This window comes from Flavobacterium sp. ENC, assembly GCF_020991415.1.
Taxonomy (GTDB): domain Bacteria; phylum Bacteroidota; class Bacteroidia; order Flavobacteriales; family Flavobacteriaceae; genus Flavobacterium.
The window spans coordinates 57672-115342 of the sequence record NZ_JAJMOY010000002.1 but is presented as its reverse complement, the minus strand read 5'-3'; the positions used below and the strand labels follow the sequence as shown (position 1 = coordinate 115342).

The window sequence follows — 57671 nt, the reverse complement described above, 5'->3', positions numbered from 1 at the left end:
CTCTATTCTAATTTAATAATTGTTTGGCATGATTTAATGCAGAATCCGAGATATTGGCACCGGAAAGCATCTGAGCAATTTCTATCACTCTTTCTTCCTGGCCTAATAGTTTCAATTCTGATTGTGTATCGTCATCAACCGTAGATTTAGAGACTTTGAAATGAGAATCCCCTTTTGCTGCAATTTGCGGTAAATGCGTAATAGCAAATATCTGCATTGTGGCACTCATTTCTTTCATAATTTCGCCCATTCTAATGGCTATTTCACCGGAAACCCCAGTGTCAATTTCATCAAAAATCAAAGTAGGCAATTTAGAATATTTTGCTAATATCGCTTTCACAGCCAGCATTATACGGGACATCTCTCCTCCGGAAGCCACTTTCTTCAGCAATCCGAAGTCAGTTCCTTTATTGGCCGAAAATAAAAACTGTAATTCGTCTTTTCCGTTTTGGAAATACGTTTCAGACGGCAGCAGTTCCATATTGAAACGAACATTAGGCATACCTAAAGTTTCCAGAATCGAAACTAACTGATTCGATAAAACCGGAATAGCCTTTTCCCTGTTTTGGTGAATGGTTGCTGAAAAAGCATCCAATTCCTGCGTTTTTTGTTCTATCGACTGCGATAAAACCGTAATTTCTTCTTCTATATTTCCAAGCTCTACAACAGCACTTTCCAAATCTGCCTGAATTTGAAGTAAATCGTCTACAGAGGTTACCTGATGTTTCTTCTGAAGGTTATAAATTAACTGCAACTTCTGGTTGGTCAATTCTAATTTTTCAGGATCGTTTAACAATTTTTCCGAAGCATTTTGCAATTCTTTGGAAACATCATCTACTTCGATAGCTACACTTGTAATTCTTTCGAACAAACTCTGGTATTCCGGTGAAAAAAGGGCGATTTTTTGCAAAGCCGCTTTAATCTCATTTAAATTGTGAAAAATGCCAAATTGTTCTTCATTAGTAATCACGAGAGATTTATCGATTGCTTCTTTTATAATTTCTACATTATTCAGCTTCTCAAAATCAGCTTCCAGTTCTTCCTGCTCGCCGGATTTTAGCTTTGCTACGACCAATTCATTCAGCAAAAAAGTATTGTATTCCTGTTCTTTTCCTGAATCGCTTTGTTTTTTCAGTAAAGCGTTTAGTTTTGATTTATCTGATTTATATTCCTTTAGAAGTTTCTGATAGGAACCAATCACATCTGAATTGTCTGCAATTGCATCAATTATTTTGAACTGAACATTTTCATCAGAAAGTTCCTGAGTCTGTTGCTGTGAATGAATATCAATCAAAAACAAACTCAAATCCTGCAGTTCCTGAAGGTTTACGGGACTATCATTAATAAAAGCACGTGATTTTCCTGATGGTAAAATTTCACGTCTGATGATTGTTTCATCTTCATAATCAAGGTCATTAGCTTCAAAAAAATCTTTCAAATTGTATTTTGAAATTTCAAATTGTGCTTCGATGACACATTTCTCTTCTTTATTTTTCAATGAAGTCAGGTCGGCTCTTTTTCCTAAAACCAAACCTATTGCTCCTAAAATTATAGATTTACCAGCACCTGTTTCACCTGTAATTATAGAAAAACCTTTTGAAAAATCAATAGCAAGCTTTTCAATCAGAGCATAATTTTTAATTGACAGTGAAGTAATCATAAGAAAAGTATATAAATATAAAAGTTAATGAAGGAAGCAAAATTTAAAAACAATTAAAATTTGATTTGCGACCATTTAGTAGAATTCAATGGGGATACTTTATTTAAAACATCTGTTAAATCGGTAACAGGAATACTTGGCCCGCCGGAAAAAACAGAAACAATTTCATCTGATTTGGCATCAAAAAATATCCGCGTTAAAAAGGCGTTTGGCTTAACTGAATTTAGTTTGCCTATAAGTATTACGGAGGATTTTATTTTTTCTTTTGCCGCTTTCAGATCCTGGCTCATATTGTCTAAACCGGAATGGTATAAAAACATGGTTTGTCTTAGATCGCTGTACGTTGGCGAAAGCATATCGTTGATTAAAAAGTAACGGTTCTGAACTCCGTCTGCCTGGCTCCATCCTTTAAAACCTCCCTGTTGCGCCACATTTGAGATATTTTGGGCTGTTTCCAGATAAGAGCTTCCACCTCCCATTTGAAAGGTATCAGCATCTATTCCTAAAATCATGTAGCTGTAAAAGGAAACTACTGATACTAAATTGGATTCAAAAGTAGTCGGATTGAACAATAGCGGTTCGTATTCTGTATATCGGAAACTCAAGTCCTTATCGTTATAATTTAGAATCGGAGAGGAATAGGTCGAATTATAAATAAGTCTCGAAGCCTGAACCTGAATGGTACCTGAAAACTGATCTGAGCTATAAGACGACAAGGTAATATACATTGAACAATTGATGCGTTCGTTTTGCTTTAAGACAGAACCTGTCCAGTCGGTTTTATTTACAAATTCCGACAAGGAAGTCTGAAGCGTCTTAAAAACCTGCTGATTGGGATTGGGAAGTCTGTCCGTATTTATAGTTACCGTACAATTTAGCTGTTGTGCCTGGGTATAGCCAAAAATTAAAAATACTAATAAAGTAACTATTTTATTATTCATACGAAGATACTATTTGCGTTTAGCGAAAGATGATTCCGCTATTGTTTTAATTCAGTGTCTGGCTTGAAATCACTTTTGATTTATAGAAAATGTGAAATCACTTTATTCAAAATATCGGTTGCTACTGATTCTTTTGATTTTAATTCCATTGGTTCGATTTTAAAATCCTTATCAATAAAAGTCACTTTATTGGTTTCTTTTTTAAAACCGGCCCCTTTATCCTGTAAGGAATTTAAAACAATCAAATCTAAGTTTTTTTTCTGAATTTTCAACTTCGCATTCTCAATTTCATTTTCAGTTTCTAATGCAAATCCAATCAGAAATTGATTTTTCTTGCTTTTTCCCAGTGACAATAAAATATCTTTTGTTTTTTCGAGCTCGATCGAAAATTCATCCGGAGCTTTTTTGATTTTCTGTACAGCTACCGTTTTGGGTTTATAATCGGCTACTGCTGCTGCTGCGATGGCAACATCAACATTATGATAATACAAATGACAGGCATCGTACATTTCCTCTGCAGATACTACATTTATAACCTGAATTGCTGTATTTTTTACTTTGTAATGTGTGGGTCCCGAGACCAAAACAACACTTGCTCCTAAATCAGCAGCTGCATTTGCAATATCAAAACCCATTTTTCCGGAGGAATGATTTCCTATAAAACGTACAGGATCTATTGCTTCGTATGTTGGTCCGGCAGTAATTAGTATTTTTTTTCCTTTCAGCGGTAATTTAGCTTCTAAATCAGCTTCCAGAAACGCAATTATATTTTCAGGTTCTGCCATTCTTCCTTCACCAGATAGACCACTTGCCAATTCGCCGCTTTCTGCAGGAATCATAATATTCCCAAATTGTTTTAAGGCAGTAAAACTTGAAATGGTAGAGGGATGTTTGTACATATCCAGATCCATTGCCGGAGCAAAGTAAACAGGACATTTGGCCGATAAATAAGTGGCAATTAAAAGATTATCGCAATTACCGGTTGTCATCTTGGATAACGTATTGGCAGTTGCGGGAGCAATCAGCATTATATCAGCCCAAAGTGCTAATTCAACATGATTGTTCCAAACGGCATCTTCATCATCCTGATTAAAGAAACTGGAATGTACCGGATTTTTTGATAACGTAGATAACGTAAGTGGAGTTACAAAATCCTTAGAAGCAGGTGTCATTATCACCTGGACATGTGCACCTGCTTTTATAAAGAGTCGTACTAATGATGCTGTTTTATACGCTGCAATTCCACCAGAAACTCCCAGTAAAATTTTTTTTCCGTTTAAAACTGACATTATACTATATTATTTGTTTGAACCTCTGTGGTATGTTTTACCGTCTAACCATTCCTGAACAGCTAAAGCGTGTGGTTTTGGTAATTTTTCGTAAAATTTAGAAACTTCGATTTGTTCTTTATTTTCAAAAACTTCTTCAAGACTGTCATTATAAGTAGCAAACTCTTCCAATTTCTCAGTTAATTCTTTTTTGATTTCAGAATTAATCTGATTTGCTCTTTTAGCCATAATGGTAATTGCCTCATACACATTTCCTGTTGGCTCTTCAATAACTGTTTTATTGTAAGTTATTGTATTTACAGGAGCATTCGTCTTTTTTAAATCCATGACTTTATTTTATTTAGTAAATTTTTGTAAATCAGTTTCCACTCTGACATTCATTTCGTCAGCCTGTGCTTTGTATTTGGTGTCGCTTTTAAACTTAATTAAGTTATTGTAAGCTACTTTGGCAACATTCAAACGATCCTGCATTTTGGAAGGAACGCTGTTTATGGCCAGTTTGTATGCAGAATCATATTTATAGAACAATGCATCTTCTTTAAAAGGTGTTCCCGGGAAATCAGCAATAAAATTATCAAAAGCGACTAATGCTGATTTATAATCTGAAATTGTGTTATACCCTTTTGCATTTTCATATGCTTTTTTCTCCAGCTTGCCATTCAGTATTTTTACTGCCTCATTGGCCTGAACAATGTATTCTGAATTTGGATAGTTATCAATAAAAGCCTGTAATTTCTCTAATGCTTTTACCGTATCGGTCTGGTCTAAACTGTAAACAGGAGATAATTTAGAATAACTAAAGGCGCCAAGAAAAGCAGCTTCCTGAACTTTTTCGCTTCGTGGATAACCGGAAACGAAACTTTCAAACTGATAACCTGCCAAATAATATTGTTTTGTTTTATAATAGGACTGAGAAAACATATAAAATAATTTTTCAGCCTGAGGTTTACCTCTATACGTAGGTGCTAATTGCTCAAAAAGACGGATGGCTTTTGAATATTTCCCAGCCTCATACATCTTTGTTGCTATTTCAAATTTTGCCGCAACATCTTCATTTTTCAATGCTTTTTGGTAATCACTACAAGAACAAAAAAGGACAACAACAATTAATAGAGATACTATTTTTTTCATTTTATTACTTTTATTATGATTTCTTAGACAATTGTGCCAAAGCAAAATCACACCGAAGTTCCGGTGGCAAATTTAGTTATTAATTTAGCTACTACAAAATATTTTTTTGGTATAATAAAATACCGTTAATCCTGCTCTACCTTAATGCTTTTTTTAACAAATTCATTCAGTCTTCCGGCCAGTGAATCATCTACTGAAACTAACGGCAAACGTACCGTGTTTTCAGCAACACCAAGGGCTTTGAACACTTGTTTGATTCCGGCAGGATTTCCCTGCTCAAAAATCATATCAATACAATCTGACAGAAAGTATTGTGTTTTAAAAGCTTCATTTACTTTTTTATTCAATCCTAAACGGATCATTTCTGAAAATTCTTTCGGAAAACCTTGTCCAATTACAGAGATTACCCCTGCTCCGCCAGCCAAAACTATGGGTAAGGCAATCATATCATCACCTGAAATTACAAGGAAATCTTTAGGTGCATTTTTAATCAGTTGAAAAGCCTGCACGATATCTCCTGCAGCTTCTTTTATTGCTACCACATTATCAAAATCATTCGCCAGACGAATTACGGTTGCAGGAAGCATATTGCTTGATGTTCGCCCCGGAACATTATATAAAATAACCGGTAGCGGAGAAGCTTCGGCAACCGCCTTAAAATGCTGGTAAATTCCTTCCTGAGTTGGTTTGTTATAATAAGGAGAAACGGAAAGAATAGCGTCAAATGCAGAAAAATCCCTTGTTTTTAATTCCTCAACAACCTGCATGGTATTATTACCGCCTACACCTAGTACCAGTGGCAGTCTTCCTTTATTAACATCAACTACTGCGTTTATAACCAATTCTTTTTCGGCCTGGGTCAAGGTAGCATTTTCTGCTGTTGTACCCATAACCACAAGATATTCAACTCCTCCGTCAATCGAAAAATTAACTATTCGCTGTAATGCTTCAAAATCAATTGAGAAATCTTTTTTAAATGGAGTTACAAGAGCAACGCCAGTACCTATTAATGATTGCATATTCTAATTTATATTTTATTTGATATTTTTTAAATACTTAAACAATTCGAAAACGAAGAGTTTGTAATTCTCCAGAGTGGTTTCGATCATCCATCGGTTTAATTTTTTATCGACGGCTGCAAAACCAACTTTAAACTTCGCTTCTGACTTACTTGTTACCAGCATCAAAATGGCTTTTTCGGTATCATAATAACTAATCAGAAGGTCAAATTCTGTCCCGATAAATTCATTCAGAAAATCTGCCTCAATATTTCCGTTCCAACTGATGTCTTTTTTACCAAAAGTAGGTCGGGAATACGCGGTTTTTTCCTCTAATTTATCCCTGTACACCACAATTTTTATATCGTCCGGCCTGATTCCATTCGATATTAATTCTCTGATTAACTCTTTTGAATGTCGAAATTTGCTTTCATCAACCAGTAAACCAATTGTTTGCACTTTACTTGTAAAGACTTCGTTTTTGACATTATTCAAGTTATTTTTTAATGATTTTTTTACAAAAAATTCCTTTATATAATTTAAAAACATAGTATTTTTACCAGATTACAAAATTAATTATTTAAGTCGCATTTAAGATGGTAAAACTAAAAAAGTATAACGGATTTTTAAAACTTTTTGTTATATTCTTAACACTTTTTTTTATAACTTCTTGCAGTACCAAAAACTACAATTTAACGAAGATAGAAGGCAAACTGCTGCCTGTAACGGAGAAAGCTGCCGAAACCCCGGCAATAGAAAGTTTTATTGCTCCTTATCGCAATCATATTAATAAGGATTTGGACAGCGTTTTGGCTTATTGTCCTGAAACACTTGATAAAAGCAGCGGAAAATGGCAGACGACTATTGGAAATCTGATGGCTGATGTTTGTGTACAAAGAGGAAATCTTGTTTTTAAAGCCCGTGAGAAAAAAAGCATCGACCTTTGTTTATTGAATCATGGTGGTATCAGAGCTATTTTACCTAAAGGAAATGTAACCAGCAGAACAGCATTTGAAATTATGCCTTTTGAAAACAGTATGGTTGTTATGGCTTTAAAAGGGGAGCAAATTTTAGAAATGACTTCCTATATTATTAAAGCACAAAAAGCGCAGCCCTTATCCGGGATGACTTTTACAATTGCCAAAGACAAGACTGCAAAAAACATCCTGATTCAGGGGAAACCTCTTGATCTTGCTGCTGTTTATTATGTAGCCACCAATGATTATTTGGCCAATGGCGGAGACAGTATGTCTTTTTTCGCTAAAAGTGTGCAGAAATATGATCTGAATTATAAACTTCGGGACGTACTGATTGATTATTTTAAAGAAGTTGATACCATTCCGGTACCAAGAGATATCCGAATTACGGAAGAATAGAAAATAAGTAGCCACTAATTTCGCGAATTTTTTAATAGTGAATATTTCAAAAATGAGCAGAAAATAAAAGTTGATAACTGTGCTTGTGAAAAGTTTAGCCACAGCTTTAAAATCAATTTAATCTTTTAATCTGTGGCAAAAAAACGCAATACAGAAGAAAATAAGTTGCCACGAATTTCACTAATTTACACCAATTCAGCTGTTAGTAAAAATACTAATTCGCGGAAATTCGTGAAATTCGTGGCCAAAAAAAATAAAAATAAAAATAGCGTTTCAGCAAAAAATATAAAAAATGAAAAGAAGAGAATTTATCGAGAAAACAGCTGCCAGTACTGCCTTATTAAGCTTAGGTTTATCATTGAGCAGTTTTGAAACTACCGATATTAAACACTTAACTATTTTACATACCAACGATGTTCACAGCCATATTGATCCTTTTCCGGCTGATGATCCGCGTAATGCAAATAAAGGTGGTGTATCCCGCAGAGCGGCTCTTATTGAAACGATCCGTAAAGAAAACCCAAATGTTCTTTTATTGGACGCGGGTGATATTTTTCAGGGAACTCCGTACTTTAATTATTATGGTGGTGAGCTTGAATTTAAATTGATGAGCATGATGAAATATGATGCCTCAACAATAGGAAATCATGATTTCGACAATGGTCTTGATGGTTTATACGCCCAGATGCCGCATGCCACTTTTGAATTTATAAATTCGAATTACGACTTTAAAAATACGGTCATGGACGGACTTGTTAAACCATACAAAATCTTTTATAAAAACGGAATAAAAGTAGGTGTTTTTGGTCTTGGAATTGAACTTGCCGGTCTGGTAGACAAACAAATGTACAAAGAAACGGTTTACAATAATCCTGTAGAAATTGCACAGGACATGACACAATTATTGAAAAAAACGGAAAAATGTGACCTCGTTGTCTGTCTTTCGCATTTAGGGTATAACTACAAAGATGACCAGACTAAAATCTGCGATCTGAAATTAGCGGAACTAACGCAGGATATTGATTTGATTATTGGCGGCCATACACATACTTTCTTAGACAAACCAACTATCGTAAAGAACAAAGCAGGGGAAAATGTCCTGGTAAATCAGGTGGGATGCTACGGAATTAACCTGGGCCGTATTGATTTTTATTTTGACAAAGATAAAGCACACACCAATCAGGGAAGATCAATCATAGTATAATATTTTTTTTTCAGCTTTACTTTTTTCAAGAAAATATTCGACCATAAAAAAGTAAGCCAGGATCTGAGTAGTGTCACGAATTAAGACCAGCACAACTGAAAAGGAAAAATATTCACTGAAAATATAAAATATATCCGAAAAGATATAGCTAATGGCCATTAAGGACATTAAAAGTGTAATATAAGTTCCTCTTGTGATGTAACTTACAAAAGAAAAATAGCTTAGAATACTGAGGACAATTCCGTAAAAAGTATAAATAAAATTAAACTTTTTCATACTATCCGATTGCAGGCTTAGTACCGAAATCAATAAATAAACGATAAAAACGACCACTATAAAGACCGGCAGGACATCTTTTCTTCTTAGTTTTATTCTTTCGTGACTGACTATAAAAAAGCGGAGCAGTAAGAGATATACAATCAGGAAACTAACTACTCCGCCGATTTCGGAAACTTCCATTTCCATAAGTTCACATACATGGCCCACGAAGCAGAATAAAAAGATAAAACCTTCTGTTTTTCCAACTTTGTAATTGCTGCTAATTAAAAAATAGAAAAAAATGGCCGGAAGCACAATCGCTTTTGCGTAAACTGCCAAAAAATCCTGTTCTGTACAATCAAAAATGATGGTACAGAATAATGCCAGAAAAAACAGGATTAATGACGGCTTATTCGCTTTCATTTAGTTTTGTTATAAAATCTTCTTCAGACAAGATCGGAATATTTAATTTGTTTGCCTTTTCCAACTTGGCTGGCCCCATGTTATCGCCTGCTACCACAAAATCTGTTTTGGCAGAAATGGAGCTTCCCACTTTACCTCCGTTATCTTCGATGGTTTTCTTTAATTCATCTCTTGAAAACTGAGCAAAGACACCTGAAACCACGAATGTTTTTCCGATGAATTTCTCTGTTGCATCCGGATTTATTTTTTCGACAATTTCAAATTGAACGCCATAATTTTTTAAGCGTTCTATGATTTTTTGATTTTCTTCATTTTCGAAAAATTCAATCACACTTCTGGCAATACGTTCGCCTATTTCATCTACCAGGATCAATTCCATCAGGGAAGCCTGGCTTAGTGCGGTAATATTTTTATAATGTTTGGCTAGTTTTTTGGCGACAGTTTCTCCTACAAAACGAATTCCAAGTGCAAACAAAACACTTTCGAACGGAATTTCTGTTGATTTCTGCACTCCGTTTACCAGGTTTTCGGCAGACTTTTTTGCCATTCTTTCCAGGTGCAAAATGTCCTCTACTTTCAATTCGTATAAATCGGCATAGTTGTGCACTAAATTGTTTTTAAAAAGCAAAGCTACTGTTTCACCGCCAAGACCTTCAATGTCCATTGCTTTTCTGGAAATATAATGCTGGATTCTTCCAATAATCTGTGGAGGACAGCCATAAAAATTAGGGCAGTAATGATTGGCTTCCCCTGCATTTCTCACCAATTCGGTATGACATTCGGGACAATGGGTAATGTAGTGTGTTACTTCTGAATTTTCCGGGCGTTTGTCTAAATCTACGGCAATAATCTTCGGGATAATTTCTCCGCCTTTTTCAACAAAAACAGTATCATGTATTCTGATATCTAATTTCTGTATCTGATCTGCATTGTGCAAAGATGCTCTTTTTACGATCGTTCCTGCCAATTGTACCGGTTTTAAATTGGCTACAGGCGTAATGGCACCTGTACGGCCTACCTGATACGAAATCGATTCTAATTGCGTAGAAACCTGCTCGGATTTGAATTTATAAGCTATTGCCCAGCGCGGCGATTTTGCCGTATAGCCGAGTTCTTCCTGATACTGGATACTATTTACCTTGACCACAACACCATCTGTTTCGTAAGGCAGATTATGTCGATGCACATCCCAGTAATCGATAAAGTCGAAAACTTCCTGTAAATTATTGACCAGTTTCGCTTCGTTTGGGACTTTAAATCCCCAATTTCTGGCAGATTCCAGTCCTTCAAATTGTGATGGAAATGGCAGGTTATTACCGGTTACAAAATACAGTAAACATTCTAAAGGCCGCTTGGCCACCTCTGCACTGTCTTGTAGTTTTAAACTTCCTGAAGCTGTATTTCTTGGGTTGGAATAAGGCGTTTCACCGATTTCGATTAACTCCTGATTCATCTTTTCGAATCCGGCGTAAGGCAGAATAATTTCCCCACGGATATCGAATTTGTCCGGATAATTTCCTTTTAATTTTAAGGGTATGGATTTTATGGTTTTGATGTTATTCGTCACATCATCTCCCTGAAAACCATCACCGCGTGTTAAAGCCTGAACTAACTTTCCGTTTTCGTAGGTGATGCTTATGGAAGCTCCGTCGTATTTTAATTCACAGGTATATTGTAAATCAACATTTCCCAATACTCTCTGAATACGATTTTGCCAATCCTGCAAATCCTCTTTGGAATAAGAATTATCCAGTGAATACATCCGGTATTGATGTGCGACTGTTTTAAAATTCTTGGTAATGGCTCCTCCTACCCGCTGGGTTGGGGAATCTTCATCAAAAAATTCAGGGTTTTTATCTTCTAAATCCTGAAGCTCTTTTAACTTCACATCAAAATCATAATCTGAAATTGTGGCATTATCCAGTACGTAGTAATTGTAATTGTGCTGATTAAGTTCGTTTCGTAAAGCCTGAATTGTTTCTTGAATACTCATAAAATAGTAAAATGATGCGGATTGTAATTTTGAATAACTTTAAATTCAAAATTAGGATTATTTTCGTTGAAAAACATAAAAATACAAAAGTTTTAAAAATCAAAAATCAAGTTGCAAAAAACTGCAACTTGATTTTCTTTTTGTCCATCATTCTTAAAAAGAATTAATCAAAACCAACTTCCAAATGGTTTTTACGTTCTATACTTTTACACTGGCCAAAAGCCAATCCGGACATAAATATAGAGTTACTTTTGAATGATGATGAAATCGGAACGTCTGTTGAGCAAGTGCTCTGCTTCCGTACATTTCACACCATTTTTACATTTATTAATCAATCGGGTTTCGCCATAACCTATAGCACTTTCGATCCTTGAAGTATCAATTCCCTGAGAAATAATATAATCACGGGTTGATTTGGCCCTGTTGTCTGACAACTTCAGGTTATAGGCATCTTTACCTCGAGAATCCGTATGTGATTCTATTTTAATTCTGATGTTAGGAAACTTCTGCATGATAAAAACGACTTTGGTCAGTTCTTCTATTGCCAAAGGGGTAATGTCATACTTATCATAATCAAAATAGATAGGATTCACATCTACTTTTTCGACTCCTTTTTTCTTTACTACTAGGTCATCATAATTACTGAGTTCAAAATTAATGTCTTTAATTTCGCCTTCATTATCATCTCCCGCCTGAACTGTTTTTTCGTCATTACTGTAGTTTTGTTTTGCAGCCAGCAGTTTAACGATTTTTCCACACGGCACTACGATTGCATATTTACCTTCATAATTAGTCTTTGTTTCGTTAAGAACGTCATTATACGAATTGTATGCCATCACGACAACATCAGTAAGCGGCAGTTTGGTTTTCCTGTCCACAGCTATACCCGAAATATTCTGATTACAGACTGGCTTTCCTTTTGTAAAAGAATAAATATCATCATCGCCTTTTCCCTCTGCCCTGTTGGAGGATACATAACCAAAATTGTCGGCTTTGTCAATTACAAAAGAAAAATCGTCTTTATTACTGTTTATTGGTGCTCCGAGATTACGTGGAACAGAGAAAGTTCCGTCTTCGAGAAATTTACTTTCGTAAACATCTAAATCCCCTAATCCGTAATGCCCGTCTGAAGAGAAATAAAGCGTTCCGTTGCTGAAAAAAGGAAAAAGATCATTGCCCAGCGTATTGATTTTTGGTCCAAGGTTTACCGGAGAACTCATCGTGCCGTCATCGGAAATCTTTATATAATACAAATCGGTTTCGCCATATCCCCCAGGCATATCTGATGCAAAGAAAAGCCAGCGTCCGTCAGCACTTAAAGAGGGGTGCCCGCACGAATAGTCATCGCTGTCAAAGAACACTTTCTGAGGATTTTCTAATTTGTTATTTACAATTTCACCCTTAATAATCTGAAAATTATTGGTTTTTGTCTGATCTACAACCAGTTTATTTTTCTTGACGATGTTCGTCGAGTAATAAATGGTTTTTCCCTGAGCATCAAAAGTGGCCGTTGCTTCATGGTATTTTGTCATTACGTTTGGTATAAACAAAACTTCATTGAATAAACTTCCATCTGCCGGATTTCGCTCCGCCACATAAAGATTTAAGAAAGGCTGATTGTTCCAGGTATATAACTTTTCACTAAATTTTGTCGTGTCCCTGGCGGAGGTAAACACGATTTTATCCTGAAAAAAAGTAGCCCCAAAATCAGATTTACTGGTATTGATATCGAGATTTTTTATGTTATAAAGAGATTTCGCTTTTGAGAGACTATCTAACTGTTTCTTTTGGGCGGCATATCTGTTAATTTCGTTCTGATCTCCTTTTTTATCCAGATATTCTTTGATCATTCTGTTGGCTTCGTCATAATCCATGACACCTTTTAGGGACTGAATATAGCGCAGATAGTAAATGTCTGTCAGATTGTTGCCCTGAGCTTCGTATAATTTTTTATACCATTTCAGCGCATTTCTGGCATCGGAAATAAAATAATACGAATCGGCTGCATTCTTTAAGGTCTGTGTGGACGGATTCTTGATGTTTTGCAGAATTTCCTCGTAGGCTTTGGAAGCATCTACATAGGAATAATTTTTAAACAACGCATCGGCCTTTTTTAAATTAGTCTGAGCAGAACCTATAGTAAAACTCAGTATTAAACTTAGGATATATAATTTTTTCATGGACTTTGTTTTTAGAAGAATCGAGGAGATTTGATTTTGCTTTCGCCTTTATTAAACTGATAGCGCAGGATGATTTCATGTGAACCATCATTATACTTATTCAACTGACTTACTGTGTAGTCAAAAGCGTATCCGATATAAAAGCTTTTTGATATTTGAAAACCTGCCAGTATGCTCACAGAATCATCCGTTCTGTAAGCACCGCCGATGACAAATGTTTCGGCAATCATGAAATTCGCTGACACATCAGCAGTAAGCGGAGCTCCGCTTACTGCTTTTACCAAAAATGCCGGTTTGAATTTCAAATTCGGGCTTAAATCAAATACATAACCTCCCATTAAATAATAATGCAAACGATCATAATCTATAGATTCCTGAACATCATCGTAATAGTTACTCTGAATAAAACTAGGAATCGAAACGCCCAAATACCATTTGTCGGTATAGTAATAAATCCCTGCTCCAATGGCTAATTTCATCTGATTGTTAATATTCTGATTCAACAGATTATCGTTATTATCATAATATCTTCCTTTTGACCAGTCGATATTGAGCATTCGCATACCGGCTTTTAATCCAAAAGCTAATCTTTTTTCATATCCAAGAGGTATGGAATAAGCAAAATTCCCGTCAACATACAATTCGTCAGATGGCCCGATTTTGTCATTGACAATACTCAGACCCAATCCGATTTTTTCATTTCGAAGTGGTGCATGAATCGAAAAAGACTGGGTTTCCGGAGCGCCATCAATGCCAACCCATTGGGAACGATATAAAAGTGCCGCTTCCAATGCTCCGGTAGATCCTGCATAAGCAGGATTTACCGACATTGTATTATACATATACTGCGTGTATTCCGGGTCTTGTTGCGCAGAGGCGCAAAACGTGATAAAAGAACATATTAAAATGAAATACGTTTCTAATGATTTTATATATAGTTTCATAACGATACTTATTTAGTTTAATTAATTAGATAAGAGTATTAATGGACTATCTCATTATAGATAACCATCCTTTTTTAACCGTTCCATCTCCGGTGTCTATCACATAAAAATAAGTACCTGTAGGCAACATATCTCCTCTATTTATAACTCCGGATACATTCGCAGTTCCATCCCAGTCGTTTTCATATTTCTTTTTGCTGTATACTAACGCACCGTATCTGTTGAATACTTTTAATTCATTATTCGGGTGTGTTTCGATACAATCAATTCTGAAAAGATCGTTTTGTCCGTCATTATTTGGAGTAAACTCATTGTACACAGTCAGACAAATTGGTTCCACAAAAGCCGTAGCCGAATTATTTGTAGGATCCACATCTAAAGGAGTGGAAATCTCGATTGTTGCTACATTGTTATAGTTACCACTTGGCAATACCAAAAGTTTCACTTCTAAGGTTTCACTTTCTCCGCCGCTTAAAGTTGGAATTGTCCACACCTGAGTAGCAGGATCATAAACTCCGCTGGATGTTGTAAAGGACACCAAACTGTATCCGCTAGGGATTAGTTCACTTACAAGTATATTTTTGATGGTCCCTTCTCCAACATTGTTTACAGTTATTGTAAAGACAACCTCATCTCCAAAGTTTGGAGCCGGATTATTGACTGTATTTGTGATCGTCAGATCTGAACATGTGGCTACTGTAACGTTTAATGATTTCGTTGTAGTTTCGTCACAAGTATTCACATACGTCACGCTCACTGTTCCCGGACCAACATCAGACCACGAAACGGTTACAGAATCATCTGATGTTCCACCTCCGGTAAGAATAGTTCCATTTGAAATCGTCCACACATAATTCGATTTTCCGTTTCCAATAGAATAGGTAACTCCCTGGAATACACATGGTGTATTATCACTAGTTGTAATTTGTACAAGAGCGTCATTGGCAAATTGTACTGTTATTCCCAAACGTGAAGTATTCACACATCCATTGGTTGTATTATTAAGCGGAACGGCGTAATATGTTGTAGCGGTAAGCGGCGTGTTTGCGGCCAGTGGTGTGCCTCCTGTTGCAGAAGAATAGTAAACAACATTTGCTTCATTTACCACGATATCTTCAATTGTTGGAGTATCTGATAAACAAAATGTTTGTGTTGTTCTTGGAGTAGTAACTATTCCCGGTGTATTTACATTAACCGCAACTGTTAATCTTGCCGGATTCTCACAACCTACATTACTTGCAATAGCACCATAATAGGTACCCGTTACCAAAGCAGTTGTTGCCGGAATTGCAGTACCACCTGTTGAAGTACTGTACCAAACTACATTAGGTTCATTTACCTGAATATTAGCAATTGTTGGTGCATTTACCGAACAGAAGTTTTGAGTCGCTGAATTTGTAGTTGGAGTTGCTGTAGTGTTTTCGATTGTAACAGTTACCTGTAATCTTGTCACACTTTCACAACCAGTTGCCGGATTTGATATAGCACCATAATAGATACCATTTGCCAATGGTGTCGTTGAAGCTATTACTGTACCACCTGTAGGAGTGCTGTACCAAACTACATTTGCTTCATTAACCTGGATATTAGCCACTGTTGGTGCCGCTGTTATACAGAAACTTTGTGTATCATCAGTAGTTGTTGGTGTTGCCGGATTAGTTACTGAAATAGTTACCAATAGACGAACTGAGCTTTCACATCCTGTTACGGCATCTAATAAAGCAGCGTAATAAGTACCACTGGTCAAGGCTGTTGTGGCAGGAATTGGTGTTCCCCCATTCGCAGCACTGTACCAAATCACATTAGGCTGATTGGTCTGAATGCTTGCAAATGTTGGTGCATCTACCAAACAGAAGTCTTGCGTCGTATCTGTTGTTGTTGGTGTTGCCGGATCGGTTACGGAAATAGTTACCAATAAGCGAACTGAACTTTCACATCCTGTTACGGCATCTAGTAAAGCAGCATAATAAGTACCGCTGATCAAAGCTGTTGTAGCAGGGATTGGTGTTCCCCCATTCGCAGCACTGTACCAAACCACATTAGGCTGATTGGTCTGAATGCTTGCAAATGTTGGTGCATCTACCAAACAGAAGTCTTGTGTCGTATCTGTTGTTGTTGGCGTTGCCGGATCCGTTACGGAAATCGTAATTGCTAATCGTATTGAACTCTCACATCCTGTGGCAGCATCCAATAAAGCGGCGTAATAAGTACCGCTGGTCAAAGCTGTTGTAGCAGGAATTGGTGTTCCGCCATTTGCAGCACTGTACCAAACCACATTAGGCTGATTGGTCTGAATACTCGCAAATGTTGGTGCATCTATTAAACAGAAATCCTGTGTGGTATCTGTAGTTGTTGGCGTTGCCGGATCCGTTACGGAAATCGTAATGGCCAATCTTATCGAACTCTCACATCCTGTGGCAGCATCCAATAAAGCAGCGTAATAAGTACCGCTCGTTAAAGCTGTTGTGGCAGGAATTGGTGTTCCTCCATTCCCGGCACTGTACCAAACCACATTAGGCTGGTTGGTCTGAATGCTCGCAAATGTTGGTGCATCTATTAAACAGAAATCCTGTGTGGTATCTGTTGTTGTTGGCGTTGCAGGATCGGTTACGGAAATCGTAATGGCCAATCTTATCGAACTCTCACATCCTGTAGCAGCATCTAATAGAGAAGCGTAATAAGTACCACTGGTCAAAGCTGTTGTGGCTGGAATTGGAGTTCCTCCACTAGCTGCACTGTACCAAACCACATTAGGCTGATTGGTCTGAATGCTTGCAAAGGTTGGTGCGTCTACCAAACAGAAGTCTTGTGTGGTATCTGTTGTTGTTGGCGTTGCAGGATCGGTTACGGAAATGGTAACCAATAGGCGAACTGAACTTTCACATCCTGTAGCAGCATCCAATAAAGCAGCGTAATAAGTACCGCTGGTCAAGGCTGTTGTGGCAGGAATTGCTGTTCCTCCATTCGCAGCACTGTACCAAACCACATTAGGCTGATTGATCTGAATGCTCGCAAAAGTAGACGCATCTACCAAACAGAAGTCTTGTGTAGTATCTGTTGTAGTTGGCGTTGCCGGATCCGTTACGGAAATCGTAATTGCTAATCGTATTGAACTTTCACATCCTGTGGCAGCATCCAATAAAGCAGCATAATAAGTACCGCTGGTCAAAGCTGTTGTGGCAGGAATTGGTGTTCCGCCATTCGCAGCACTGTACCAAACCACATTAGGCTGATTGGTCTGAATGTTTGCAAAGGTTGGTGCGTCTATTAAACAGAAGTCTTGTGTAGTATCTGTGGTAGTTGGCGTTGCAGGATCCGTTACGGAAATAGTTACCAATAAACGAACTGAACTTTCACATCCTGTCGTAGCATCTAATAAAGCAGCGTAATAAGTACCGCTGGTCAAAGCTGTTGTGGCAGGAATTGGTGTTCCCCCATTCGCAGCATTGTACCAAACCACATTAGGCTGATTGGTCTGAATACTTGCAAATGTTGGTGCATCTACTAGACAGAAATCCTGAGTGGTATCTGTTGTAGTTGGCGTTGCCGGATCGGTTACGGAAATAGTAACCAATAGGCGAACTGAACTTTCACATCCTGTCGTAGCATCTAATAAAGCAGCGTAATAAGTACCACTGGTCAAAGCTGTTGTTGCAGGAATTGGTGTTCCGCCATTCGCTGCACTGTACCAAACCACATTAGGCTGATTGGTCTGAATACTTGCAAAAGTCGGTGCATCTACCAAACAGAAGTCTTGTGTCGTATCTGTTGTTGTTGGCGTTGCAGGATCCGTTACGGAAATTGTAATTGCTAATCGTATAGAACTCTCACATCCTGTTACCGCATCTAATAAAGCAGCGTAATAAGTACCGCTGGTCAAAGCTGTTGTGGCAGGAATTGGTGTTCCTCCATTCGCAGCACTGTACCAAACCACATTAGGCTGATTGGTCTGAATGCTTGCAAAGGTTGGTGCATCTATTAAACAGAAATCTTGTGTGGTATTTGTTGTTGTTGGCGTTGCCGGATCGGTTACGGAAATAGTAACCAATAGGCGAACTGAACTTTCACATCCTGTAGCAGCATCCAATAAAGCAGCATAATAAGTACCACTGGTTAAAGCTGTAGTAGCTGGGATTGGTGTTCCTCCATTCGCAGCACTGTACCAAACCACATTAGGCTGATTGGTCTGAATACTTGCAAAAGTTGGTGCATCTACTAGACAGAAATCCTGAGTGGTATCTGTTGTAGTTGGCGTTGCAGGATCGGTTACGGAAATCGTAACGGCCAATCTTATCGAACTTTCACATCCTGTTACGGCATCCAATAAAGCAGCATAATAAGTACCACTGGTCAAGGCTGTTGTGGCAGGAATTGGTGTTCCCCCATTCGCAGCACTGTACCAAACCACATTAGGCTGATTGGTCTGAATGCTCGCAAAAGTAGGTGCATCTACCAAACAGAAGTCTTGTGTCGTATCTGTTGTAGTTGGTGTTGCCGGATCCGTTACGGAAATTGTAATTGCTAATCGTATTGAACTTTCACATCCTGTTACTGCATCCAATAAAGCAGCGTAATAAGTACCGCTTGTTAAAGCTGTTGTGGCAGGAATTGGAGCCCCTCCATTTGCAGCACTGTACCAAACCACATTAGACTGATTGGTCTGAATGCTCGCAAAAGTTGGTGCATCTACTAAACAGAAATCCTGTGTGGTATCTGTTGTAGTTGGCGTTACCGGATCGGTTACGGAAATCGTAATGGCTAATCGTATCGAACTTTCACATCCTGTAGCAGCATCTAATAGAGAAGCGTAATAAGTACCACTGGTCAAAGCTGTTGTGGCAGGAATCGGTGTTCCGCCATTCGCAGCACTGTACCAAACCACATTAGGCTGATTGGTCTGAATGCTTGCAAATGTTGGTGCATCTACTAAACAGAAATCTTGTGTGGTATCTGTTGTTGTTGGCGTTGCCGGATCGGTTACGGAAATCGTAATTGCTAATCGTATTGAACTTTCACATCCTGTTACGGCATCCAATAAAGCAGCGTAATAAGTACCACTGGTCAAAGCTGTTGTGGCTGGAATTGGAGTTCCTCCACTAGCTGCACTGTACCAAACCACATTAGGCTGATTGGTCTGAATGCTCGCAAAAGTAGGCGCATCTACCAAACAGAAATCTTGTGTAGTATCTGTTGTTGTTGGTGTCGCAGGATTGGTTACTGAAATTGTAACGGCCAGTCTTACGGAACTCTCACAGCCGGTCGCACCGTCCAATAGAGCAGCATAATAAGTACCGCTGGTCAAAGCTGTTGTGGCAGGAATTGGAGTTCCGCCGTTCGCAGCACTGTACCAAACCACATTGGTCTCATTGGTCTGAATACTTGCAAAAGTCGGTGCATCTATCAGACAGAAGTCTTGTGTAGTATCTGTTGTTGTTGGCGTGGCAGGGTCATTTACAATTATTGTTGCTGATTGAAGTGTTACTGCTATATTCTCGCAAGTAACATCACTTGCCACTGCAACAAAATAAGTAATTGGACTTACTGCACGTGTTAAACCCGTTACTGTTAAAACACCTGTAGCGCTTATCGCATAAGTCAATCCGCCTGCCACAAGTCCATTGGTTATAGGCTGGGTTTTATTGGCATCAAAATACCAGGTAAATACCGGATTGGTCAGCGCAGTTGCTGTTGGTGTTAATACTCCTGGTATGTTGTGGCATACAGCGATATCGTCAACTGAAATATCATTTGCTCCTGAAGGAGGTAAAATGGTCAGCGTAATTTGTTTTCGGTCTGCGGCTGCAGTTTCACAAAATTCAACAGAACTCACTCCAACATAATAGGTGTATGTTCCCGGAACAAGGCCATTTACAATTAACTGAGCAGTCGTTTCTCCCGGAATTAGCTGACTTGTAGTTCCGTCAAAACTATACCAGTAGTATATTGGATTTGTCAGTGCCGGAGTTCCGCTCAGGCTTGTTGCAAGTGTTATAGTACCGGTTGGTGAACAAACTGAAGTAGCTGTTCCTCCATTTAAGGTAATATCGGTTAAAGCATTTACCGGAGCTGAAGCTTTTACTTCTACAGTTACTTCTCCTCTTGCCAATGCTTCACAACCGTAACGTACTGGCTGTACATAATATTTGTAAATTCCTGCTGCCAATGTTGCTGGTACGGTATAAGTAATACCGTTTGCTACAACATTTCCACCAATAGGAGAATCGTACCATCTGTAGGTTGAACAGGCTTCGGCCGGTATCTGAAGTGTGACAGGGCTTCCGGGACAGACTATTACTTTATTATTAAGGTCCCCTCCTGTTACTTTTGTATTGGCTACTCGCTCAACAGTATGAACTCTAAGGAATTCCAATACTCCCGCAACTCCTCCAAAACGGATTCTCACGCGATCGTAAGGCTCTGGCTGAGAAGATACAAGAACCATAGACATGGTATTTCCAGGTAACAATCTTACACTTAATAATGTACTTGTATTCTGAATTGGAGCTCCAACCGCAACATTACCTAAATAACGCTGAATGCTGAATCCTGTTAGCACATTAGCATCCAGAAGAACTCCCGGTTTTGAAACCACTATTCTTAAGGTATCACTTACAATTGATGGAGTCTTAAAGGCTACTGTTAAATCTGCCGCAGCAAGAGCACCTACACCGCTGTACATTGTGGCAAAAGTGGTGATGTCATTATCTGCTACATTCAAAGCATCACTAACCCCTACAGTGGCTGTTAAAGCTCCTATCGGAAGACCCAGATCTGTAGCTCCATAATATACATCTTGTATATCTCCCGGAGTACAGGTGACCGTAGAAACCGGTCTGGTGTAATAAGCGTCAAACACCTTTGTGTTTTGAGCAACACTTAAAAGTGATGCAGACTGGATTCTGATTCCATCATAATCCTGAGGTCCTGAAGTATTGGATGGTACAAAAGTATATTCGAATGAATTATCTCCTGAGATTAAATTCACTAATGATCCTGAAATAGATTGCATCGTTCCGATATCAACCCCGTTTTTAGTTCCAATAATGGACAAATCTTGTCCTACCGCTAAAACACTGGCTTCAGATCCTAATTTTACGGTTACCGGAGTTCCTTTGACAATATTCGCAGGCCATGTCAGATTTTGCCATGTCGCTCCTACACCTAAAAGTCCAACTCCTGTAGTAATCGTAGAAAAAGTTTGAGGATTGCCATCTACTGCTGCGGTAGGATTAGTCACTACTCCTGATATAATGGTGCCCTGACTTTGTCCTGTAGCATACACTCTTTCTGCCAGTAATGGACAGGTACCCGGATCTATAACATTCACCGTAACGGCTCCTGTAACAGAACAATTGGCATTACTCGCCACTACTGTATAGGTATAAACTCCCGGTGTATTCAATATACCCGTTGTAAACGGAGGTCCGGCCAGGGAATTTCCCTGAGGATCAAACCAGGCCAATGTTCCGTCTGATGTGGCAGACAAAGTCACTGCAGAACCTGCATTTACCGAAACTGATGAAGGTACAACCAAACTAGGCAACGGGTTAACAGTAACTGTTACTGGTAGTTTAACAGATGGACATGTAACACCGTTACCCTGAGCTTGAATTGAGTAAACACCACTTACTGTTATATTTCCTGCTGCATTTTCAGTGATGATATTATTAGATGCATCATAAAAAGTATAAATTGTATTTCCCGTTGTGTCATAACCTACGATAGCACTTTTTAAGTTTGCACTTCCGCAGCTTGCCGGTAAAGGTGTAGTTACCGCTAAAGGTGTCACTGTAGGAATGGTAACGGTTACTTGTTTTAAAGTGTTTAAAGTATTCTCACACGTATTTGCATTAGCAACAGAAACATAATAATTATAAGGAGCTCCTAAGGCAGTAAGCCCGGAAACTGTAAGCGCACCAGTTGTCGGATCTTTAACAAAAGTTACGCCTGGCTGGGTTGCTACAACAGATCCTGTTATAATTTCCTGAGTTTTATTCTGATCGGTATAATATCTAAATTGAGCTCCCGCTAAAGCAGAGGTCGGAGCCAATGCAACCGCCCCGGAGCAGGAAGCTTCCAGAGGGCTTGTAATAGTAACATCCGCAGCAGTTGCTAATGGATTTACGGTTATTGTAACAGGCTGACGAACACTGTTTATACAGGCTCCTCGTGCTGCTTCTACATAATAGGTTGTCGTATTATTTAACGGAAGTGTTGGATTTACAGCCACTATATTTCCCGCAGTTGGGGAATCATACCACGTAAACGTTTCTGTTCCTGTTGAAGTAGCGGTTAAAGAAGCTGTACCTCCGGCGCAAATTGTTGTCGCTCCTGTTATTACAGCATTTGGATATCTGTAAGAAGCTCCATAAATATTTACACTGGTTAATAATGTTGCTACGCCGCCTAATCTAACCTCAACTCTGTCAAAAGTCGAAGCGGTAGTAAAACTAGCTTTGAATCGGTTGCCTGATAATAATTGTACATTCAGTAAATTATTATTAAGGGCAACCCTGTCATTATTATAGGTCGCACCGTCATAGGTTGCTAAACTAATATAAGATAAAGCACTTATATCGAGAAGGCCTCCCGGAACTTCTAATTCAACATCTATAATGTCACCCGCCTCACCTGGTGAAGCGAAAGTTAAAGTTTGCTGAATATAGCTTCCAAGTACCCCAACTGGTATGGTAAGGGTAGCTGCAGTGTTAATATTTCCATCAACAGAACCACCCGGATTGGTCGCTCCACAGCCAACACATAATAGTCCCGGATCTAAAGCGGTCACCTGAGCATTCGCCTGAAGACAATTACTAACCGTATTAATTACTACAACATTAATTACTGCTCTGGCACTGCTCACACAACCTGTAGTCAGATCTGTAGCTTCAACATAAAATGTTTTATTTGCCGTTAAAGCCGGAGTTGGTGTATACGTACTGGTATTAGCTGCTAAAGCAATTCCTCCTGTTGGGACATCAAACCAGGCATAAGATAAATTAGCATCAGGATTTGAAATACCTAACATAACATTCTGACCGGACTGAATCACTACATTCGAGGATAAAGGTACCGGTACTGCCGGCAATGGATTTACAATAAGGTTCACCGGAGTACGGGAACTTAAACAACTTCCTATTGAAGCTTCCACATAATAACTAGCATTAGCTATTAAAGCCGGCGTTGTAAATGAAGTTCCTGTAAACACTAAATTCCCTGCTACATTGGCATCATACCAATTGTATACTGTACCCAAAACTGGTGCCTGAACAGTTAAAGTAACCGTCTGTCCGCTGCAAATTGTTGTAGGAACAGCCGTAATAACTGGCGCAACAGGATTTTGTACTGAAACTGTTACAGGATTACGCTCACTGTTTAAACAGCCATTTCTGGTAATGGCCGTATAATAAGTGGTATTGGCATTTAAAGCCGGTGTGGTAAAGGACGCTGTATTTACCAGTGGAAGACCGCCGGTTGCTGCACTGTACCATTCAACTGTTTCTCCCGCACCCAGGGTAGCGGTCAGTGTAGTGGTTTGTCCACTACAAATGGTTGTACTTCCTGTAATCACGGGAGCTTTATATCGGTAAGCCGCCTGATAAATATCCAGACTTGTTATGGCTGAAACCAGACCGCCCAATCGCACTTCAACACGATCAAACGCTGTACCTGCCGTAACACTGGCTCTAAAACGATTTCCTCCCAATAATACAATATCAACTATATTATTAATCGAAACTCTGTCATTATTAAAAGTGGCTCCGTTATAAGTGGCTAAACTAATATAATTTAATACACTTAAATCCAGGACACCCCCCGGAACTTCCAGCTCAACATCAACAATATCCCCTGCTCTGCCGGGATTATTAAACTGAAGTGTTTGCTGTGCATATCCATTAATTAAACCAACCGGAATGGTAAGTCTCGCAGCAGTTGCCGGATTTCCATCCACTGAATTATTAGGATTTGTAGAACCACATAATAAACAAAGACCATTAAAATTAGTTTGCTGGCTATTTGCTTCTAAACAAGTTCCCAAAGGATTATTTACAACTGTTACCGTTACCGGTACTCTCGAAGCACTTACACAACCTCCGGATGCACTTTGGGCTTCCACATAATAGGTTTTGGTAGCCACTAATATAGGCGTCGTAAATGTTGTCGAATTTGTCAGAAGCGCAGTTCCGCCAGTGGCAACGTCATACCAGTTTAGGGTTACACCTGCACCCGTAGCCGCAGCGCTCAATGTGGCATTCTGACCTGATTGAATGGTAACACTCTGTGTCAATACTGTTGGTAATGCTGGTACCGGATTTGAGATTACTGTAACCTGCGTTCTTGCAGGACTTACGCAGGAACCTATTGCGGCTTCTACAAAAAAATTGGTAGTACCAACAGGAACTACTGGAGAATAAGTATCACCGGAGGCTAAAATCGTTCCCCCGTTATTTACGGAATACCAGTTGTAGGTGGTTCCGGGAATAGAATTAATTACTGATAATGTAGTTTGCTGTGTCGCGCCGGTAGAACATATTGCTGTTCCGGCAGTACTGATAGCCGGGGCGACAGGGTTAGAAACATTAACCACAACCGGTAAACGGTCACTACCTTCACAACCGGCAGCTCTGGTTACACCTATATAATAATTGGTAGCTGTCGTTAAAACTGGTGTTTGATAACTATTAGCCGTTATCAAAGGAGTGGTAGAAGTTGGAGAATCGTACCAGGACAGGGAAGTACCTGCTGCCGGAGCAGCAGTTAAAGTAGTGAAACTTCCAGAACAAATTGTCTGACTTAAGCCTCCTGCTATGGTTGGTTTGGCAAAATCCAAACGAACATCGTAAATTCTTAAACTCACCAAAAGGCTTAAAATGCCTCCCACCTGCACCTGTATCTGATTCGTATCACCTGTAACAGTAAATCGTACTGCTGCAATTGTGTTTCCGGATAACAAGTTTAAGTTTAAAAGCGGGCTGTTTAGTGGCACACTTGGACCTACATTGGTTCCGGAAAGTTTAGCCTGAAGTGTTGCATTAGATAATAATCCAACATCAAGCAAACCGTTTCCTGTACCCAGATAAAGTACAATTTGATCTCCGGCTTTTGCCGTCTGATTGAGCGTTAATGTCTCCTGGACAAAACAACCAACTCCAACAGCGTTTGTCAGAGTGGCATAGGTAGTCAGGCCTGCGTCATTGTCGTAGGCACTGGCAGGACTATTTACATCCAATCCTACACATAATAATCCACCCTGGCTATTAGTTTGCGACACAGGCCGGCAAACTGATTGCGAAAATGCATTAGTACATAATAAGAATAAGGATAATAGTCCGAATAATCTCTTCTGAGAAGTGAGATTACAAAAAGTAAAGATTTTTTTCATAATTTGGAAGATTAGAAAATGGACAATAAAATACCTGTTGCGATAAGTACGTATACTTAGGCAATTCAAAAAAAACACTTATAATCAATAGATTAGAATAAAATTTAAAACCCTAATGGTAAGACCTTAAATTAGACTTCTTAAAAAACAATAAAATTTAGTTATACAATGAAAGAACATGAGAGCATCCTTTATTCACGTTTGAATAAAAAACTGACTCAAAAATTTTTAGGAATATTGACCTTAATCAATCTTCCAGACGGAGTGATTTGTTGTAGTGCAAATTTTCATGAAAGAAAATTTTAAGCTAGCTAGAATTGGGGAATTCTATAACTGTACATGGATTCAATAATAACAGAAAGTTGATTAGGCAATCTGTTAATTGTTGATTAGAAATAAATTCTAAAAAATTGAATTCATAATTTAAAATAAAGCATTATCGGATTTCAAATTTAAACATAACAATACGTTTCATTTCCAAAACAACTGACTGGGTTTTGGAAACAAAAGTGAAAACTTAATGTAATTGTAATGTTGAAATTTATAGAACAAATTTGCTTTTAACCTAAAATTCAATTGGGGAATAAATTTTAGTTGTTTGAAAATCAAAACAGATAAAGCTAAAATAATTAGAAGACCTAAAACAAATTTGATAAAGAGAGTATTTGTCAATTCCATAAGCAAATTAATTAAGTTATTAAAAATTTTAAACTTTAATAATTGTAGAAAAAAAATACAAAAATTGTTCTGTTTTTAATTTTATAAAGTGACAATTAAAGCAGCTCTTTATAAATGTTTTTAAAAAATCATTTTGTTTAACTTTTCTTTACTAAAATTAATTAAAATTAAAATATAAAACAAAACTAAATTTCTGATTTTTTTAAATTTAATGAATTTTTAAAACTGAAAAAGAGAGCTCATGCATTGGAATTACTGACATTAGAAGCTCAAAATGAGGCTTTTAAATATATCACATTTTTTTTAACTCTTTTTTGTGAAAAATACAAAAAGTAAGTTTAGTACTACTTTTTAGTATCGAAAAATGTCTTTTTGTTAAAACAAAAAGCATATTTGAAAAGCAAAACCTACAAAAAATATTTAAAAGTTAAAATCTTAATCTTTTCTAAAAAAACACGTAGAAATACGGGTAAAATAAAATACAAAAGATTAAACAAAAGTTAAAAGAACTAAAAAAGGTAAATATTTTAACACCAACTACTTACCTATTTTACCAAAATACATCTTAAAATTGTTTAAGATTCAATAATCGTATTAATTTGTTTGAATAATTGTCCGTCACTCAGGAAAGCGCCTTGTTGAATCAATTCAAAAATAGAAGCATTGCGATCTTCCGTAAATACTTTTTTTCCAACCTTCATTTCTATTGTTTCGGTAAACATATTATCACTTAGCCATTGCAGGCCCTCCTGTGTCAGGAAATCCGTTTCAGGAACCAGTGATTTTAAAACAATGGATTGTACATGGGTTTCAAAACATTGAAACAAGAAAATATGGTTTTTAGAAAAATGCTCCAAAAATTCTGCCCTGGATAAAACACCTTCCCAGATCAAATCTGAAAAAACATCCAGTTCCTGTTCAGCAACTTCAGGTTTATTTTCCTTTATAGCATCCCATTCCGCCTTATCAATCGCCTGCGTTGCCAAAAAGCTTGAAAATTCTGCATGCAATTCTTCAAATTGCTCTTTTGTTAATCTTGCGTATTTCATTATTATTCTTTCAAATTAAACCTTTATATGCTTTTATAAGTGTCTTCATTTTTAAACAAAAAAAAGCCCCCTTAAATAAGGGGGCAAATTTACAATATCTTTATACGATTAGAAAATATATCGGACACCAAATTGCATTTGCCATCTTGAATTCAAACTGGCATCATAGCTGAATGTTTTTGTCTGTGTATTGGTAAAGGTATACGTTGGCGTATTCCCTGCCACAGTAACTCCAATCGGCTGTACGCTGGTAGGAACCTGAACCACTCCCCAATCGGAATTAAGCAGGTTTCCAACATTCAGAATATCAATACTAAACTGTATGGTATTCTTTTTCTCTGACGCAGATGAAAATTTGAAATTATAATCCTGTAAAATCTTCATATCCCATTTTCCTCTCCACGGAGAAATTGCCCCGTAACGTTCTGCGTACTGACCTCTCCTGTCTCTTAAATAATCATCCTGCTCAATAAATTTATTAAAAGCATCCCCCTGCGCCGCTCCTCCTGTAAAGGTCATTTGGCTGATTTCAGCTGTTGTAGGCACATACATTAAATCATTGACCGCAGATCCGTCATTATTGATATCACCTCCGTATGTATAACTAAAACGTCCGCCTCTGGCATATTCGAAGAAAGTAGAAACTGTCGTTGCCCATTTATCTTTCCCGTATTTCCATTTTTTGGATCCTACCCCAATAAAACGGTTATTGTCTCCGTATTTAGAATTAGAAAGCACGTCTTTATTTACATTCCCCAAAGCGGGATTAAAGGCAAAGGCATCCCCGGTAATCTCAGCTTCGATAGAATTTACATCTTTAGATACTAAATAGTTATACGCTAAACTTGCATATAATCCATTTTCAAAAGTTTTCTGGATTTTAACCGAACTATTAAACGCAAACCCTTTATCGGAATTAGTCATTACGTAGGCACTCTTTGCGCCTTTATCAGCAGCAGTATAAATCAGTCTGTTATCTACACCTGCCAGAGTTCCCGTTGGATCTTTTAAGCCCCAGTTTTGTACATGAACACCATTGATATCTTTATTATAAGACATATCAATAGTCAGAATATAATTGCTCTCAAATTTGTGGTCATATCCCAAACTTGTTCTCCACACCTGCGGCCATTTATAATCGGGATCCATAATCTGAAAAAAGCCGTCATCGGCACCACTTACCTGATTGCCTAACCATACAAAAGGAATTCGTCCTGTAAAAACTCCTGATCCGCCTCGAAGCTGCGATGTGGCATCACCGCTGGCATCCCAGTTAAAACCAATTCTTGGCGACCACAAAATTTTATCGCTTGGCAGATCTGTAGACTTTAATTTTCTGGCTTTACCTGTTTCCGGATCAAAATAATCTAAATTATTATTCCTTCCTGCCCCGCCATTATTAGTATCAATATATTTCTGAATCAAATCGGCAGTATTAAAATATAAGGGCTTATCTGCTCTCAAACCTACCGATAATTTGAAATTATCCGTAATACTCCAGTCATCCTGCGCATAAAAAGCCCACTGGCCTACATTTAATTCTGCCAGCTTCCAGCCATTATCTGCTCCAACAGCATAACTATTTTTAGAATTATAAGTATCAATCGCATATTGCATGTTCTGAGCCAATGAACTGGATGCAAATGGTAAAGCGGCATCGGCTAAAAAGTCTGCTACACTTGCGTAAGGCCTGAAAGTCCCGTAATAAGGAACCGGATCTATCGTATTATCACGAAATTTATCATAACCCGTTAAATTAAAAGAGTTTTCGAAATTAAATTTTTCAAAAGAAGTACCAAAAGTAAAAGCATGGCTGCCTACTGTATATGTCAGATTATCGGTAATCTGAATTACTTTCTGTTTCAGTGTATTATTGATAGAAAAAGGTTCATGTCCGGCAATAATATAGTTCGATCCGGCACCGTCCTGTATATTAATTACCGGAGCAGGCGATGAAAACGGATCCCTGAAATCATTAAAGTAGGTATAACCTGCCTGCAGTTTATTTGAAACAGATTCACTAAATTTTGAATTTAACTCCAATAAAAAAGAACTCAGCTTATTATTAATCTCGTATCCTGAATTCTGAAACTGAAGAATGGAGGCATTTGGCCCTCTGAACCCTAACGCTGTCGGATGCGCCGGTTTATCCTTGGAAGCATCCAGAAAATTATAAATAACAGCCAATTTATGATTATCATTAATGTTCCAGTCTAGTTTTACAATTCCTTTTGTTGAATTTGAATTGTGAACGAAACCCTGATAGGCTCCTGGATTGTAATTAAAATTATTGCCATTGGCGTCTTTTAAATTTGTCAAGGCATTTGATACCGCAATCAAATCAGACTCTAACACTCTGGATTCGTTAATTCCGGTAACACCATCGTTATTGTTGGCCACGAAGTTAGATCCTAAATCGCTTCTTTTATCAATTTCGAAATTTCCGAAAATGAATAATTTATCTTTAATAATCGGAGCTCCCAGACTGAATCCCGCCTGAGTTTGTTCTAAGGAGGGTACAAATATTTTTTCTCCTTTTATTTTACTTCCCGTAAAATCCTGGTTTCTGTAAAATACATAGGCAGTACCATGAAATTCATTAGTCCCTGATTTCGTTACGGCATTTACGGAAGCGCCTGTAAAACCGGACAAAGTAACATCATAAGGAGCTGTAGCTACCTGAATCTGGTCGATTGCATCTAATGAAATGGGCTGAGAACCTGTCTGCCCGCCGGGAGTTGCCGCATCTAACCCAAAAGGATTATTAAAAATAGCACCGTTTAAGGAATAATTATTATACTGGTCATTTCTTCCTCCAAATGAACCACCACTGGCTGTTGGCTCCAGACGTGTAAAATCTTCTGCTGATCTTGAAATAGTAGGCAAAGCGGTCAATTCTCTTCTTCCAATTGTGGTCTCGGCGCCGGTTCTCCCGCTTTGGAAGACTTTATTTTTGGAAACTACTTTAACTTCTTCTAAAGTCTGGCTTTCATTTGCTAAAATAACATCAAGATTAAAGACTTTTCCCAAATCAAGATAAACGTCATTATATTCCTGATTCTGGTACCCTACAAAAGTAACCGTAATTTTATAAGGTCCGCCAATTCTCATATTCAAAATATTAAATCTTCCGTCTTCATTAGACAACGAAGAATATTTTGAACCACTCGGAGTATGCACTGCCAGAATGGTAGCTCCCGGTAAAAGTTCGCTGGATGAACTTTTTACAATACCCTTAATACTCGATGTTGTGGTTTGCCCTAACGCTGCGGTAAGACCAAAGACACATAACAATAATACAAAGATTCTTTTCATTTTCCTGGTTTTGAGTGAGTTATTTCCCTCAAAATTAGGCAAAAAAAAATCACTCCGGGGAGTGATTTTTATATTTTATTAACAAAAAGTTAACAATCTGTTATTTCTCTGCAACAATTTCGTAAGGTAGTTCAACTATTACATCTCTGTGTAAACGGATGTTAGCAGTATATTTTCCAGTACGTTTTACGATACCACTAGTGATGAATTTTCTATCAATAGCGTTACCTGATTTCTCTAAAGCTTCAGCAATGTCGATGTTTGTGATAGAACCAAAAAGTTTCTCTCCACCAGCTTTTGCAGTAAGTTTAATTTCAAGAGCTTTTAAAGTTTCAGCTAATGCTTTTGCATCAGCAACAACTTTAGCTTCTTTGTGAGCTCTTTGTTTTAGGTTTTCAGCCAATACTTTCTTTGCAGAAGGTGTAGCCAATTGCGCGAATCCCTGAGGAATTAAGAAGTTACGACCGTAACCAGCTTTAACTGATACTACGTCATCTTTAAACCCTAGGTTTTGTACGTCTTGTTTTAAAATAAGTTCCATGTTGTTGTCCTTTATTTGAGAAGTTAGGTTCCATCTTACCGGAAACCAACAACTATTCTTTTAATATTATTTTAATAAATCGGCCACGTATGGCATTAAAGCTAAGTGACGTGCTCTTTTTACAGCTACAGAAACTTTTCTTTGGTATTTCAATGAAGTTCCTGTTAAACGACGTGGAAGAATTTTTCCTTGCTCGTTAACGAATTTCAATAAGAAATCAGCATCTTTATAATCGATATATTTGATTCCTGATTTTTTGAAACGACAATACTTTTTAGTTTTGTTAGTTTCAATGTTTAAAGGCGTTAAATATCTGATATCTCCGTCTTTTTTTCCTTTTGCAGATTGCTCTATTGTAGACATAATAATTAAGCTTTAGTAGATTTTAATTTGGCTCTTCTTCTTTCAGCCCATGAAATAGCATGTTTGTCTAAACTTACAGTCAAGAAACGCATAACTCTTTCGTCACGTCTAAATTCAGTTTCAAAAGCAATCAGAACTTCTCCAGCTACTTTGAATTCGAATAAGTGATAAAAACCACTTTTTTTGTTTTGGATTTCGTAAGCCATCTTTTTCAGACCCCAATCCTCTTTTGACACCATTTCAGCTCCTCTGCTAGTAAGAAATTCTTCAAATTTCGTTACTGTTTCCTTCACCTGAACCTCAGATAAAACGGGATTTAAAATGAAAACAGTTTCATAATGATTCATAAATACAATATTTATTTGTTAAAATTGGGTGCAAAAGTAGTGAATATATTTATATCTGCAACATTTTTTTACGTTTATTCGTTGAAAAACAAAAAATAACGTTGAAGTTTAGTTTTTTCCCTAAAAAAATAATATATTTACTATTGCTATCCTGAATTTATTCTAAATTTAAATGTTATGAAACTAAATTGTGTTGTTGTGGATGATAGTTCTATACAGAGGACAATTATTGCAAAATTAGTCAATAATCATCCAGGTCTGCATTTAATTGGTGACTTTTCGAACGCAATTGAAGCGAAAAGCTGTATTTCCCTTAATAATATCGACTTAATATTTCTTGATATAGAAATGCCCGTTATCAATGGTTTTGACTTCCTTGACGGATTAAAATCCAAACCTCAGATCATTTTTATCACTTCTAAAGCAGAATATGCCCTAAAGGCATTTGATTATGATGCCACCGACTACCTTCAAAAACCTATAGCGGTTGACAGATTCAACGCCTCCGTTAAAAGGGCTGTCGATATGCATTTGCTCAAAAAAGAGGTAAAAGAAGAAGAAGGCGAACATATCTTCATCAAAAGCAACCTTAAAAAACTTAAAATTTTCACTGCAAAAATCAAATGGATAGAAGCTTTCGGAGATTATGTAAGAGTGGTTACGGAAGATGACAGTAATCTGGTGCTTTCTACGATGAAATCTTTTGAAAATGATTTGTCAAAAGACAAATTTATTCGTGTACACAAATCCTACATTATCAATATTGACAAAGTAGAGCGATTTAACAGCAAATTTGCGGAAATTGGCATTACAAAAATTCCCTTGAGCAGAAATAAGAAAGAAGATCTTGTAAAAGCACTTTCTACTTCTTCTTAATCTAATAAAAATCGACGTTTATCACAACTTTTATTGCTCTGTAGGGAGCAACAGCCTCAAAACTATTCAACATTTTCTGAATAGTTTTTTTTGTACCCCCTAACGGCAGGTTTTGTGGAATCTTAATCAGGATTGTACGCAGATATTCGTTTCTTATCCGGCTGATAGCAGGTTCTTCAGGTCCCAATACAGGCATATTCAGATTCTGGCTCAGCACCTGGTACAACCACATAGAACCTTCTTTGAGTTTATCAAAATCACGATGTTTTAAAGTCAGTTTGATAATCCTGAAATAAGGAGGGTATTTATAAATCTGGCGATCATACAATTGCTCCTTATACATACCTTCATAATTATTGGTTGTTACCTGTTGAATGGTATTATGGTTTGGATTGTAGGTCTGAATCACTACTTTTCCTTGTTTTTCAGCCCTTCCGGCTCTTCCCGCAACCTGTGTCATCATCTGAAAACTGCGTTCGAAGGCCCTGAAGTCAGGATGATGGAGCATATTGTCGGCATTCATGATTCCAACCAGGCTCACATTGTCAAAATCCAGGCCTTTGGCCAACATTTGTGTCCCGACTAAAATATCTATCTCCCGATTTTTAAACGAATCAATAATCTTTTCGAAACCAAATTTCCCACGGGTGGTGTCCTGATCCATTCTGCCAATTTTAGCTTTAGGAAAAAGAGACAGTAATTCCTGCTCAATTTGTTCTGTCCCAAAACCTTTAGTTGTCAGGTCAATACTGGAACAGCTATGGCAGTGTGTAGGTTTTGCAATCGAATAGCCGCAATAGTGGCAACGCAACTGGTTTTTATGTTTATGAAAAGTCAGACTCACATCGCACTGCTGGCAATGCGGAACATGACCACAGGTCAGGCATTCAATTATAGGTGAATAGCCACGTCTGTTTTGAAACAAAATCACCTGTTCGCCCAATTGTAAAGCTTCCGCAATTTCTTCCGTAAGGAGGTCGCTAAAATGTCCTGTCATTCTTTTTCTGAAATGTTTGTCTTTCAGATCAACCAGCAGAATTTCAGGCATTCTCACCTTATTGTAACGTTCCATAATTGATACCAGACCATATTTCCCGCTTTGCGTGTTAAAATAGGTTTCGATACTGGGTGTCGCTGATCCTAAAAGCACTTTCGCCTGATGAAAATTAGCCAGAACAATAGCAGAATCCCTGGCGTGATAACGCGGAGCAGGATCTGTTTGTTTAAAAGTCTGCTCGTGTTCTTCATCAACAATCAATAACCCCAGGCTGGCAAACGGCAGAAAAAGGGCTGACCTTGCTCCTATGACAATTTGGGCTTTATCTGCACTTTCGAGTGTTTGTTTCCATACTTCCACTCTTTCATTATTACTGTATTTCGAATGAAAGACAGCGATTTTATCTCCAAAATGAAGTCGTAAACGCGACACTAACTGAGTGGTAAGGGCAATTTCAGGCAGCAAATAAAGGATCTGTTTTCCGGTCTCCAGATATTCTTCAATTAATTTGATATAAATTTCCGTCTTTCCGCTTGACGTTACACCGTGGAGCAGACAAACTTCTTTATCAATAAAATTATTTTTAATTTCAGTAAAAGCTTTTTCCTGGGCTTCACTTAGCAGTAATTGTTTTTCCGAGGCTTGTCCCTTAAAATTAACACGGTCCTGCTGCAGCAAATATTCTTCTAAAATTTCCTTTTCTACCAATGCTTTCACAGCCGCTGGAGAGGATTGTGAAGCTTCTACGATCTTCTTAACCGTGATTGGCTTTTTTTCGGAAGCATTTAACTGAAAATAAGCCAGCACTATTTCTTTTTGCTTATTGGCATTTTTAAGCACTTCTAATAATTGCCCTAAACCTTCATCTGTTTCGTATTTACTGTGCAGTTTCACATATCGAATCAGTTTGGGTTTGTAACTTTCTTTAATTTCTTCTTCTAAAACGATAATGTCTTTTGCCATTAATTTCTGAAGAATCGGAAGAATATTTTTTTTATTTAAAATAGAGGCAATTTCCCCAACTTTAAGTGAACTTTGATGGTGCAGCGCTTCATAAATTAAGAATTCATCGTCTGAAAGTTCAGAATCATTTACCACTGTATCCGGTTTATGCGAAATAATGGTTTCACTTTCCAGCAATAATCCGGTTGGAAAGGCACCGCGATACACGTCGCCAATACCACACATATAATAATTAGCAATCCAGAACCAGTGCCTGATCTGGATCTCGGTTGCAATCGGTTTTTCGTCCAGAATCTGATGAATTTCTTTTGCTTCGTATAATGTCGGAGCATTTTCGTGCGTATCTGTTACAAGTGCTGTATAGATTTTGTTTTTACCAAATGGCACGGCCACCCGCATTCCTTTTTTAATAAAATGGAATTCAGTTTCAGAAACGCGATAAGTAAAGGTTTTAGCTAGTGAAAGAGGCAGAACGACTTCGACAAAAAACATGTAATTATTTTATATGATTTACAAAATTACTTCTTTCCTGACGGTTTATTCAAATAATCTTCCACCAATTTTAAAGTATGATTTAAAGACTCTGTATTGGTCCAGTCTTCGTGGCCCGGAATTATATACACCGGATTTTTAAATTTGGTTTGCACTTTTTTAATAGATTTTTTCCATTCTTTTACATCAGAATCCGCGAGATAACCTAGATCCGCTGCACTGGCGCTTTTTATAAAGCAGGCGCCATAGAGCACTTTTTCATGAGGAAACCAGGCAACAATATTATCCGGTGCATGTCCTTTTCCAGGATAATACACTTCAAATTTATATTGTCCTACGGTAAATATGGTATCATTGGGAAGGACAAATGCTGCTCTTGGTTTATTTTCTTTCTTTAAAATTTCATCCGTAAGTTTTCCCGTATAGGTTTTAATTCCCTTTTGTTTATAGAATGCGATTCCACCTGCCCTGTCATCATGGGAATGCGTTGCAAAACACATCACAACCTCTTTATTATGTTTGGCTTTTATACTGTCTAATAACGGCTGAAATTGTGTTTCATCCCAGGGCGCATCAAACAGTACAACGCCTTTGTCCGTAACCAGATACATGGCGTTGGCAGAAATCAGGGTTCCGTTATAATCGTGAAATGTTTTATAAACATAAAAGTCACCTGTTAGATGACTTATGGGTAATGCCGTATTCTTAGATTGTCCAAAACTATTTGACAATGCCGATAAGAAGAGGAGTATCGCTATTACTTTTCGCATGTGAATAATCAAAAAAATATTAGTTTTTTGCTCTGGTCCAATATTGGGTTCTTCCCATAATTGAAATACCAACATAACCGCGAAGTTTTAATTTATCAGCAGAATCTAAAGTGATATAACATTTGTATTTTTTCCCGTTTGTAGGGTCCAGAATTGTACCACCATTATATTCTGCACCGTCTTTTTTAAGTCCGTTGATGATAACCATTCCTAAAATAGGTTTATTTTTTTCGGCACCATCACAACTTGTGCACAAATCTTTTTTATGATCGGCACGAAGTATTTCTACTACCTTACCGTATATTTTTCCTGATTTCTCGTAAACTTCCACAATTGATTTGGCCTCACCTGTTTCGTCGTCAATTGTTTTCCATTTTCCAATGACACTCTGACTTTGAATCGAGCCTATTGTCAGAAAGAAGACTCCAATTGTTAACATCCAATTTTTCATACTATTTTATTTTTTTTTGTTTTAATTTTCTGATAGTAGCATTGAGTTCAAACCCCAAAAGCAGTATCATACAGTTTATCCAAATATAAAACATTAGAATTAATAATGTCCCAATTGAACCATAAAGTTCGTTATATTTTGAGAATTTTATAACCCAAATCCCAAAAAAGAACGAAGATATAACAATTAGGACCGTCGTAAAAACAGATCCAATGCTGATAAAAGGCACTTTATTGTACTGTCTTGTACCATAACGCAATAATATTGAAGATGTTATAAGAATCATCAAAATAACAAACGCATAACGTCCCAAAATAATAAGCGGAATGCGGTCACTCAGCACATCCTGAATAATTGTTTTCTGAATAAAAACCTCAAAAACAACAATTGTAGCCACTGTTACAAACAGAATAATGGTCATTAGAAGTGAAATGGCCAGTGCTACTAAATACTGACTGAAAAAACCTCGTTTGTCAAACACATGTTTTGACGATTCGAAACCACTTAAAATTCCGTTAATACCATTTGCCATCAAAAAAATAGAAAGCAAAAACCCCGAAGACAATAAGCCGGAGTGACTGTTATTTAAAATATCGCTGATAATTTTACTGATGGCATCATAGGTGTTGGGAGGAACACCCTGCTGCACAAACTGCAAAAAATCGGCCTGGAATCCTTCAATTGGAATAAAGGGTATTAAGTTTAAAATAAATAACGCAAAAGGAAACAGTGCCATAAAAAAGCTGAATGAAACTGCACTGGCGTGATAGGAAAAAGCGCCTTCCAGAATTCCTAAAGTGTACAATTCAAGCAAATCGTATAACGAAAACCCCTCTAACCACGGCAATTTTATTCTCTTAAAAATCCCAACCACAGAACGTAATACCGGAATTTTATCGATCCGGTCTTCTATTTCTTTAGACATAGTTATTATTTTAGATTTTTAGATTTTTGGATTCTTAGATTTTTGGATTCTTAGAATAGAGACTTTAGATTTAGATTTAGATTTAAACTCACAAGCCGTAACTCATAGCCCATACTCATAACTCCTTAAAACGCCTTCAAACTCAAATCCATGTTGTAAACGGAATGCGTCAAAGCGCCGGATGAAATATAATTCACGCCGCATAAAGCATATTCACGAATCGTTTTTTCGTTGATATTTCCGGAAGATTCCGTCTGGCATTTAGTGCCGATTAATTGTACGGCTGTTTTAGTGTCTTCGTAATTGAAGTTGTCAATCAGGATTCTGTGAACACCGTCGCTGAGCAGAATTTCACGGATTTCATCTAAATTTCTGGCTTCAACGATAATCTTCAAATCTAAATTTTTAGCTTTCAGATAATCTTTTGTTTTCCTGATGGCAAGCGTGATTCCGCCTGCAAAATCAATATGATTGTCTTTTAGCATCACCATATCATAAAGTGCAAAACGATGATTTTCACCGCCGCCTATTTTCACCGCCCATTTTTCAGCAGCCCTGAAATTGGGCGTTGTTTTACGCGTATCCAATATTTTGGCACCCGTTCCTTCTAAAAGCTGCACGTACTGGTTTGTTTTAGTTGCAATAGCAGACATACGCTGCATCGTATTCAAAACAACTCTCTCTGCTTTCAGGATAGACTGGGAGCTGCCTGAAACTTCAAAAACAACGTCACCGTATTCTACGTGTGTACCGTCTTCTATAAATGTTTTAACTTTTAGAGCAGGATCTACATATTCAAAAATCATTTTTGCAAGCGCCACACCTGCAATTATGCCCTGGTCTTTTACCAATAACTTAGCCTGACCATGCGCCGTTTCAGGAATACAGGCCAACGAACTGTAATCGCCTGTCCCGACATCTTCTCTAATCGCATTGCTAATCAATAGTTGTAATTCCGTCTGAAATTGTAATTGGCTAATCATTTTTTAGAATTTTATAAGATGCTAAAGTAGGATATATTTTGTGGATTTGAAAGCTGAACGAAGGTGAAAAGTTTTTTCAACACCTCAAATACTCCTTTTTTTTCACCACTAACCAACTGATTTTCATTAAGAAGAAAGCTTAATTTTTAATACGCTCTTACCAGTTTAATTTTTTTCTTCTTTGTTCACTGCGGGTTAAGAACATTAAATATCTTTGAGGTTCATTCAAAACAAAACCATGGGATTAATTAAAGATATTTATTCGGTTGCTTTTTACGAAAAGTTCAGTCAGGCGGCAGCAGAAGTACATCCGGCATTTCAGAAACAAAAATTTATCGATACTATTTATGAAGGTGATTTTGCCGAAAAAGAATGGAAAGACCGAATGAAACATACCACCGTTGTTTTGCACCAGTTCATGCCTGAGAATTTTCCGGAAGCGGTTTCGTTAATCGATCAAATCATTGAAAACCTGAAAAAGAATCAATTTACAGAAGGAAACCTGGCGTTTATTTTCTTTGCTGATTATATTGAAATGTACGGTCTGGACGACTTCAAAACCTCGGCGAAAGCCTTTGTATCGATTACTCAGTTTATCAGCTGTGAATTTGCCGTCCGCCCTTTCATTTTAAAATATAAAGAAAAAATGATCGAAGAAATGGTAAAATGGTCGCGGCACGAAAACCATCATGTGCGCCGACTGGCCAGCGAGGGAAGCCGCCCGAGATTACCGTGGGCAATGGCAATTCCCTACTTAAAAAAAGACCCTGCTTCTATCCTGCCTATCTTGGAAAATCTTAAAAACGACCCCTCCGAATATGTACGCCGAAGTGTTGCCAATAATCTGAATGATATTGCCAAAGACAATCCTCAGATCGTTCTGGAAATTGCAGCGCAATGGAAAGGCTTTAGCAAAGAAACAGACGCAATTATCAAACATGGCTGCAGAACTTTACTGAAACAGGGACATCCCGAAATCCTGAGTCATTATGGACTGGAAAGCTCAAATATTGAACTATCCGCTTTTGAAATTAAAACGCCGGTGGTAAAGACCGGGGACGCTTTACAGTTTCAGTTTCATTTAAGAAATCTCAACAAGGAACCTAAAACAGTCCGTTTGGAATATGCTGTGTATTACAAGAAAGCAAAAGGCCATCTGGCCAAAAAAGTCTTCAAAATAAGCGAGAAAAGCTATCAGCCGGAGCAATTGGTAAAAGTCGAACGAAACCAGTCTTTCAGGCTCATTACCACCCGCGTTTTTCATACGGGAATTCATGAATTGTCGATTATCATAAACGGAACGGAAAGCGAACCGCTGCGTTTTGAACTGATTTAACTGAAGAAGAATCCTCATCATAAAAATTAAGAATATTATAATTTTAACATAAACCATTTATCCTTATCTTTACTCCCGTGAAATGGATTAACATCATATTATCAGTTTATTTAATCGTGCTGTCGTCTTTGCCCTGTGCAGATTCGCTGCAGAGCGATTCAATAGCACATACCAACGAAATGGTATCGCAAACTGAAAGTACCTCTCACGATAAGGAGTCGGACCTTTGCCCTCCTTTCTGTACTTGTAATTGTTGTGCCGCACAAGTCCTCAACACCACTCCGGTTATTGCATGGTCTTTTGACGAAAGCACTCCTCTTATCAAAAAGCCTTTATCTTCTTACCACTCCGTTTTTACTTCTAATTTTTACGGAAGTATCTGGCAGCCGCCCCAAATAGTATAATGAAGCCCGAGTAATTTCGGGTCAAGATGTTGTGGATTTACCACAAATAAACAGGCGTAATCCGTCTGATTTCTCATTCATTATATCCGAAAAATGCTCGATAAAATTATACAATTCAGTATAAAGAACAAATTCATTATACTCTTACTTACCCTGATTCTGATCGCCTGGGGAAGTTATTCGCTTAAAAATTTACCGTTAGACGCCCTTCCTGATATTACCAACAATCAGGTGCAGATTATCACTACGGCGCCAACACTGGCGAGTCAGGAAGTCGAACAATTAATCACGTATCCGCTGGAACAGGCCGTAAAAACGATTCCAAAAGTAATCGAACTCCGAAGTATATCCCGTTTTGGATTGTCGGTTGTTACGGTTGTTTTTGAAGAAAATGCCGATACATACTGGGCTCGCGAACAAGTTTTTCAGCGGTTAAAACAAGCAGAAGAAAACATTCCAAAATACGCCGGAACGCCGGAACTGGCTCCAATTACAACCGGTTTAGGCGAAATCTACCAATATGACGTTTATGCCAAAAAAGGCTACGAAAACAAATACAATGCCACCAGTTTAAGAACGATTCAGGACTGGATCATTGTGCCTCAGTTACAGGGCGTAAAAGGTGTTGCCGAAGTCAGTACCTGGGGCGGAAGTGTCAAACAATACGAAATCGCCGTTGATCCCAACCGCCTAAACAGCTCCGGAGTAACCATTACGGAAATCTTTGATGCCCTCGAAAAAAACAACCAGAACACTGGCGGGGCTTATATCGAAAAAGATGAATTTGCTTATTTCATCCGAGGTGTCGGTATGGCTTCCGGAATTAAGGATATTGGCAACATCGTTGTTAAAAACCGAAACGATACCCCCATTTTAATTCGTGATGTCGCCACCGTACAAGCCGGAAATGCCATTCGCTTCGGGGCCACAACCAAAGACGGAAAAGGAGAAATTGTGGGTGGTTTAACCCTAATGCTGAAAGGAGAAAATTCGAAAGCCGTTGTGGAACGTGTGAAAGAAAAAATGATCCAGATCAACAAAATGTTGCCCGAAGGTGTTGTGGCCGAAGCCTTTATTGACAGAAGCAAACTGGTCGATAATGCCATCGGAACGGTGACCAAAAACCTGCTTGAAGGGGCTTTAATCGTAATTTTTGTCCTGATTTTATTTTTGGGAAATCTTCGTGCGGGATTGATTGTGGCTTCTGTCATTCCACTCGCCATGCTTTTTGCCGTCATATTAATGAATGCCTTTGGCGTAAGCGGAAACTTAATGAGCCTGGGAGCCATCGACTTCGGAATCATCGTCGACGGTGCTGTCATTATCGTTGAAGCTACCATGCATCACCTGCAAAAACTAAAAAAGAAAACGAAATTAACGCAGCCTGAAATGGATGAGGAAGTATATGCTTCCGCTTCCAAAATACGAAACAGTGCCGCATTTGGAGAAATCATTATCCTGATTGTCTACCTTCCGATTCTCGCCCTGGTGGGAACCGAAGGAAAAATGTTTAAGCCAATGGCCATGACAGTTGGTTTTGCCGTAATGGGTGCCTTTGTCCTTTCGCTCACTTATGTGCCGATGATGAGTGCCTTATTTCTATCTAAAAATCCGGAACATAAAAGCAATTTCAGTGACCGTATGATGGCCTGGCTGGAGAAAATATACACTCCGTTTTTAGAAAAAACCCTGCATTTTAAAAAAGTAGTTTTAGGAATTGCCTTGTCTTTATTTCTTTTCGCAATTATCATTTTTCAAAATATGGGTGGCGAATTTATTCCAACCATAGAAGAAGGGGATTTGTCTATCAATGCGACCATTATGACCGGAAGTTCTCTGTCCCAAATGATCAAAACGACAACCGCATATGAAAAAATGCTGAAAGCAAAATTTCCGGAAATTAAAACCATTGTCACTAAAATCGGAAGCGGGGAAATCCCAACCGATCCGATGCCCATAGAAAGCGGCGATTTAATTATTGTCCTGAAAGACAAAAAAGAATGGACAAGTGCTGACAACTGGGAAGATCTGGCCCATCTGATGAAAGCCGAAATGGAAAAAATTCCGGGTGCCAATATTGAAGTTTCACAACCCATCCAGATGCGATTTAACGAATTAATGACCGGCAGCCGAAGTGATATCGCTATTAAGATATTTGGCGACAATCTGGATGTTCTCGAAAGAAAAGCCAGTGAACTCATTCAGAAAATAAATTCAATTGAAGGCGTTGGTGATTTAAAAGCTGACAAAGTAACCGGATTGCCGCAGATTACCATAAAGTACGATTACGATAAAATTGCGCTGTACGGTTTAAACATAGAAGATTTAAATAAAATCATACGCTCCTCATTTGCGGGAGAAGCGGCCGGTAAAATCTATGAAGAAAGTAAAAGATTTGATATTGTCGTTCGGATGAACAAGGAAAACCGAAATGATATTAATGATGTTAGTAATTTGTTTATTCCATTACCCAATGGACAGCAGGTACCTCTTTCGCAGGTGGCCACTATCGATTATGAGCAGGGTCCCGTGCAGGTAAGCCGTGAAGACGGAAAACGCCGAATTACTATTGGGTTAAATGTCCGCGGACGTGATGTAAAAAGCGTGGTGGAGGAAATTCAGCAAAAACTGGACAAAAAATTCGAGCTTCCTGCAGGCTATTATGTGACCTACGGAGGCCAGTTCGAAAATCTTATCGAAGCCAATAAACGGCTTTCTATTGCTTTGCCGATTGCCCTGAGCTTAATTTTAGTGCTGCTGTACTTCACTTTCAAAAGCATCAAACAGGCAGCATTAATTTTTACCGCGATTCCACTTTCAGCTATTGGAGGGGTATTTGCTTTGTGGCTGCGGGGAATGCCTTTCAGTATCTCGGCCGGAATTGGCTTTATCGCACTGTTTGGAATTGCAGTGCTTAACGGGATTGTTTTGATTTCATATTTCAACCAGCTAAAATCAGAAGGCATTGACAATCCGCTGGAACGCGTTTTAACAGGGACAAAAACCAGATTACGCCCGGTTTTAATGACAGCGGCTGTGGCTTCTTTGGGCTTCCTGCCCATGGCTTTATCCACAAGCGGTGGTGCCGAAGTGCAGAAACCACTGGCTACGGTTGTCATTGGCGGCTTGTTTTCAGCAACTTTCCTGACGCTGATTGTTTTGCCCATCCTCTATTTATTATCCGAAAAAAGAATTAAAATCAAATCAAAGATGACAAAACCCGCCATAACGCTTATTCTATTGCTAATAAGCAGTTTCTCTTTTGCCCAAACCAGTCAGCCTGTTTCATTGGAAAAAGCGGTGGAAATGGCAAAATCCAATAGTCTCAATTTAAAAATTGCCGATAAAGAAATTGAGAAACAAACCATCCTTAAAAAGACCGCATTTCAGGCAGATCCTTTGCAGGTACAATATCAGGGCGGACAGTTCAATAGTGCTGATTATGACAGTAACGTTTCGGTACAGCAATATTTCCCCGTTGGAAAAATTACCAGGGCCAATAGGCAATTGCAGGAAGAGCTCGTCAAACTGGCCGAAAAGCGAAAAGCCATGTCTGAATATGAAATTGAAAAAGCCGTTACATTAGCCTATTATCAATATGGCTACGGTCTTTCCATTCAAAAACTAAATACTGAATTGCTGGAGGTTTATGCTTTGTTTTTAAAAAATGCCGAGCTTCGTTTTAAGACCGGTGAAAGCGGGAATATCGAAGTCATTAGTGCAAAGGCCAAAGTGAAGGAAATTGAAACCCAAAAAGAGCAATTGGAATACGATCTGGCTATCTATCAAAAACAGCTGCAGTATTTTGTTCAGACCAGGGAAAACATTGTTCCTGATGCTGCGGCGGCTTCGCAATTTACAGTGACAAAAGATTCTAATACCTCTAAAGTCGAAAACTTAGTAGCTGACTATCACCAGCAACAAATTTCGGTCTATCAGAAAGAAGCAAATGTGTACAAAGCACAGCGAACACCTAAGGTAGGTTTGGGCTATTTTGCGCAAACCATTGATACCAAATCGTTGTTTCAGGGCTTTACGGCGGGTTTGCAGATTCCGTTGTTTGGCAGCGTAAATACGGCTAAAGCCAAAGCAGCAGCCATAAACATTAGCCAGTCAGAACTCGAGTTGGAGAAAACTAAATTCTCGCTGGAGCTGCAAATGGAAGAATTGCAAAATGAGTTTCAAAAACAACAAAAAGGATTATCCTATTATCAAAAAGAAGGTTTGCAATATGCGGAACAAATTATTACAACAGCCCAGAAAAGCTACGCCAACGGTGATATGAGCTATTGGACGTATATCAGTTTTTTAAATCAGGCTATTGATATAAAAAAGCAATATGCCGAAACGCTGCATACGTACAATCAAAGCGCCATTCGATTGCAATTTCCTTCAATTTCCAATAACTAATCGCCATTATCAATGAGAAATATAAAAAATACAACAACCCGTTTCACCCTCTTACTCCTCCCTATTGCCTTTTTCATTCTGTTTTTAACTTCCTGTAATGAAAAAAAAGCGGAAGAAATTCACGAAGAAGAAGCATCAGAAAATGAAGTAAGCTTAACCGCCGTACAATTTAAAACAGTTGGTATTCAGTTTGGAAGTGTCGAAAACCGGAACCTCAATACTATTATTAAAGCCAATGGCTATACGACGGTTCCACCACAGAATTCTGCCAAAATTGCGACACTGCTTGGCGGTACTGTGAAAGACATTTTAGTACTCGAAGGAACGTATGTCAACAAAGGCAAAGTGCTGGCGACCATTCAGAACCTGGAAGTCGTAGAAATGCTGGAAGATTACAAATCGGCTACAGCCAATATCGAGTATTTGCAATTGGAGTACAACCGCCAGAAAACATTATCGGATGAAAATGTAAATCCACGAAAAACATTTCAGGAAGTAAAAGCCAAATTAGCGGTAGAAAGAGCCAAAGCACAAGCCGCAAAAAACAAATTACAGGCCCTTCACATCAGCCCTGGCAGCAACACCGCCCTGATTCCTATTGTATCGCCCATCAATGGCTACATCGGAAAGATTAATATTGCGAAAGGAGCATTTGCAGAGACCGGAATTCCATTATTTGAAGTCACCGATAACAGTCAGATGCATCTGGATTTAAATGTGTACGAAAAAGATCTGGGCTCTATTTCAATCGGTCAGGAAGTCGATTTTATACTGACCAACCAATCGAATAAATCGATAAAAGGAAAAATATTCGGTATCAATAAATCGTTTTCCAATGAAAGCAAAACCGTTGCCGTTCACGCCAAAATAAATCCCGACGATGCCAAAGGACTGATCTCCGGAATGTACGTTTCCGCCAATATCAATCTCAATAATGCGACAGTACCGGCACTTCCAAAAGCGGCTATTGTAAAAAACGGCGATAAATATTTTATTTTTATTGAAGAAAACGAGCAGCATGAAAAAGAGAAGAAATCCGAATCTGCAGCAGAAGCCGAAGAAATACATTTTAAAGCCATCGAAGTTATTCCCGGTACCACTGATATGGGATTTACCGAAATAAAATTTGTAACTTCAATCCCTGATAATAGCAAAATTGTTACACAAGGTGCTTTTTACCTTTTATCCGCCCAAAAAGGCGGTGGAGAGCACACCCATTAATTTTAATTTATGATACATAGCGACGATACAAACTGCTGCGAAACCAAACAAAACGCAGCAGTCCAAAAAAACAAAGCTGCCAGTTGCTGCTCGCATGACGATAATGGACATGACGATCACGACGGGCACGATCATTCAACAGGAAACCAGACTACTTTTCAGCTTTTTTTACCGGCTGTAATCAGTTTTCTATTATTGATCATTGCCATAGTTTTCGATAATTACCTGCCGCAGACCTGGTTTACGGGATGGGTACGGATAGTCTGGTATGCGGTTGCGTATCTGCCTGTTGGCTTTCCTGTATTGAAAGAAGCATTGGAAAGTGCCAGAGATGGTTCCTTCTTTTCTGAATTTTTACTAATGAGCATTGCCACAGTAGGTGCTTTTGCCATTAGTGAATATCCGGAAGGAGTCGCCGTAATGCTTTTTTATGCGATTGGTGAAACTTTCCAGGCCCTGGCAGTAACACGTGCCAAAGCCAACATCAAAACATTATTAGACCAGCGTCCGGATGAAGTGACCCTACTCGAAAATAACCAGACCAAAATCATTAAGGCTGCAGAGGCCCAAATCGGGGCAATAATTCAATTAAAACCCGGCGAAAAATTAGGTCTGGACGGCGAGCTGCTTTCAGAAACAGCTTCCTTTAATACCGCGGCTTTAACAGGCGAAAGTAAACCGGATACTAAAAATAAGGGCGAAAGTGTCCTTGCCGGAATGATCAATCTGAATTCCGTGACTGAAATCAAAGTTACAGCTTTATACAAAGACAGCAAATTGTCGAAAATTCTGGAAATGGTTCAGGATGCTACCGCGAAAAAAGCACCAACCGAATTATTCATCCGAAAGTTTGCCAAAATATACACCCCAATTGTGGTGTACTCCGCCATCGCGATCTGTTTACTTCCCTACTTTTTTGTGGATGAATATGTTTTCAGGGACTGGCTGTATCGCGCTTTGGTGTTTTTGGTAATTTCCTGTCCGTGTGCGTTAGTAATCTCTATTCCGCTGGGGTATTTCGGTGGAATCGGAGCTGCCAGTAAAAATGGGATTCTGTTCAAAGGTTCGGGTTTTCTTGATATTATGGCAGCCATTCAGGTGGTCGTAATGGACAAAACAGGGACATTGACCAAAGGTGTTTTTAAAGTTCAGAAAGTAGTGGCTGTTGGGATTCCCGAAGCGGATTTAATACAATATACGGCGGCACTCGAAACCAAATCAACACATCCTGTTGGCACTGCGATTATCGAATATGCTAATGGAACAGAGAAAGAAAACCTTGTGACGGCTGTTGAAGAAATCGCTGGTCATGGCCTGAAAGGTACCATTGACGGCAACGAAATTCTCGCCGGTAACACCAAATTACTGAAGAAATTCAATATTGAGTATGATTCTGAAATTGACAATACGCCTTTTACCATAGTCGTAGTGGCCATCAATCAAAAATATGCCGGTTATTTTCTCATAGCCGATGAAATCAAAGAAGACGCCAGGCAGGCCGTTCAGAGTTTGCATCGCATCAACGTAAAAACAGTCATGCTTTCGGGAGACAAAACAGCCGTTGTAAATTCGGTTGCCACAGCATTAAATATCGCTGAAGCCTACGGTGATTTGCTGCCGGAAGATAAAGTCGCCAAAGTGACTGAGCTGAAAAACAAAAACCTGAAAATTGCCTTCGTAGGTGATGGCGTAAATGACGCACCTGTTGTGGCACTCGCACATGCCGGAATCGCAATGGGCGGTTTAGGAAGCGACGCCACTATAGAAACAGCAGATATTGTCATTCAGAACGATCAGCCAACCAAAATATATACCGCGATCAATATTGGAAAAAAAACCAAACAAATCGTCTGGCAGAATATTGGCCTGGCATTTGTCGTAAAAGCGGTGGTGCTGATTCTTGGTGCCGGTGGTCTCGCAACAATGTGGGAAGCTGTTTTTGCAGATGTCGGTGTTGCCTTATTAGCTATATTAAATGCCGTACGAATACAGCGAATGAAATTTTAATACGAAACCGAAAATTTAGCCACAGATTAAAAGATTCACACAGATTTCTTAAATAAAGTCAAATAAAAATTCGTGAAAATTCGCAAAATTCGTGGCAACCTTTTCTAATCCGTCTAATCAGTGGAATCCGTGGCTAACAGACTCCGGAATAATAGCCACAGATTAAAAGATTCGCGCAGATTTCTGCGTAAAGCCAAATAAAAACAAGCGAAAAATTCGTGGAAATTCGCGAAATTCGTGGCAACCTTTTCTAATCCATAAAATCTGCGAAATCTGTGGCAAAAAGAATAAACAAATCTTAATCTAAATTAAGTTATAGCTTTCCACTACAACTGTAATTTTGTTTTCAACTAAAATAAACCATACCATGTCAAACATCAGCTTAATTATTGAAGAACGTGCCGCCAATATCGGTAATTTTATGGTTGGGAGATTACTGCCCTTCCGTGAAAAAAGAGCGGTCGGACCATTTGTATTTATTGATCATATGGGACCGGCACATCTAAACCAATATCAGAATATGGATGTTCCGCCTCACCCGCATATCGGACTTTCCACCTTAACTTTTTTATTTGAAGGAAGCATCATGCACCGCGACAGTCTGGGAACCGAATTGGAAATAAAACCGGGCGCCGTAAACTGGATGACAGCAGGAAAGGGAATCGTTCACTCTGAAAGAACACCCGAATATTTAAGACATTCTGACAAAATGCTTCACGGATTGCAGATCTGGGTGGCGCTTCCGAAAGAATTAGAGCGAATGGATCCGAATTTTGCACATGTGGAAGCTGATGATATTCCGGCCTGGGAAGAAAACGGCGTTTCTTATAAATTAATCGCCGGAGAAGCTTTCGGAAAAAAATCACCCGTTCCGGTGTATAGTCCGTTGTATTTTATTGAAATTAAAAGCGAAACCACCCAAAAAATAAACATCGGAAAAGATCTATTTGGAGAAAGCGGCTTGTACATTCTGGAAGGAAGCATCAAAAGCGGTGAACACGTTTACGATCCGAAACAAATCCTGATTACCAACGACAGTACTTTGTGTGAGTTTGAAATTACGGCCAATTCAACCGTTTATATTTTTGGAGGAACACCTTTTCCGGAAGAACATTTTATCTTCTGGAATTTTGTTTCTTCGGATAAAGAATTAATCGAAAAAGCAAAAAAGGACTGGACAGCGCAAACTTTCCCGAAAGTTCCGGGAGAAACCGAATTTGTCCCTTTACCTGAACCAAGAATCAAATAAATATGGATACCATTAAAGCAACAATCGATACCCGAAAATATCGTACCGAAATAACCTCTAAAAGCGGCAATACACTTATTTCAGATGAACCGCAGGAAATGGGCGGAAAAAATTTAGGTTTTAGTCCGTTTGAACTTCTCGCTTCATCTCTGGCTTCCTGCACTTTAATTACATTGCGAATGTATATTGACCGCAAAGGCTGGGATGTTTCAGAACTTACGATCTGGGTAGATTTTGACAAAAATGAAGAACATACTGTTTCTTTGTTTTCGACGAAAATCTTAATTACCGGAAACGTAGACGACGCACAAAAACAGCGGATTTTGAAAATTGCAAACAGTTGTCCGGTTCATAAAACACTTGTAAATACAATTAAAATAGAAACTTCATTAGTATAAATAATCATGGAAATTCAACAAATAAACGATATAAAAAAAGGCTATTTTGAAGCCATCGAAGACGGAAAAGAAGCCGGAAAAATGACGTATACCTGGGCTGGCGATGCTAAATTTATCATCGATCATACCGAAGTCAACGAAGAATTCAGCGGAAAAGGGGTTGGCAAAAAACTGCTTATGGCGACCGTAGACTATGCCAGAAATAATAATCTGAAAATCATTCCGCTTTGCCCTTTTGCAAAAAGTGTTTTTGATAAGACGGAAGAAATTCGGGATGTGCTTTTTTCCTGAAGGTTCAAAGTTACAAAGGGACAGAGGTTCAAAGGTTTTTTTTAGGTGCTGAGGTTCTGAGTTGCTGAGGTTCTAAGTTTTTTTAGCTACTAAGATTGTGAGATTATATTTTAGACGCACTGGTGTGCGTCTTTTTTATTTTTATGGGAAATATTGCGTAACAGCTTAGCGAACTTTGCGTTTAAATTTACTCCGGGTTAAAAAAAATCTTTGCGAACTTTGCGGTTAAGCTCCTGCCAATTTCAATCCGCATTTTCAAATGTCCTCAAAATCCATTACATTTGCATGTAATTTAAATCTAGACTATGACGAGGATAATTACACTTTTCTGTTTTTTTATAGCGCAAATTGGCTTTTCTCAATCAGCTGAACGTTATTTAGAAAAAATCAGAAACAACGAAGCACTCTCCACTGCTTTTTTTCAACAAATGCCAAAAGGAGGCGATTTACACCATCATTTTTCAGGATCAATTTACGCGGAACCTCTTCTGGAAAGAGCCATTGCAGCAGATTTTTACCTGAATTTAGAAACGATGGCAGTTTCCAAAACAAAACCTGCTAAAGGAAACTGGGAAAATTTTTCTTCTCTTAAAAATAATGGAAAACTGGAATTCTACAAACAGCAGGTGATGCAGACCTGGTCCGCAAAAGATTACAACGGTGTGTCTGTTCCTTCTGATGATTTGTTTTTTGATTCGTTTGATAAATTTTTCCCCACCATTGACGGGCATTTTGCCGAAGGCATGCTGGAATTAAAAAAACGTGCTCTTGCTGAAAATGTAAGTTATATCGAAACACAATTATCTATAATTCCCTGTGATATGAATGTTTCCGATTTAACTGATTTTAATGTTAAACTTCGTCAGGCGGCAGCGCAAAAAGACGAAAAAGCAGTTCTGAAATATTTAGAGGAACTTTACAAATCACTAAAGCAAAAAGACGCTAAAAAATACGCAGAAGACTTCAATACCAACTTTATAGCAAAACTGCACAAAGACCTGAAAATTGACGATGACCGTTTCACGATGCGTTATCAAAACTTTGTGCTTCGCTTTATGGAACCGGTAGATTTGTTTAAGAATCTGGTTATTGCTTTTATTTCGGCCGATGAAAGTAAATTGGTAGCCGGTGTAAACATTGTTTCTCCGGAACATGGCGAGAATTCAATGAAAGATTACTGGCTTCACATGGTCATGTTTAAATATTGCCATTCAAAATTTACTGATGTGAAATATACGCTGCATGCGGGAGAATTAACGCTGGGATTAGTACAACCGGAGGATTTAACCTGGCATATCAACGATGCGATTTATGTGGCAGGAGCCAACAGAATCGGACATGGGGTTGACATTGCCTACGAAGCCAATTCCTATGATTTGCTGCGTTACATGGCAAAAAATACTATTCCGATTGAAATCAACCTGACCAGTAACGAATTCATCTTAAAAGTTAAAGAAAACAGACATCCTTTTTCACTTTACAAGGAATTCAATGTACCAATCGTCATCAGCACGGACGATGCCGGAATTTTAAGAACAAACATGACCGAACAATATGTTTTACTGGCAAAAAGATATCCGGATGTGACTTATGCAACGATCAAACAATATGTTTACAACAGCATAAATTACAGCTTTATCCAGGATGCTTCGGTAAAAAAACAATTACTGAAAGATCTGGACGCAAGATTCAAAACTTTTGAAGAGAAATTTTCTAAAAATTAAAGCTGATTTACGCAAAGTATTTTTAAAACAAATCTGCCTGATCTGCTAAATCTGCGAGAGCTATTTTTTTCTCGCAGATCAGGCAGATAAAAAAACATTATAATTAAATTTATGATTCTGGAAGCCGTTTTTCTTTTTATAAAACCCGAATTAGCAAGTCAGTTTGAAGCTGATTTTGCCAATGCAAGTCAATTTATTTCTTCTATTGATGGTTATTTAGGACATCGTTTGGAGAAATGTATCGAAGTCGAAAATAAATATCTTTTATTAGTGGGCTGGAACACGCTTGAAGATCATACGGAAGGCTTCAGAAATTCTGCAGCGTATTTAGAATGGAAAAAAATGCTGCATCATTATTATGAGCCATTTCCTAATGTAGAGCATTTTGAAACTGTTTTTGAGAATAAAAAGCAGATCGTTAAATAGTACACAGATTTTGGATGAAACGGATTATCACAGATTCCGTTTTTTAAATTTGTGATTATTTGTGTAATTCGTGGCAAAACTTTTAATCAATGAACATCAAACTTATCGCCATTGGCAAAACGGACAATAAATCGCTTCAAACCCTGATTGACGATTATACCAAACGTCTGTCTTTTTATATCAAATTTGATCTGGAAATTATTCCGGATATCAAAAACGTAAAGAATTTGTCGGAAAGCCAGCAAAAGGAAAAAGAAGGTGAACTGATTTTATCCAAATTAACACCCACTGATCAGTTGATTTTACTGGATGAAAACGGAAAAAACTTCTCCAGCGTTGGTTTTTCGGAAGAACTGCAAAAGAAAATGAACTCCGGAATCAAAACGCTTGTTTTTGTAATCGGCGGTCCTTACGGATTTTCAGATACGGTTTACAGCAAAGCGCAGGGTAAAATTTCGCTTTCGCTGATGACGTTTTCACATCAGATGGTACGTTTGTTTTTTATCGAGCAGCTGTACCGCGGATTTACGATTTTAAGGAATGAACCTTATCATCATCAATAAAAGTTTTGTTTCAGGTTTTCTTTGTTTCAGGTTTAAAAAACGAATTCTTCTTCTTCATTTATAAAAACAAATGGAATCTTTTTATCAATTATAGTTTTTACTAAGATTTTACATTGAATGTAATCCCCATATGTCATGTTTTTATCATATGAAAATTTAATTTCAGCTTTCGGATTGATTACTAAACTATCTAAAAATGGCTTTAAATTATTTTTAGGAAAATCATATACTTTTCTACCGCTGTATTGTATTAACCCGTTCTTTTTAAAATACAGCTGACTTCTATTATTCGGAATTTCCATTTTATAATACACTTTCGTGAATGGCAAAAAGGCTAAATTCTTTCCAACAGAATCAGCGTACGAATAATAGTTTTCTGCTTTTTCGTTTTTATGGGCCTTCTCTGCCCGCTTTTTTTCCTGAAGTTTCATTACTTCCGGAATGACTAGTTTTAAAGGCAGTCGTTTGTCTATATTGAAAATCCAATTGGTTGAAATGATGCTGTTTTTTCGGTTTACTTCAGCGAGGGTATCTTTGCCATTGGTTTTAAAAAAGATATAAATCGGCGAAAGGTCTTCTACGTTTTTAACGATCGTAACATTTGATTTTGGTAATAAAACGTCTTCTTTTTTTCCGCAGGAGAAAAAAACAATAATAAAGATAAGGCTTAGATATTTCATGTTTACAGACTCATTTTATTAAACAAAGTAACACATTCCATGGCTTCTTTTACATCATGAACACGAAGGATTTTAGCTCCCTTTGTCAAGGCAATCGTATTGATCACCGTAGTGCCGTTTAAAGCTTCCTTCGCGGTAATATTCAGTGTTTTATAAATCATTGATTTTCTTGATATGCCAGCTAAAACGGGCAATTCCAGCACATTAAAAAGTTCCATCTTTTGAAGCACCTCATAATTCTGTTCCGTAGTTTTGGCGAACCCGAAACCCGGATCCAGAATCAGATCATTAATTCCGAGACCTCTGGCTTTTGCTACTTTTTCGGAAAAATAAAACAGCATCTCTTTTATAATGTCCTCATAGTCCGTCATGGTCTGCATCGTCTGCGGATTGCCCCGCATGTGCATCATGATGTACGGAACATTGTATTTTGCAATTACATCAAACATTTTATCGTCTAATCCTCCCGCGGCAATATCGTTTATAATCGCAGCGCCGCTTTCGATACTTGCTTTGGCCACTTCTGCCCTAAAGGTATCGATCGAGAGCAGTGCGTCCGGAAAGTGTTTTAGAATTATTTCAATAGCCGGAACAATGCGATCAATTTCTTCCTGCTCCGATACAAAATCGGCACCGGGCCTGCTGGAATAAGCGCCAATATCCAGAAATGTTGCGCCATCGGTTAAAATTTTGCCCGCGCGCGTGACAATCTCATATTCATTTTTATATTTTCCGCCATCAAAAAAAGAATCCGGCGTGACATTCATAACTCCCATCACTTTAGGGATCGATAAATCAATCAGTTGGCCTTTGCAATTAATTTTCATTTTTTTGTGATTTTTGTTTCAGGTTTCAGGTTTTAAGGTGTGGCGTTAACAATTTGTTTACAAAAAACTTGAAACAAAGAAAACCTTAAACTTGAAACTCTTTAATTTTATCCTTATTTTTGAAGAAATTTAAGCAAATATACAGCAATAAATGAAGAATACTTCCTTAGAATATGATAATGTAGTCACGGTTTGCCGTACCTTATTTATCAATAAAATGAAAGATTATGGCAGTGCATGGCGCATTCTGAGACTGCCTTCCCTTACGGATCAGATTTTTATAAAAGCACAACGCATCAGAAGTTTACAGGAAAATGAAATCCGTAAAGTCGATGAGGATGAAAAAGGAGAGTTTATCGGAATTATCAATTATTCTATCATGGCTTTGATCCAGTTAGAATTAGGTGTTGTGGACCAGCCGGATCTGGATGTAGAAAAAGCAACCGAATTATACGACGCCAAAATTAAACTGACCAAAGAATTAATGGAAGCCAAAAACCATGATTACGGCGAAGCGTGGCGCGACATGCGCGTGAGTTCACTTACTGACCTGATCCTGCAAAAACTGCTTCGTGTCAAACAAATTGAAGACAATAAAGGCAAAACTTTAGTCTCTGAAGGCATTGATGCCAATTATCAGGACATGATCAATTACTCGGTTTTTGCGTTGATTTTAAATCCAATGAAATAAAAAATTCCAAATTCCAAATTCCAAATCCCGGCCTTAGGGGGAATCTGAAGAAATTGGAATTTAAATTAAACTATACTTATGAAAAACATCATTACCCAATTCTCAAGACTTTTTGTCGGCGTATTATTTATCATTTCGGGATTAATTAAACTCAATGATCCGGTTGGTTTCTCTTATAAACTGGCTGAATATTTTAGTGAACCGGTTTTCAATATGCCTTTTTTAGAGCCGCTGGCTTTAGGATTAGCGATCTTTTTAGTGATTTTAGAAGTGGTTTTAGGAGTAATGTTATTAGTAGGGTACAAAGCAAAAGCAACGATTTGGTTCTTATTGCTATTGATCGTTTTCTTTACCTTCCTGACCTTCTACTCTGCTTATTTTGATGTGGTGAAGGATTGTGGCTGTTTTGGAGACGCTTTACACCTTACACCGTGGCAATCGTTTACAAAAGACATTGTTTTACTTTTCTTTATTCTAATTTTATTCTTCAATAAAAAATTGGTTAAACCTTTATTTTCTAAGCTGGTAACCAATATCATCACTTTAATAAGCGTGGTTTTGTGCGTGTTTATGGCGGTTTGGGTATTGAATCACAATCCGATAAAAGATTTCCGTCCTTTCAAAGTGGGTAACAACATTGAGGAAGGAATGAAAATTCCCGACGGTGCTCCAAAATCTGTGGTTGAAATGATTTTTATCTACAAAGTAAACGGAGTGGATAAAGAATTTACCGAAAAAGAGTTAGCCAATATTCCTGCCGGTGCTGTTTTCGTGGACAGAAAAGACAAAGTAATCACTGAAGGTTATGTGCCGCCAATTCATGATTTCACAATGGTAAAAGACGATTCTGATTATAAAGAAGAATTGCTGAAAGAACCGAAATTAGTGATTTTTGTGACCTACGATTTAAATTTATCGAATCCTGAAGGCATGAAAAAACTGGAAAAAGTAAATCAGGAAGCCAAAGCGAAAGGATATAAAGTAATTGCAATGACGGCTTCGGGGCCTGATGAAATTGCAAAGGCCAAAAAACAATACGGTTTAAATGTTGATTTCTATTTCTGCGATGCAACTGCCTTAAAAACGATCGAAAGAGCTAATCCAAGTATCGTAATTTTACATAAAGGAACTATAATTCAGAAAGTACATTATAACGATGTTGATGATTTAAAATTATCGGACGTTGCCTACAGCCTTTAAAAAATAATAAACCTTATAATAAGCGCCAATATTCTACATTTTTAGAAGTATTGGCGCTTTTTTTACATCTGTAATAATAATGACAATTAAAAAATTACCAACGAAGAACTCAAAACTTATTAATTCAAATCATGAAAAATTACTCCTATCTTCTTTTCCTTTTTCTAATTCTATCTTGTAACAAAAAAGAAGATCAGATTCAGGAGATTAATGCAAATAAATTTCAACTCAATAAAGTTGTTCACGATTCTTTGACTCAAGAACAAATTGAAAAAATAAAAACCATCCACAATGTTTTTGCAGAAGTAGACAAAAGCAGTTTAGAGCAAACTATAACCGATTTTAAGAGAGATTTACATCCTGATAACGAGATAAAAATATGGTTACAAATGGCTAAAGCCTATGAGGGGTATCTTAGTAAAAGCAAAAAAAGCATAGAGGAAAAAAGGGAAATTTTTAAATTAATTTTATTACGATCAACCCAGAGTACTGAAGAAACTATCCATAGTATAGACTTAGAATATTTAAGTAAAAAGGATGCAGAGGAAGTTTTAAGTTTTTATCCTAATACTCCAAAACCATTAAGTGTAAAATAATAATTTTAAGATCTAAATAACAATCCTATTTAAACCACAATGAAGAAACCATTTAAGACCATTACTTTTTTACTGATCATCCTTTCCTGCATTTTAGGTTATAGCCAGATACCAACAAAAACCACCGAACAGGCCTACATTTTTTTCCTGCACAATAAATTTATCGAAGAGCACGATTTGAGCGAAGCTCATCCGGAATATGGCAAAGCGGAATACAATGAAATCATCAATTCTTTTAAGGCCGGTAATTTTATTGTTTACAGCGAAAAAAGAAAAAAGAACACCAATGCGGCCGAGTATGCAGAAAAAGTGGTTAAACAAATTCACAAACTACTAAAAAAGGGAATTAAGCCGAATAAAATTACCGTCATCGGAACTTCTAAAGGTGGTTACATTGCACAATATGTTTCGACTTATTTAGCGAATCCGGAAGTGAATTTTGTATTTATTGGCTGCTTTCGCGATATCGATATTCAGGAAATTCCGGACATCAATTTCTGTGGAAACATTCTGACCATTTATGAAAAGTCCGATGTTTTGGGCGTGTCGGCCGTTAAGCGAAAAGAAACTTCAAAACTGAAAGTGAATCATTTCAGGGAAATCGAACTAAATACCAATTTAAAACACGGCTTTTTATACAAAGCTTTAGACGAATGGATTGTTCCCTCTAAAAAATGGGCCAACGGAAATTATGATCTGAATTGATAACCGGGCATTCAAAAAAGGAAATCAGCGGCGTTTTTTTTAAGTTTTTAAATGCTTAAAAAGCAAATAAACATCATTTTGCTGCCGATGTAAAAATCTTCCGGCTGAAATTTATGCAAAATTTGAATTTTTCCAACGAACTATTACGATTTCATACTCTTTTTTGTAACCGAAATTTCCTGTTTTGTGATAAAATAAGGCAGTGTTCAAATTTTGTTAATCTCCATTTGGCATTCGATTTCTTTGTTTAACTTTGTGAATTCAGTATTGAAATAAAATTTTATAATCCTACTATGAAACAAATAGCGCTGCTCTTTATTGCCTTTATTACATTTTCATGCTCACAGGCTCAGAAAACCAGTTTTTCTAAAGAAGCCTTATCTGAAAAACTATCAGCGACTGATGGAAGCCAG

The 57671-nt window shown here is 37.8% G+C and carries 43 protein-coding genes (1 of these 43 only partly in view); 19 read left to right on the top strand and 24 right to left on the bottom strand.

What is annotated here, in order from left to right; genetic code table 11:
- Nucleotides 1-7: 7 nt before the first annotated feature.
- The 7 genes from recN to LPB89_RS05290 form a co-directional block, all read right to left on the bottom strand.
- On the bottom strand, nt 8-1660 hold the full coding sequence (recN, locus tag LPB89_RS05320; RefSeq protein ID WP_230700697.1) for a DNA repair protein RecN: 1653 nt from the start codon (nt 1658-1660) through the stop codon (nt 8-10).
- 53 nt (nt 1661-1713) lie between these two features.
- Entirely contained in the window at nt 1714-2601 is an 888-nt protein-coding gene (locus LPB89_RS05315) for a DUF4835 family protein (RefSeq protein WP_230700695.1), read from the bottom strand.
- A gap of 80 nt (nt 2602-2681) precedes the next feature.
- On the bottom strand, nt 2682-3890 hold the full coding sequence (gene coaBC / locus LPB89_RS05310; protein ID WP_230700693.1) for a bifunctional phosphopantothenoylcysteine decarboxylase/phosphopantothenate--cysteine ligase CoaBC: 1209 nt from the start codon (nt 3888-3890) through the stop codon (nt 2682-2684).
- Nucleotides 3891-3899: 9 nt separating this feature from the next.
- Nucleotides 3900-4217 carry a DNA-directed RNA polymerase subunit omega gene (locus tag LPB89_RS05305; protein ID WP_007807938.1) on the bottom strand — a complete coding sequence of 106 codons (318 nt, stop codon included), beginning with the start codon at nt 4215-4217 and terminating at the stop codon, nt 3900-3902.
- 9 nt (nt 4218-4226) lie between these two features.
- The gene (locus LPB89_RS05300) at nt 4227-5021 is read right to left on the bottom strand and encodes an outer membrane protein assembly factor BamD (RefSeq protein WP_230700692.1); all 795 of its coding nucleotides are present in this window, start codon (nt 5019-5021) and stop codon (nt 4227-4229) included.
- A 125-nt stretch (nt 5022-5146) separates the two neighbouring features.
- On the bottom strand, nt 5147-6040 hold the full coding sequence (dapA, locus tag LPB89_RS05295; RefSeq protein ID WP_230700690.1) for a 4-hydroxy-tetrahydrodipicolinate synthase: 894 nt from the start codon (nt 6038-6040) through the stop codon (nt 5147-5149).
- A 15-nt stretch (nt 6041-6055) separates the two neighbouring features.
- The gene (locus tag LPB89_RS05290) at nt 6056-6514 is read right to left on the bottom strand and encodes a hypothetical protein (protein ID WP_370635466.1); all 459 of its coding nucleotides are present in this window, start codon (nt 6512-6514) and stop codon (nt 6056-6058) included.
- Nucleotides 6515-6615: 101 nt separating this feature from the next.
- Between LPB89_RS05290 and LPB89_RS05285 the strand changes: the two genes are divergently transcribed.
- Nucleotides 6616-7395 carry a 5'-nucleotidase C-terminal domain-containing protein gene (locus tag LPB89_RS05285; protein ID WP_230700686.1) on the top strand — a complete coding sequence of 260 codons (780 nt, stop codon included), beginning with the start codon at nt 6616-6618 and terminating at the stop codon, nt 7393-7395.
- Nucleotides 7396-7687: 292 nt separating this feature from the next.
- Nucleotides 7688-8599, top strand: coding sequence for a bifunctional UDP-sugar hydrolase/5'-nucleotidase (locus tag LPB89_RS05280; protein ID WP_230700684.1), 912 nt, complete (start codon nt 7688-7690; stop codon nt 8597-8599).
- Here LPB89_RS05280 and LPB89_RS05275 read toward each other — a convergent pair.
- The 10 genes from LPB89_RS05275 to rpsF all read right to left on the bottom strand — a co-directional run bounded on the left by LPB89_RS05275 (nt 8585) and on the right by rpsF (nt 32073).
- Nucleotides 8585-9280: a lysoplasmalogenase family protein gene (locus tag LPB89_RS05275; RefSeq protein ID WP_230700682.1), complete on the bottom strand. Its 696-nt coding sequence runs from the start codon at nt 9278-9280 to the stop codon at nt 8585-8587. The genes LPB89_RS05280 and LPB89_RS05275 overlap by 15 nt on opposite strands.
- Complete coding sequence (gene ligA, locus LPB89_RS05270) at nt 9267-11273, bottom strand: NAD-dependent DNA ligase LigA (protein WP_230700680.1); 2007 nt, start codon at nt 11271-11273, stop codon at nt 9267-9269. Before ligA ends, LPB89_RS05275 begins: the two co-directional genes overlap by 14 nt.
- 245 nt (nt 11274-11518) lie before the next feature.
- Nucleotides 11519-13453, bottom strand: a complete 1935-nt coding sequence (locus tag LPB89_RS05265) for an OmpA family protein (protein ID WP_230700679.1) — start codon at nt 13451-13453, stop codon at nt 11519-11521.
- A gap of 11 nt (nt 13454-13464) precedes the next feature.
- On the bottom strand, nt 13465-14397 hold the full coding sequence (locus LPB89_RS05260) for a type IX secretion system membrane protein PorP/SprF (protein ID WP_230700677.1): 933 nt from the start codon (nt 14395-14397) through the stop codon (nt 13465-13467).
- 46 nt (nt 14398-14443) lie between these two features.
- Complete coding sequence (locus LPB89_RS05255; protein ID WP_230700675.1) at nt 14444-25780, bottom strand: gliding motility-associated C-terminal domain-containing protein; 11337 nt, start codon at nt 25778-25780, stop codon at nt 14444-14446.
- 1253 nt (nt 25781-27033) lie between these two features.
- Nucleotides 27034-27507: a DUF6495 family protein gene (locus LPB89_RS05250; RefSeq protein WP_230700674.1), complete on the bottom strand. Its 474-nt coding sequence runs from the start codon at nt 27505-27507 to the stop codon at nt 27034-27036.
- A 108-nt stretch (nt 27508-27615) separates the two neighbouring features.
- Nucleotides 27616-30822: a carboxypeptidase regulatory-like domain-containing protein gene (locus tag LPB89_RS05245; RefSeq protein ID WP_230700673.1), complete on the bottom strand. Its 3207-nt coding sequence runs from the start codon at nt 30820-30822 to the stop codon at nt 27616-27618.
- Nucleotides 30823-30922: 100 nt separating this feature from the next.
- Nucleotides 30923-31363 carry a 50S ribosomal protein L9 gene (gene rplI, locus LPB89_RS05240; protein ID WP_127337512.1) on the bottom strand — a complete coding sequence of 147 codons (441 nt, stop codon included), beginning with the start codon at nt 31361-31363 and terminating at the stop codon, nt 30923-30925.
- Nucleotides 31364-31429: 66 nt separating this feature from the next.
- On the bottom strand, nt 31430-31726 hold the full coding sequence (gene rpsR, locus LPB89_RS05235) for a 30S ribosomal protein S18 (protein WP_002987043.1): 297 nt from the start codon (nt 31724-31726) through the stop codon (nt 31430-31432).
- 5 nt (nt 31727-31731) lie between these two features.
- The gene (gene rpsF / locus LPB89_RS05230) at nt 31732-32073 is read right to left on the bottom strand and encodes a 30S ribosomal protein S6 (RefSeq protein ID WP_007810575.1); all 342 of its coding nucleotides are present in this window, start codon (nt 32071-32073) and stop codon (nt 31732-31734) included.
- A gap of 177 nt (nt 32074-32250) precedes the next feature.
- On the opposite strand from rpsF, the gene LPB89_RS05225 reads away from it, so the two are divergent.
- Nucleotides 32251-32949 (top strand): LytTR family DNA-binding domain-containing protein, encoded by a 699-nt coding sequence (locus LPB89_RS05225; protein ID WP_127337513.1) that lies wholly within the window; start codon nt 32251-32253, stop codon nt 32947-32949.
- A 1-nt stretch (nt 32950) separates the two neighbouring features.
- Here LPB89_RS05225 and priA read toward each other — a convergent pair whose 3' ends face one another.
- The 5 genes from priA to nadC form a co-directional block, all read right to left on the bottom strand.
- Nucleotides 32951-35401 carry a primosomal protein N' gene (gene priA, locus LPB89_RS05220; RefSeq protein ID WP_230700672.1) on the bottom strand — a complete coding sequence of 817 codons (2451 nt, stop codon included), beginning with the start codon at nt 35399-35401 and terminating at the stop codon, nt 32951-32953.
- A gap of 26 nt (nt 35402-35427) precedes the next feature.
- Nucleotides 35428-36171 (bottom strand): subclass B1 metallo-beta-lactamase, encoded by a 744-nt coding sequence (bla-B1-FLAV, locus tag LPB89_RS05215; RefSeq protein ID WP_230701385.1) that lies wholly within the window; start codon nt 36169-36171, stop codon nt 35428-35430.
- A 19-nt stretch (nt 36172-36190) separates the two neighbouring features.
- Nucleotides 36191-36622: a DUF2147 domain-containing protein gene (locus LPB89_RS05210; RefSeq protein WP_127337516.1), complete on the bottom strand. Its 432-nt coding sequence runs from the start codon at nt 36620-36622 to the stop codon at nt 36191-36193.
- Nucleotide 36623: 1 nt separating this feature from the next.
- Nucleotides 36624-37547 carry a YihY/virulence factor BrkB family protein gene (locus LPB89_RS05205; protein ID WP_230700671.1) on the bottom strand — a complete coding sequence of 308 codons (924 nt, stop codon included), beginning with the start codon at nt 37545-37547 and terminating at the stop codon, nt 36624-36626.
- 125 nt (nt 37548-37672) lie between these two features.
- Nucleotides 37673-38530, bottom strand: a complete 858-nt coding sequence (gene nadC, locus LPB89_RS05200; protein WP_230700670.1) for a carboxylating nicotinate-nucleotide diphosphorylase — start codon at nt 38528-38530, stop codon at nt 37673-37675.
- Between the two features lie 238 nt (nt 38531-38768).
- Here nadC and LPB89_RS05195 point away from each other — a divergent pair, with 238 nt between their 5' ends.
- The 11 genes from LPB89_RS05195 to rlmH all read left to right on the top strand — a co-directional run bounded on the left by LPB89_RS05195 (nt 38769) and on the right by rlmH (nt 52559).
- Nucleotides 38769-39866: a DNA alkylation repair protein gene (locus LPB89_RS05195; RefSeq protein ID WP_230700669.1), complete on the top strand. Its 1098-nt coding sequence runs from the start codon at nt 38769-38771 to the stop codon at nt 39864-39866.
- Between the two features lie 77 nt (nt 39867-39943).
- Nucleotides 39944-40270: a DUF6660 family protein gene (locus LPB89_RS05190; protein WP_230700668.1), complete on the top strand. Its 327-nt coding sequence runs from the start codon at nt 39944-39946 to the stop codon at nt 40268-40270.
- Between the two features lie 93 nt (nt 40271-40363).
- Nucleotides 40364-44680: a CusA/CzcA family heavy metal efflux RND transporter gene (locus tag LPB89_RS05185; RefSeq protein WP_230700667.1), complete on the top strand. Its 4317-nt coding sequence runs from the start codon at nt 40364-40366 to the stop codon at nt 44678-44680.
- Between the two features lie 12 nt (nt 44681-44692).
- The gene (locus LPB89_RS05180) at nt 44693-45901 is read left to right on the top strand and encodes an efflux RND transporter periplasmic adaptor subunit (protein WP_230700665.1); all 1209 of its coding nucleotides are present in this window, start codon (nt 44693-44695) and stop codon (nt 45899-45901) included.
- 9 nt (nt 45902-45910) lie between these two features.
- Nucleotides 45911-47908 (top strand): heavy metal translocating P-type ATPase, encoded by a 1998-nt coding sequence (locus LPB89_RS05175; protein ID WP_230700652.1) that lies wholly within the window; start codon nt 45911-45913, stop codon nt 47906-47908.
- A gap of 367 nt (nt 47909-48275) precedes the next feature.
- A complete protein-coding gene (locus LPB89_RS05170; RefSeq protein ID WP_230700650.1) occupies nt 48276-49157 on the top strand; it encodes a pirin family protein in 882 nt (293 codons plus the stop codon).
- A 2-nt stretch (nt 49158-49159) separates the two neighbouring features.
- Nucleotides 49160-49555, top strand: a complete 396-nt coding sequence (locus tag LPB89_RS05165) for an OsmC family protein (protein ID WP_230700648.1) — start codon at nt 49160-49162, stop codon at nt 49553-49555.
- 6 nt (nt 49556-49561) lie between these two features.
- Nucleotides 49562-49846 (top strand): GNAT family N-acetyltransferase, encoded by a 285-nt coding sequence (locus tag LPB89_RS05160; RefSeq protein ID WP_230700646.1) that lies wholly within the window; start codon nt 49562-49564, stop codon nt 49844-49846.
- Nucleotides 49847-50151: 305 nt separating this feature from the next.
- Nucleotides 50152-51570 carry an adenosine deaminase gene (locus LPB89_RS05155; protein WP_230700645.1) on the top strand — a complete coding sequence of 473 codons (1419 nt, stop codon included), beginning with the start codon at nt 50152-50154 and terminating at the stop codon, nt 51568-51570.
- Nucleotides 51571-51681: 111 nt separating this feature from the next.
- Nucleotides 51682-51996 carry an antibiotic biosynthesis monooxygenase gene (locus LPB89_RS05150; RefSeq protein WP_230700643.1) on the top strand — a complete coding sequence of 105 codons (315 nt, stop codon included), beginning with the start codon at nt 51682-51684 and terminating at the stop codon, nt 51994-51996.
- An 89-nt stretch (nt 51997-52085) separates the two neighbouring features.
- On the top strand, nt 52086-52559 hold the full coding sequence (rlmH, locus tag LPB89_RS05145) for a 23S rRNA (pseudouridine(1915)-N(3))-methyltransferase RlmH (protein WP_029269532.1): 474 nt from the start codon (nt 52086-52088) through the stop codon (nt 52557-52559).
- A gap of 32 nt (nt 52560-52591) precedes the next feature.
- On the opposite strand, the gene LPB89_RS05140 is transcribed toward rlmH, so the two are convergent.
- Together LPB89_RS05140 and folP are read right to left on the bottom strand one after the other, a co-directional pair.
- Complete coding sequence (locus tag LPB89_RS05140; protein ID WP_230700641.1) at nt 52592-53239, bottom strand: hypothetical protein; 648 nt, start codon at nt 53237-53239, stop codon at nt 52592-52594.
- A gap of 2 nt (nt 53240-53241) precedes the next feature.
- A complete protein-coding gene (gene folP / locus LPB89_RS05135) occupies nt 53242-54066 on the bottom strand; it encodes a dihydropteroate synthase (RefSeq protein WP_230700639.1) in 825 nt (274 codons plus the stop codon).
- A 151-nt stretch (nt 54067-54217) separates the two neighbouring features.
- Here folP and LPB89_RS05130 point away from each other — a divergent pair, with 151 nt between their 5' ends.
- The 5 genes from LPB89_RS05130 to LPB89_RS05110 all read left to right on the top strand — a co-directional run.
- Nucleotides 54218-54757 (top strand): DUF1599 domain-containing protein, encoded by a 540-nt coding sequence (locus LPB89_RS05130; protein WP_127337532.1) that lies wholly within the window; start codon nt 54218-54220, stop codon nt 54755-54757.
- Between the two features lie 78 nt (nt 54758-54835).
- Nucleotides 54836-55957, top strand: coding sequence for a BT_3928 family protein (locus LPB89_RS05125; protein ID WP_230700638.1), 1122 nt, complete (start codon nt 54836-54838; stop codon nt 55955-55957).
- Nucleotides 55958-56088: 131 nt separating this feature from the next.
- A complete protein-coding gene (locus LPB89_RS05120; protein ID WP_230700637.1) occupies nt 56089-56553 on the top strand; it encodes a hypothetical protein in 465 nt (154 codons plus the stop codon).
- A gap of 39 nt (nt 56554-56592) precedes the next feature.
- Nucleotides 56593-57258 (top strand): alpha/beta hydrolase, encoded by a 666-nt coding sequence (locus LPB89_RS05115; RefSeq protein ID WP_230700636.1) that lies wholly within the window; start codon nt 56593-56595, stop codon nt 57256-57258.
- Between the two features lie 293 nt (nt 57259-57551).
- Nucleotides 57552-57671: the 5' end (the start) of a TlpA disulfide reductase family protein gene (locus tag LPB89_RS05110; RefSeq protein WP_230700635.1), read on the top strand. Its footprint extends 375 nt past the window's final position; 120 of the gene's 495 nt are visible here — the first part of the coding sequence; its start codon is at nt 57552-57554; the stop codon falls past the right edge of the window.

Bases quoted from the DNA above. Each gene is read 5' to 3' on its own strand.
- LPB89_RS05180 (WP_230700665.1), top strand. From the start codon at position 44,693: ATGAGAAATATAAAAAATACAACAACCCGTTTCACCCTCTTACTCCTC.
- LPB89_RS05275 (WP_230700682.1), bottom strand. From the start codon at position 9,280: ATGAAAGCGAATAAGCCGTCATTAATCCTGTTTTTTCTGGCATTATTC.
- LPB89_RS05205 (WP_230700671.1), bottom strand. From the start codon at position 37,547: ATGTCTAAAGAAATAGAAGACCGGATCGATAAAATTCCGGTATTACGT.
- LPB89_RS05285 (WP_230700686.1), top strand. From the start codon at position 6,616: ATGGTAAAACTAAAAAAGTATAACGGATTTTTAAAACTTTTTGTTATA.
- LPB89_RS05125 (WP_230700638.1), top strand. From the start codon at position 54,836: ATGAAAAACATCATTACCCAATTCTCAAGACTTTTTGTCGGCGTATTA.
- folP (WP_230700639.1), bottom strand. From the start codon at position 54,066: ATGAAAATTAATTGCAAAGGCCAACTGATTGATTTATCGATCCCTAAA.
- LPB89_RS05245 (WP_230700673.1), bottom strand. From the start codon at position 30,822: ATGAAAAGAATCTTTGTATTATTGTTATGTGTCTTTGGTCTTACCGCA.
- LPB89_RS05170 (WP_230700650.1), top strand. From the start codon at position 48,276: ATGTCAAACATCAGCTTAATTATTGAAGAACGTGCCGCCAATATCGGT.
- rpsR (WP_002987043.1), bottom strand. From the start codon at position 31,726: ATGTCTACAATAGAGCAATCTGCAAAAGGAAAAAAAGACGGAGATATC.
- LPB89_RS05300 (WP_230700692.1), bottom strand. From the start codon at position 5,021: ATGAAAAAAATAGTATCTCTATTAATTGTTGTTGTCCTTTTTTGTTCT.
- LPB89_RS05305 (WP_007807938.1), bottom strand. From the start codon at position 4,217: ATGGATTTAAAAAAGACGAATGCTCCTGTAAATACAATAACTTACAAT.
- recN (WP_230700697.1), bottom strand. From the start codon at position 1,660: ATGATTACTTCACTGTCAATTAAAAATTATGCTCTGATTGAAAAGCTT.
- rplI (WP_127337512.1), bottom strand. From the start codon at position 31,363: ATGGAACTTATTTTAAAACAAGACGTACAAAACCTAGGGTTTAAAGAT.
- bla-B1-FLAV (WP_230701385.1), bottom strand. From the start codon at position 36,171: ATGCGAAAAGTAATAGCGATACTCCTCTTCTTATCGGCATTGTCAAAT.
- LPB89_RS05185 (WP_230700667.1), top strand. From the start codon at position 40,364: ATGCTCGATAAAATTATACAATTCAGTATAAAGAACAAATTCATTATA.
- LPB89_RS05280 (WP_230700684.1), top strand. From the start codon at position 7,688: ATGAAAAGAAGAGAATTTATCGAGAAAACAGCTGCCAGTACTGCCTTA.
- LPB89_RS05115 (WP_230700636.1), top strand. From the start codon at position 56,593: ATGAAGAAACCATTTAAGACCATTACTTTTTTACTGATCATCCTTTCC.
- LPB89_RS05250 (WP_230700674.1), bottom strand. From the start codon at position 27,507: ATGAAATACGCAAGATTAACAAAAGAGCAATTTGAAGAATTGCATGCA.
- LPB89_RS05315 (WP_230700695.1), bottom strand. From the start codon at position 2,601: ATGAATAATAAAATAGTTACTTTATTAGTATTTTTAATTTTTGGCTAT.
- LPB89_RS05175 (WP_230700652.1), top strand. From the start codon at position 45,911: ATGATACATAGCGACGATACAAACTGCTGCGAAACCAAACAAAACGCA.
- LPB89_RS05195 (WP_230700669.1), top strand. From the start codon at position 38,769: ATGGGATTAATTAAAGATATTTATTCGGTTGCTTTTTACGAAAAGTTC.
- LPB89_RS05210 (WP_127337516.1), bottom strand. From the start codon at position 36,622: ATGAAAAATTGGATGTTAACAATTGGAGTCTTCTTTCTGACAATAGGC.
- LPB89_RS05160 (WP_230700646.1), top strand. From the start codon at position 49,562: ATGGAAATTCAACAAATAAACGATATAAAAAAAGGCTATTTTGAAGCC.
- priA (WP_230700672.1), bottom strand. From the start codon at position 35,401: ATGTTTTTTGTCGAAGTCGTTCTGCCTCTTTCACTAGCTAAAACCTTT.
- rpsF (WP_007810575.1), bottom strand. From the start codon at position 32,073: ATGAATCATTATGAAACTGTTTTCATTTTAAATCCCGTTTTATCTGAG.
- LPB89_RS05155 (WP_230700645.1), top strand. From the start codon at position 50,152: ATGACGAGGATAATTACACTTTTCTGTTTTTTTATAGCGCAAATTGGC.
- nadC (WP_230700670.1), bottom strand. From the start codon at position 38,530: ATGATTAGCCAATTACAATTTCAGACGGAATTACAACTATTGATTAGC.
- LPB89_RS05225 (WP_127337513.1), top strand. From the start codon at position 32,251: ATGAAACTAAATTGTGTTGTTGTGGATGATAGTTCTATACAGAGGACA.
- LPB89_RS05150 (WP_230700643.1), top strand. From the start codon at position 51,682: ATGATTCTGGAAGCCGTTTTTCTTTTTATAAAACCCGAATTAGCAAGT.
- dapA (WP_230700690.1), bottom strand. From the start codon at position 6,040: ATGCAATCATTAATAGGTACTGGCGTTGCTCTTGTAACTCCATTTAAA.
- LPB89_RS05165 (WP_230700648.1), top strand. From the start codon at position 49,160: ATGGATACCATTAAAGCAACAATCGATACCCGAAAATATCGTACCGAA.
- LPB89_RS05255 (WP_230700675.1), bottom strand. From the start codon at position 25,780: ATGAAAAAAATCTTTACTTTTTGTAATCTCACTTCTCAGAAGAGATTA.
- LPB89_RS05260 (WP_230700677.1), bottom strand. From the start codon at position 14,397: ATGAAACTATATATAAAATCATTAGAAACGTATTTCATTTTAATATGT.
- LPB89_RS05140 (WP_230700641.1), bottom strand. From the start codon at position 53,239: ATGAAATATCTAAGCCTTATCTTTATTATTGTTTTTTTCTCCTGCGGA.
- coaBC (WP_230700693.1), bottom strand. From the start codon at position 3,890: ATGTCAGTTTTAAACGGAAAAAAAATTTTACTGGGAGTTTCTGGTGGA.
- LPB89_RS05120 (WP_230700637.1), top strand. From the start codon at position 56,089: ATGAAAAATTACTCCTATCTTCTTTTCCTTTTTCTAATTCTATCTTGT.
- ligA (WP_230700680.1), bottom strand. From the start codon at position 11,273: ATGAGTATTCAAGAAACAATTCAGGCTTTACGAAACGAACTTAATCAG.
- LPB89_RS05130 (WP_127337532.1), top strand. From the start codon at position 54,218: ATGAAGAATACTTCCTTAGAATATGATAATGTAGTCACGGTTTGCCGT.
- rlmH (WP_029269532.1), top strand. From the start codon at position 52,086: ATGAACATCAAACTTATCGCCATTGGCAAAACGGACAATAAATCGCTT.
- LPB89_RS05265 (WP_230700679.1), bottom strand. From the start codon at position 13,453: ATGAAAAAATTATATATCCTAAGTTTAATACTGAGTTTTACTATAGGT.